52 protein-coding genes and 4 pseudogenes (1 of these 56 running past the window's edge) are annotated in these 56,061 nt (G+C 70.7%); 36 read left to right on the forward strand and 20 right to left on the reverse strand.

The window, feature by feature from the left end; all coding sequences use genetic code 11:
- Window positions 1-231 precede the first annotated feature (231 nt).
- On the reverse strand, window positions 232-1,122 hold the full coding sequence (gene dapA, locus EF387_RS19490) for a 4-hydroxy-tetrahydrodipicolinate synthase (protein ID WP_162467166.1): 891 nt from the start codon (window positions 1,120-1,122) through the stop codon (window positions 232-234).
- A 166-nt stretch (window positions 1,123-1,288) separates the two neighbouring features.
- Here dapA and EF387_RS49440 point away from each other — a divergent pair, with 166 nt between their 5' ends.
- Genes EF387_RS49440 through EF387_RS19505 form a run of 4 tightly spaced genes read left to right on the forward strand, consistent with a single transcriptional unit; the run spans window position 1,289 to window position 3,013 of the window.
- Complete coding sequence (locus EF387_RS49440) at window positions 1,289-1,423, forward strand: hypothetical protein (protein WP_274388947.1); 135 nt, start codon at window positions 1,289-1,291, stop codon at window positions 1,421-1,423.
- Window positions 1,420-2,100, forward strand: a complete 681-nt coding sequence (locus EF387_RS19495) for a hypothetical protein (RefSeq protein ID WP_128377856.1) — start codon at window positions 1,420-1,422, stop codon at window positions 2,098-2,100. The genes EF387_RS49440 and EF387_RS19495 overlap by 4 nt, the downstream gene beginning before the upstream one ends.
- 53 nt (window positions 2,101-2,153) lie before the next feature.
- The gene (locus EF387_RS19500) at window positions 2,154-2,573 is read left to right on the forward strand and encodes a phage holin family protein (RefSeq protein WP_420802596.1); all 420 of its coding nucleotides are present in this window, start codon (window positions 2,154-2,156) and stop codon (window positions 2,571-2,573) included.
- Window positions 2,570-3,013 (forward strand): DUF3618 domain-containing protein, encoded by a 444-nt coding sequence (locus tag EF387_RS19505; RefSeq protein ID WP_128377857.1) that lies wholly within the window; start codon window positions 2,570-2,572, stop codon window positions 3,011-3,013. The genes EF387_RS19500 and EF387_RS19505 overlap by 4 nt, the downstream gene beginning before the upstream one ends.
- 347 nt (window positions 3,014-3,360) lie before the next feature.
- On the opposite strand, the gene EF387_RS19510 is transcribed toward EF387_RS19505, so the two are convergent.
- Entirely contained in the window at window positions 3,361-4,392 is a 1,032-nt protein-coding gene (locus EF387_RS19510; RefSeq protein WP_128377858.1) for a YihY/virulence factor BrkB family protein, read from the reverse strand.
- 73 nt (window positions 4,393-4,465) lie between these two features.
- Here EF387_RS19510 and EF387_RS19515 point away from each other — a divergent pair.
- The 3 genes and pseudogenes from EF387_RS19515 to EF387_RS19525 all read left to right on the forward strand — a co-directional run.
- Window positions 4,466-4,660: pseudogene (locus EF387_RS19515) on the forward strand (hypothetical protein); the annotation flags it as partial.
- A 55-nt stretch (window positions 4,661-4,715) separates the two neighbouring features.
- Window positions 4,716-5,396: an ArsR/SmtB family transcription factor gene (locus EF387_RS19520; protein ID WP_238431594.1), complete on the forward strand. Its 681-nt coding sequence runs from the start codon at window positions 4,716-4,718 to the stop codon at window positions 5,394-5,396.
- A 40-nt stretch (window positions 5,397-5,436) separates the two neighbouring features.
- Complete coding sequence (locus tag EF387_RS19525; protein ID WP_128377859.1) at window positions 5,437-6,174, forward strand: SRPBCC family protein; 738 nt, start codon at window positions 5,437-5,439, stop codon at window positions 6,172-6,174.
- Between the two features lie 61 nt (window positions 6,175-6,235).
- Here EF387_RS19525 and EF387_RS19530 read toward each other — a convergent pair whose 3' ends face one another.
- Entirely contained in the window at window positions 6,236-8,062 is a 1,827-nt protein-coding gene (locus EF387_RS19530) for an endonuclease/exonuclease/phosphatase family protein (RefSeq protein ID WP_128377860.1), read from the reverse strand.
- 473 nt (window positions 8,063-8,535) lie between these two features.
- On the opposite strand from EF387_RS19530, the gene EF387_RS19535 reads away from it, so the two are divergent.
- The 6 genes from EF387_RS19535 (at window position 8,536) to EF387_RS19565 (ending at window position 16,661) form a co-directional block, all read left to right on the forward strand.
- Window positions 8,536-9,963, forward strand: coding sequence for a hypothetical protein (locus EF387_RS19535; protein ID WP_128377861.1), 1,428 nt, complete (start codon window positions 8,536-8,538; stop codon window positions 9,961-9,963).
- A gap of 188 nt (window positions 9,964-10,151) precedes the next feature.
- Window positions 10,152-11,603 carry an alkaline phosphatase PhoX gene (locus EF387_RS19540; RefSeq protein ID WP_128377862.1) on the forward strand — a complete coding sequence of 484 codons (1,452 nt, stop codon included), beginning with the start codon at window positions 10,152-10,154 and terminating at the stop codon, window positions 11,601-11,603.
- A gap of 488 nt (window positions 11,604-12,091) precedes the next feature.
- Window positions 12,092-13,672 (forward strand): TROVE domain-containing protein, encoded by a 1,581-nt coding sequence (locus EF387_RS19550; RefSeq protein WP_128377863.1) that lies wholly within the window; start codon window positions 12,092-12,094, stop codon window positions 13,670-13,672.
- Window positions 13,673-13,760: 88 nt separating this feature from the next.
- A complete protein-coding gene (locus tag EF387_RS19555; RefSeq protein ID WP_128377864.1) occupies window positions 13,761-14,414 on the forward strand; it encodes a GntR family transcriptional regulator in 654 nt (217 codons plus the stop codon).
- Window positions 14,415-14,427: 13 nt separating this feature from the next.
- Window positions 14,428-15,456: a 1-aminocyclopropane-1-carboxylate deaminase gene (locus EF387_RS19560; protein WP_128377865.1), complete on the forward strand. Its 1,029-nt coding sequence runs from the start codon at window positions 14,428-14,430 to the stop codon at window positions 15,454-15,456.
- A gap of 635 nt (window positions 15,457-16,091) precedes the next feature.
- Window positions 16,092-16,661, forward strand: a complete 570-nt coding sequence (locus EF387_RS19565; RefSeq protein WP_128377991.1) for a TetR/AcrR family transcriptional regulator — start codon at window positions 16,092-16,094, stop codon at window positions 16,659-16,661.
- Between the two features lie 116 nt (window positions 16,662-16,777).
- Here EF387_RS19565 and EF387_RS19570 read toward each other — a convergent pair whose 3' ends face one another.
- The 5 genes from EF387_RS19570 to EF387_RS19590 form a co-directional block, all read right to left on the reverse strand.
- The gene (locus tag EF387_RS19570; RefSeq protein ID WP_128377866.1) at window positions 16,778-17,992 is read right to left on the reverse strand and encodes a TerD family protein; all 1,215 of its coding nucleotides are present in this window, start codon (window positions 17,990-17,992) and stop codon (window positions 16,778-16,780) included.
- Window positions 17,993-18,276: 284 nt separating this feature from the next.
- On the reverse strand, window positions 18,277-18,756 hold the full coding sequence (locus EF387_RS19575) for a hypothetical protein (RefSeq protein WP_128377867.1): 480 nt from the start codon (window positions 18,754-18,756) through the stop codon (window positions 18,277-18,279).
- A 131-nt stretch (window positions 18,757-18,887) separates the two neighbouring features.
- Complete coding sequence (locus EF387_RS19580) at window positions 18,888-19,109, reverse strand: hypothetical protein (protein ID WP_128377868.1); 222 nt, start codon at window positions 19,107-19,109, stop codon at window positions 18,888-18,890.
- Between the two features lie 84 nt (window positions 19,110-19,193).
- Complete coding sequence (locus EF387_RS19585; protein ID WP_202918315.1) at window positions 19,194-19,961, reverse strand: DeoR/GlpR family DNA-binding transcription regulator; 768 nt, start codon at window positions 19,959-19,961, stop codon at window positions 19,194-19,196.
- A 98-nt stretch (window positions 19,962-20,059) separates the two neighbouring features.
- Window positions 20,060-20,908 (reverse strand): NAD-dependent epimerase/dehydratase family protein, encoded by an 849-nt coding sequence (locus tag EF387_RS19590; protein ID WP_128377870.1) that lies wholly within the window; start codon window positions 20,906-20,908, stop codon window positions 20,060-20,062.
- 535 nt (window positions 20,909-21,443) lie between these two features.
- Here EF387_RS19590 and EF387_RS19595 point away from each other — a divergent pair.
- The 9 genes and pseudogenes from EF387_RS19595 to EF387_RS48415 all read left to right on the forward strand — a co-directional run.
- Window positions 21,444-22,385, forward strand: a complete 942-nt coding sequence (locus EF387_RS19595; RefSeq protein ID WP_128377871.1) for a 5-dehydro-4-deoxyglucarate dehydratase — start codon at window positions 21,444-21,446, stop codon at window positions 22,383-22,385.
- A gap of 29 nt (window positions 22,386-22,414) precedes the next feature.
- Window positions 22,415-23,572, forward strand: a complete 1,158-nt coding sequence (locus EF387_RS19600; protein WP_128377992.1) for a hypothetical protein — start codon at window positions 22,415-22,417, stop codon at window positions 23,570-23,572.
- A 129-nt stretch (window positions 23,573-23,701) separates the two neighbouring features.
- Window positions 23,702-24,295 carry a TIGR03086 family metal-binding protein gene (locus EF387_RS19605; RefSeq protein WP_128377872.1) on the forward strand — a complete coding sequence of 198 codons (594 nt, stop codon included), beginning with the start codon at window positions 23,702-23,704 and terminating at the stop codon, window positions 24,293-24,295.
- A gap of 240 nt (window positions 24,296-24,535) precedes the next feature.
- Complete coding sequence (locus EF387_RS19610) at window positions 24,536-25,285, forward strand: MBL fold metallo-hydrolase (RefSeq protein ID WP_128377873.1); 750 nt, start codon at window positions 24,536-24,538, stop codon at window positions 25,283-25,285.
- A gap of 198 nt (window positions 25,286-25,483) precedes the next feature.
- Window positions 25,484-26,140, forward strand: coding sequence for a GntR family transcriptional regulator (locus tag EF387_RS19615; protein WP_128377874.1), 657 nt, complete (start codon window positions 25,484-25,486; stop codon window positions 26,138-26,140).
- Complete coding sequence (locus tag EF387_RS19620) at window positions 26,137-27,051, forward strand: dihydrodipicolinate synthase family protein (RefSeq protein WP_128377875.1); 915 nt, start codon at window positions 26,137-26,139, stop codon at window positions 27,049-27,051. The genes EF387_RS19615 and EF387_RS19620 overlap by 4 nt, the downstream gene beginning before the upstream one ends.
- Window positions 27,048-28,799: an L-arabinonate dehydratase gene (gene araD / locus EF387_RS19625; protein ID WP_128377876.1), complete on the forward strand. Its 1,752-nt coding sequence runs from the start codon at window positions 27,048-27,050 to the stop codon at window positions 28,797-28,799. Before EF387_RS19620 ends, araD begins: the two co-directional genes overlap by 4 nt.
- Window positions 28,800-29,049: 250 nt before the next feature.
- Complete coding sequence (locus EF387_RS19630; RefSeq protein WP_128377877.1) at window positions 29,050-30,006, forward strand: extracellular solute-binding protein; 957 nt, start codon at window positions 29,050-29,052, stop codon at window positions 30,004-30,006.
- 157 nt (window positions 30,007-30,163) lie between these two features.
- Window positions 30,164-30,415 (forward strand): annotated as a pseudogene (locus tag EF387_RS48415) (rhamnogalacturonan acetylesterase); the annotation flags it as partial.
- Here the strand turns inward: EF387_RS48415 and EF387_RS19640 are convergent.
- A pseudogene (locus tag EF387_RS19640) lies at window positions 30,416-31,430 on the reverse strand (family 43 glycosylhydrolase); the annotation flags it as partial.
- Between the two features lie 239 nt (window positions 31,431-31,669).
- Between EF387_RS19640 and EF387_RS19645 the strand changes: the two are divergent.
- The gene (locus EF387_RS19645; protein ID WP_128377878.1) at window positions 31,670-32,827 is read left to right on the forward strand and encodes a right-handed parallel beta-helix repeat-containing protein; all 1,158 of its coding nucleotides are present in this window, start codon (window positions 31,670-31,672) and stop codon (window positions 32,825-32,827) included.
- A gap of 182 nt (window positions 32,828-33,009) precedes the next feature.
- Here EF387_RS19645 and EF387_RS19650 read toward each other — a convergent pair.
- The 3 genes and pseudogenes from EF387_RS19650 to EF387_RS19660 form a co-directional block, all read right to left on the reverse strand.
- Window positions 33,010-33,315, reverse strand: a pseudogene (locus tag EF387_RS19650) (rhamnogalacturonan lyase B N-terminal domain-containing protein); the annotation flags it as partial.
- 90 nt (window positions 33,316-33,405) lie between these two features.
- A complete protein-coding gene (locus EF387_RS19655) occupies window positions 33,406-34,257 on the reverse strand; it encodes a hypothetical protein (RefSeq protein ID WP_128377879.1) in 852 nt (283 codons plus the stop codon).
- Window positions 34,257-34,820, reverse strand: a complete 564-nt coding sequence (locus EF387_RS19660) for a SigE family RNA polymerase sigma factor (RefSeq protein ID WP_420802599.1) — start codon at window positions 34,818-34,820, stop codon at window positions 34,257-34,259. The genes EF387_RS19655 and EF387_RS19660 overlap by 1 nt, the downstream gene beginning before the upstream one ends.
- Window positions 34,821-35,041: 221 nt before the next feature.
- On the opposite strand from EF387_RS19660, the gene EF387_RS19665 reads away from it, so the two are divergent.
- The gene (locus EF387_RS19665) at window positions 35,042-36,493 is read left to right on the forward strand and encodes an NCS2 family permease (protein WP_128377881.1); all 1,452 of its coding nucleotides are present in this window, start codon (window positions 35,042-35,044) and stop codon (window positions 36,491-36,493) included.
- Window positions 36,494-36,543: 50 nt separating this feature from the next.
- Here EF387_RS19665 and EF387_RS19670 read toward each other — a convergent pair whose 3' ends face one another.
- Window positions 36,544-37,998 (reverse strand): peptidoglycan D,D-transpeptidase FtsI family protein, encoded by a 1,455-nt coding sequence (locus EF387_RS19670; protein ID WP_128377882.1) that lies wholly within the window; start codon window positions 37,996-37,998, stop codon window positions 36,544-36,546.
- A 122-nt stretch (window positions 37,999-38,120) separates the two neighbouring features.
- Complete coding sequence (locus EF387_RS19675; RefSeq protein WP_128377883.1) at window positions 38,121-38,894, reverse strand: IclR family transcriptional regulator; 774 nt, start codon at window positions 38,892-38,894, stop codon at window positions 38,121-38,123.
- A 143-nt stretch (window positions 38,895-39,037) separates the two neighbouring features.
- On the opposite strand from EF387_RS19675, the gene EF387_RS19680 reads away from it, so the two are divergent.
- From EF387_RS19680 to EF387_RS19715, 8 genes are all read left to right on the forward strand, one after another.
- Window positions 39,038-40,567 carry an aldehyde dehydrogenase (NADP(+)) gene (locus EF387_RS19680; RefSeq protein WP_128377884.1) on the forward strand — a complete coding sequence of 510 codons (1,530 nt, stop codon included), beginning with the start codon at window positions 39,038-39,040 and terminating at the stop codon, window positions 40,565-40,567.
- Between the two features lie 166 nt (window positions 40,568-40,733).
- On the forward strand, window positions 40,734-41,342 hold the full coding sequence (locus tag EF387_RS19685; RefSeq protein WP_128377885.1) for a DUF1349 domain-containing protein: 609 nt from the start codon (window positions 40,734-40,736) through the stop codon (window positions 41,340-41,342).
- 414 nt (window positions 41,343-41,756) lie between these two features.
- Complete coding sequence (locus EF387_RS19690) at window positions 41,757-42,260, forward strand: GNAT family N-acetyltransferase (protein WP_202918316.1); 504 nt, start codon at window positions 41,757-41,759, stop codon at window positions 42,258-42,260.
- 74 nt (window positions 42,261-42,334) lie between these two features.
- On the forward strand, window positions 42,335-43,060 hold the full coding sequence (locus EF387_RS19695; protein ID WP_128377886.1) for a DsbA family oxidoreductase: 726 nt from the start codon (window positions 42,335-42,337) through the stop codon (window positions 43,058-43,060).
- 155 nt (window positions 43,061-43,215) lie between these two features.
- Window positions 43,216-44,265, forward strand: a complete 1,050-nt coding sequence (locus EF387_RS19700) for an aminotransferase class V-fold PLP-dependent enzyme (RefSeq protein ID WP_128377887.1) — start codon at window positions 43,216-43,218, stop codon at window positions 44,263-44,265.
- Window positions 44,266-44,344: 79 nt separating this feature from the next.
- Window positions 44,345-45,040: an RNA polymerase sigma factor gene (locus EF387_RS19705; RefSeq protein WP_128377888.1), complete on the forward strand. Its 696-nt coding sequence runs from the start codon at window positions 44,345-44,347 to the stop codon at window positions 45,038-45,040.
- A gap of 52 nt (window positions 45,041-45,092) precedes the next feature.
- Entirely contained in the window at window positions 45,093-46,268 is a 1,176-nt protein-coding gene (locus EF387_RS19710; RefSeq protein ID WP_128377889.1) for a maleylpyruvate isomerase family mycothiol-dependent enzyme, read from the forward strand.
- Window positions 46,269-46,481: 213 nt separating this feature from the next.
- Window positions 46,482-47,000 carry a P-loop NTPase family protein gene (locus EF387_RS19715; protein WP_128377890.1) on the forward strand — a complete coding sequence of 173 codons (519 nt, stop codon included), beginning with the start codon at window positions 46,482-46,484 and terminating at the stop codon, window positions 46,998-47,000.
- A gap of 253 nt (window positions 47,001-47,253) precedes the next feature.
- Here the strand turns inward: EF387_RS19715 and thpD are convergent, their stop codons facing one another.
- The 5 genes from thpD to EF387_RS19740 form a co-directional block, all read right to left on the reverse strand.
- Window positions 47,254-48,171 carry an ectoine hydroxylase gene (gene thpD / locus EF387_RS19720; protein WP_128377891.1) on the reverse strand — a complete coding sequence of 306 codons (918 nt, stop codon included), beginning with the start codon at window positions 48,169-48,171 and terminating at the stop codon, window positions 47,254-47,256.
- A gap of 5 nt (window positions 48,172-48,176) precedes the next feature.
- A complete protein-coding gene (locus tag EF387_RS19725) occupies window positions 48,177-48,581 on the reverse strand; it encodes an ectoine synthase (protein ID WP_128377892.1) in 405 nt (134 codons plus the stop codon).
- 48 nt (window positions 48,582-48,629) lie between these two features.
- Complete coding sequence (gene ectB / locus EF387_RS19730; protein WP_128377893.1) at window positions 48,630-49,901, reverse strand: diaminobutyrate--2-oxoglutarate transaminase; 1,272 nt, start codon at window positions 49,899-49,901, stop codon at window positions 48,630-48,632.
- Between the two features lie 76 nt (window positions 49,902-49,977).
- Complete coding sequence (gene ectA, locus EF387_RS19735) at window positions 49,978-50,517, reverse strand: diaminobutyrate acetyltransferase (protein WP_128377894.1); 540 nt, start codon at window positions 50,515-50,517, stop codon at window positions 49,978-49,980.
- A gap of 343 nt (window positions 50,518-50,860) precedes the next feature.
- Window positions 50,861-51,961 carry a pyridoxal-phosphate-dependent aminotransferase family protein gene (locus EF387_RS19740; RefSeq protein ID WP_128377895.1) on the reverse strand — a complete coding sequence of 367 codons (1,101 nt, stop codon included), beginning with the start codon at window positions 51,959-51,961 and terminating at the stop codon, window positions 50,861-50,863.
- 202 nt (window positions 51,962-52,163) lie between these two features.
- Between EF387_RS19740 and EF387_RS19745 the strand changes: the two genes are divergently transcribed.
- Genes EF387_RS19745 through EF387_RS19760 form a run of 4 tightly spaced genes read left to right on the forward strand, consistent with a single transcriptional unit; the run spans window position 52,164 to window position 55,813 of the window.
- Entirely contained in the window at window positions 52,164-53,033 is an 870-nt protein-coding gene (locus EF387_RS19745) for a basic amino acid ABC transporter substrate-binding protein (RefSeq protein WP_128377896.1), read from the forward strand.
- Window positions 52,967-53,893 carry an amino acid ABC transporter permease gene (locus EF387_RS19750; RefSeq protein ID WP_420802597.1) on the forward strand — a complete coding sequence of 309 codons (927 nt, stop codon included), beginning with the start codon at window positions 52,967-52,969 and terminating at the stop codon, window positions 53,891-53,893. The genes EF387_RS19745 and EF387_RS19750 overlap by 67 nt, the downstream gene beginning before the upstream one ends.
- Complete coding sequence (locus tag EF387_RS19755; RefSeq protein ID WP_128377898.1) at window positions 53,890-54,678, forward strand: amino acid ABC transporter ATP-binding protein; 789 nt, start codon at window positions 53,890-53,892, stop codon at window positions 54,676-54,678. The genes EF387_RS19750 and EF387_RS19755 overlap by 4 nt, the downstream gene beginning before the upstream one ends.
- A gap of 43 nt (window positions 54,679-54,721) precedes the next feature.
- A complete protein-coding gene (locus tag EF387_RS19760) occupies window positions 54,722-55,813 on the forward strand; it encodes an amidohydrolase family protein (protein WP_128377899.1) in 1,092 nt (363 codons plus the stop codon).
- Window positions 55,814-56,045: 232 nt separating this feature from the next.
- Here the strand turns inward: EF387_RS19760 and cobC are convergent, their stop codons facing one another.
- Window positions 56,046-56,061, reverse strand: the final stretch of a protein-coding gene (cobC, locus tag EF387_RS19765; RefSeq protein ID WP_238431596.1) for an Rv2231c family histidinol phosphate aminotransferase CobC. It continues 1,067 nt past the right edge of the window; only the last 16 of its 1,083 coding nucleotides appear in the window; the start codon falls outside the window, past its right edge — the gene reads right to left on this strand; the stop codon is at window positions 56,046-56,048.

Raw genomic sequence — 56,061 nt, forward strand, 5'->3', positions numbered from 1 at the left:
GCCCGTAGCGCACCTGGAAGCGGCGCGGGCCCGGTCCCGGTCGCCCCGTTCCGGGCCCGGCGCGGGGACATGCAGCACGAGGTGCTGCTTCTGATGTCTGCTCTCGAGCACCTACCGGCGCGCGGTCGCCGTCGACCGGGCGCGTCATCCGCTCACCGCCGGGATGCCGGCGAACATCACGCCCTGCGGGCCGCGGAAAGCTGTCGGTCCGCAGGGCGAGAAGGACGACCTTCACCCGGTGCCGGCCAGCTCCTCGTACGCGGCCAGCAGCCCGTCCGCCGTCTCCCGGCCGGCGGGACGCAGCGGCGGGCGGACCGGGCCGCCCGGCAGGCCCAGCGCCTTCAGCAGCGCCTTGGCGGTGACCGTGCCGGGCAGGCCCGAGGCCATCATCAGTTCGGTCAGGCGCAGGGTGCGGTGCATCAACTGCCGGGCCCCGGCGGTGTCGCCCGCGTCGAAAGCGTCCAGCACCGCACGGAACTGACGGGGAGTCACGTTCGCGACGGTCGACACATAGCCCGCTCCGCCGATCGCGTACAGCGCCAGGACGTACTCGTCGCAGCCCGTGTAGTACGCCAACTCCGTGCGGGACAGCACCTTCTGGGTGCCGAGCAGGTCGTAGGCGCAGTCCTTCACCGCCACGATCCGGGGATGGCCGGACAGGCGGATCATGGTCTCCGGCTCGATCCGGGTGGCGGTGCGGCCGGGGATGTCGTACAGCATCAGCGGCAGCCCGGAGGCGTCGGCGATATCGCGGAAGTGGGCCTCGACCGCGTCCTGCGGCGGCCGACTGTAGTACGGCGTGACCGCCAACAGGCCGTCCGCGCCCGCCTTTTCGGCCGCCTGCGCCAACTCGATGCTGTGGCGGGTGTCGGCGGTGCCGATGCCCGCCACGACCGCGGCCCGGTCGCCGACCGCTTCGGTGACCGCGCGCACCAGGTCGGACTTCTCCGCGTCGGTGGTGGTCGGGGACTCGCCGGTGGTGCCGGACAGAACCAGCCCGTCGCAGCCCTCGTCGACGAGCCGCCCGGCCAGCCGCTGTGCTCCGTCGAGATCCAGGCCGCCGTCCCGGGTGAAGGGCGTGACCATCGCGCAGAGGGCGCGGCCGAAGGGAGGAGTACTCATGCGGGTAGTCTCCGCGGAGCGACTGTGTAGCTCCACTTAATTTTTCTACGAGGTATTTATCAGCTGCGCTACGGAATAGGTGTCGGCACATCGACGCCCTGGTGCCAACTCGGCGGCCATGCGGCACCATGAGCGGGTAACCGACCTTCAGGTCACGGGAGGCGTCATGAGGCTGGGCAAGGCACTGGCGACCGGAGTGGCGGAGGAGTCCGTACGCTCGTCCGAGGAAGAGATCGAGGACCGACTCGAGGCGGAGACCGAGGAGTTGGAGCCGCAGGCCGAGGTGCCGGCCGTCCGATGAGGATGCGGCTCCCCGAGGAACGCCCGACGGAGCCGCCGACCGGATACAAGATCGCCCACCCGGTGCTGTCCCAGGACGGCGCTCGGGCCGGGTTCACCGGTGTGTCGCTCGGCGGCGCGCTGCCGTACGGAGTGCTGGACGAGGCGCGCTGCGTCTACGGCCGACGGCACCGGGCCCCGCACCGGCGGTGCGACTGCGGCTTCCACTGCGTGCACGACCGTGCCGAGGCCGAGGGGCTGCTGTGCACCGGCGAGCACCGGGCGGCGGCGCTCCTGGAGGTGAGCGTGCTCGGCGCGTACATCCGCTTCGAGCGCGGGTTCCGGTATGCCCGCCAGCGGGTGCGCACCGCGACCGTGGGCCCTTGCGTCTGCGGGGGGACGGCCGTGGCACTGGCCGACGCAGGCTGGGGCAGACCCGGCTGGCGCGCCCTCGCGGGTGCCTGCGCCGGATGTGTACGCGGCCGTACGTCGATGTCGCTCGCTTCCTTCGCACGGCTGGCGGGCGAGGGGCTGCGGGTACGGGCCGCACAGGGGACCACGACGACGCCCGAGACCGGTGAGCTCTCCGTGCCCGAACTGGTCGCGGAAGCGGCGCTGTTGCAGGCGCGACTGGACTGGTTCCAGAGCCAGCTGGCGCGGCTAGGAGAGCCCGGGGCGGGCCCCCGCGAGCAGGGGTAACGCGGGCCGGGCCGGGTACTCGGGGGGCTCGAAGTGAGAGGAGGCGGGACACCGTGACCGGGACCATGGACCGCGGGCGTGCGCCGAGCGAGCACCATTCCGTGGGAGAGCTCGTCGGTCAGGCGACCGAACAGCTCTCGCAGCTCGTCCGACAGGAAGTGACCCTTGCCAAGCTGGAACTGGCCGAGAAGGGGCGTCGCGCAGGGCGTGGCGGTGGTCTGCTCGGTGCGTCGGGTGCCGTCGCGTACGTCGGCCTGATGGCTCTGGCCGCCGCAGGGATCGCCGCGCTCTCCCTGGTGCTGTCGGTATGGGCTTCGGCACTCATCGTGACGGGTGTGCTGTTCGCCGTCGCGGCCGTGCTGGGCGTGGTCGGGCGCAAGCAACTGCGCCGGGCGGTGCCACCCCTGCCCGAACGGACTTTGGGCAGCGTCAGGGCCGACGTGGACGAGATCAAGGAGAGGGCGCACCGATGAGTGACAGGACGGACGCGACCGCGGCCTCCGGCGCCAAGGGGCCGGACGAACTGCGCCGCCAGATCGAGCAGACCAGAAGGCAGCTCGGCGACACCGTCGAAGAGCTGGCCGCCAAGGCGGATGTGAAGGGCCGCGCCCGGGCCCGCGCCGCCGACCTGCGGGACCGCGCCGGGGCCATGCGGGTCCAACTGCGCAGCACGGCCGCCCAGGCGACCCATGCGGTGCAGGACAAGGCGGCGCAGGCCGGGCACGTCATGCAGGGACGGGCGTCGGACGCGGGACACACCGCCCGGGACGCCGCCCGGGACAACGTGCCCGAGCCGGTGCGTCGTGCCACGCCGGCCGTGGTCCAGGCCGCCGGGCGCCACCGGCGGGTGGCCGCGCTGGCCGGTGCCGGGGTGGTCGTGGTGGTGCTGTGGTGGAGGCTCGGGCGGCGCTGAGCGTGTGGCGGCGGGTGTGCGGGGTCCTTCGATGGGCCCCGCACACTTGTGCGCCGAGGAGGGTGCCGCGGGTTGTCCGCACACTTGTGTGCCGGTGAGGGTGACGTGAGATGCCGGCAGGCATGTGCGCTCGTGGGAGTGACTTGGGTTGTCAGCAGGCATGTGGGCCTGTGGGAGGGACTCGGGTTGTTCGCAGGCATGTGGGCCTGTGGGGAGTGTCGTGGGCTGTCAGCAGGATGTGCGCCGGCGCGGCCCGCTCCACGCCGACCACCCGTCCCGCGCCTGCTGAGGGCTCCGCCCCCACAGTCCCGTACACCTGAGGCTCCGCCCCCACAAACCCGTATCGGTCAATCCCGCATCGTCAGTCCCGTATCGGTCCCCGGCCGCACCCGCATCCGCACCCGGGTCCGCAGCCGAGGTGGCCACTTCCGGGTGTCCCGGGGCTCCACGTACGGCTCCTCCGTGGCCGGCAGGCCGTCGGTGATCGCCCGTTCGCGGGCCAGCTCGGCGTCGAACTCCAGGCCCAGCAGGATCGCCAGATTGGTGAGCCAGAGCCAGACCAGGAAGACGATCCCGCCGGCCAGCGTGCCGTACGCCTTGTTGAACGAGCCGAAGTTCGCGGCGTAGACGGCGAAGCCCACGGAGGCGGCGAGCCAGATGAGCGTGGCGACCAGGCTCCCGGGGCTCACCCAGCGGAAACCCCGGCCGCGGACGTTGGGGGCCGCCCAGAACAGCAACCCGATCACCAGCATCACCAGGAGCAGCAGCACCGGCCACTTCGCGACCGACCACACCGCCACCGCGGCGTCGCCCGCACCGAGGGCCGTCCCGGCCCGTACCGCCAGCGGCCCGGTGAACACCACGATCAGTGCGCTCGCCGCGAGCATCAGCATCAGCGCGACCGTCAGCAGCAGCCTCAGCGGTGTGAGCTTCCAGACCGGGCGCCCCTCCGGCAGGTCGTACACGGCGTTCGAGGTGCGGATGAACGCGGCGACGTAGCCGGAGGACGACCACAGCGCCAGCAGCAGTCCCGCGATCGCCAGCACCCCGCCGGTACCACCGGTCCCGCCCAGCTGCACCACCGCCTCCCGCAGGATCTCCCGGGCCGGACCGGGCGCCAACTGGCCTATGTTGTCCAGGAGTTCGTCCGTCAGTCGCTGTCCGGCGACGCCCACCAGGGACACCATCACCAGCAGCGCCGGAAAGATCGACAGCACCCCGTAGTAGGTCAACGCGGCCGCGCGGTCGGGAAGTTCGTCGTCGCGGAACTCCCTCACCGTACGGCGCAGCACCGCCCGCCAACTACGCGCCGGTAATGCGGTCGGACTGTCCTTCTCGGACAATCCGTTCGACTCCTGAGCGGGTCGGCTCTCGTCCATGACCTGGCGAGTCTCCCGATTCCCCGGGCCGAACCCCGTAGTTGACCTGAATCTTGGTTGAGGTTGAAGGAACGCCGAGTGGGAGAGCGCCCGGGCCCATGCCGAGGCCATGGCCGCACCCGGAGAGGGGGTCGGCTCGGCCACGGCCCTGTGGGAGCGGGTGCAGACCTGGCCGGGACTGAAGGGCAGCACCGTCAGCCGGTGCACGCATGCCCTCGGCCTGGTCCCGAGGAGCCCCGCCGACACACCGCGCCCGGCGCACTCGTAGGACCGAAAATTCCAACCGTCTGGACAAAAAAAGTTTTCGGTGAGACGGTGGACTCATGTTGGACGTGACCGTGATCGAGGACGCGGCGGCAGCCGCCGTCTCGCTGGACCCGATACGCGCCAGGCTGCTCGCCGAGCTGGCGGCCGGCCCCGCGTCGGCGGCCATGCTGGCCGGTCAGGTCGGGTTGCCCCGGCAGAAGGTGAACTACCACCTCAAGGCGCTGGAGCGGCACGGCCTGATCGAGCTGGCCGGGGAGCGGCGCAAGGGCAACGTCACCGAGCGGCTGATGCGGGCGACGGCCGCGTCGTACGTGATCTCGCCGCTCGCGCTCGCCTCCGTGCAGCCCGACCCGGACCGATTCCGCGACCAGCTCTCGGCGCGCTGGCTGCTTGCGCTCGGCGCCCGGCTGGTGCGGGACGTCGGCTCGCTCATCACCGGTGCCGCCAAGGCCCGCAAGCGGCTCGCGACCTACGCGCTGGACGGCGAGGTGACCTTCGCCTCCGCCGCCGACCGGGCCGCGTTCATCACGGAGCTGACGGCGGGCGTGAGCGCGCTCATCCGCAAGTACGACGCGCCCGACGCCGAGGGCGGCCGCGGCCACCGGATCGTCGTCGCCGTTCATCCCACGCTCAAGGCCCCGGTCGACGGGTCCCACACCGACGGGTCCCCTACCGGCGAGCCACACACCGACGCACCTCGGGCCGCGCGGCCCGAGGCCGGTGAACTCACCGAATGACACGCCCAGTCAGACCTACCTGAACGCCCAGGAGCACAACATGTCCAAGGAATTCGAGATCGCCCGCGAGTTCGAGGTCGACGCCACACCCGAACAGGTGTGGGACGCCTTCACCAGCGGAACCGGCGGCTGGCTGTGGCCGATGGATCCCCCCGAGCCGCGCGTGGGCGGCAAGGGACCCTTCGGATCCGAGGTCATCGCCTGGGATCCGCCGCACCACTACACCAATCGTGTCGCGGACGTCGAGGGGATCGCCGAGCAGACCCTCAACCAGCTCGACTACACCGTCGAGCCGCGCGACGACGGACGCCGCGCCTGGGTGCGCTACGTCCACAGCGGCATCTTCGTCGACGACTGGGACAACCAGTACGACGGCGCCGGCAAGCACACCGACTTCTACCTGCACACCCTGCGGGAGTACCTGACGCGGTTCGCGGCCCGGCCCGTGGCCTTCGCGACCTTCGACGGGCCCGAGGCGTCCAAGGGTTCCGACGCGTTCGCCGCCGTCGGCCGGGCACTCGGCCTCGGGGACACCACCGCGGAGGGGTCGAGCGTGCGGGTCCGCGGTCCGGAAGGGCAGGAGCTGGACGCCGTCGTCGACTACCGCAACCCCTACTTCATCGGGCTGCGCACCGACGACGCGCTCATCCGGTTCTTCGGACGCAACCACTGGGGCGCCCCGGTCGGCGTCAGCGTCCACGACTTCGCGCCCGGCGCCGATGCCAAGCGCAACGAACTCGCCTGGCAGGGCTGGCTGGAGGGCGTCTTCGCGGCCTGAGGCGAGCGAGGAGCCCGGCCCTCGGTCCAGAGGGCCGGGCTCGGGCACGCGTGGATGAGTGCTACGGCCGGAAGCGGAGCACCTGGGGGTCGTGGTCGCTGATCTGGTCGGAGAACTCGGCGTTGATGTGCACGCTGTCGTAGGCGAAGTCGCAGTCGCGCCGGATCGACGGGCTGATCAGGATCTGGTCCAGGACCTGGCTGTTGCCCTGGAAGTCGTAGGTGTAACGCTCGCTCCTCGGCAGGGACTTGATCGCCGCCCAGAGCGCGCCGTCGTCCTCCAGCAGCTCGGTGGTCTCGGAGAACTCGAAGTCGTTCATGTCGCCGAGCGCGACGACGTCGGCGTTCTTCTGGACCTTCAGGATGTCCTTGACGAAGGAGTTCAGCTCGGTCGCCTGCAGATGGCGCTGGGTCTCCGTGCTGCGGGCCGGCGGCTGGTACTGGGAGTGCAGCGACTGGTCGCCGTTCTTGGACGCGAAGTGGTTGGCGATCACGAAGACGGTCTTGCCGCGGAAGACGAACTCGCCCACGAGCGGCTTGCGGCTGTCGGCCCAGGCGGAGTCCGCCGGGTCGACACGGCCCGGGGAGACCGTCAGCGCCGCCTTGCCCTTCTCCTTCGTCACACCCGTGGCGGTGGTGGCGTCGCCGCCCGCGCGGTCGGTGAACGAGACTCGCTCGGGGTTGAAGAGGAACACCTGGCGGATGTTGCCGCCGGGCTGGCCGCCGTCCGCGTTGTTGACCGGGTCGATCGAGCGCCAGTCGTACTCAGGGCCGCCCGCCGCGACGATCGCGTCGACCAGCTTGGTCATGGTCTGGTCGGCGGCGACCGTACCGTCGTTCTTGGTGCCGTTGTTGTCCTGGATCTCCTCCAGGGACACGATGTCCGGCGACTGCAGGTTCTTCACGATCGCGGCGGCGTGCGCGTCGAAGGTGGTGTCGCCCGGGTCGAGGTTCTCGACGTTGTATGTGGCGACCGCCAGTTCGCGCCGTGACTGCTTGCGGGTCGTCTCGCGCTCCAGGCCACCCTTCTCGAGCGTGCCGAGCTTGGCGGCGACGAGCGTGTAGCCCCCGAACTGGGTGTAGTCCAGGGGGCCTTCGGTCGTTCCGGCGAGCGTGTCACCGACATTCGCCTGCGGGAAGTCCGCGGCCGCGCCCAGCGACTGGATCTGCAGCCGGCCGGTGTTCTGCGAGGTGTACGAGCCGTAGACCGTGCCGCCGCGGCGGTTGGGGTTCTCGAACGGCTTGACCGTGACCCACAGTTCGGTGAACGGGTCGGTGGCCGTGACCACGCGGGAGGAGCCGACGCGGACGTTCATGCCCTCCAGGGACTCGTAGTAGTCCAGGGCGTACTTGCGCGGCCGCAACGGCAGCCCGTTGACCGAACCGCCCGCCGCCGGGTCACCGACCGGGGCGTAAGCGTCGGGAACCGAACGGGAGTTGACGAGGGCGGCCGCCGGGACGGAGTTGCCGTTCGACACCACCGTAACGGTCGCGCGGGTGATCTCCGTGAGCGACTGGTTGCCGGTGGAGGCGCCGCCGGGCACGAACTCCGTCACCGTGCCCGTGACCTTCACCGAGTCGCCGACCGCGACCTTGGGCGTGGCACCGGTGAAGACGAAGACGCCCTCGCTGGTGGCCGGGTCGGCGTCCGGGTCCGGGTCCTGGATCCAGAAGCCTCTGGACGAGCCGTACGTCCGTACCCCGGTGACGATTCCGGCCACATCCGTGACCTGCTGGCCCGCCAGCGGGGATATGCGCGTGGTGCCCTGGATGTCGTGGATGCGCACCGCGTCCGCGTGGGCGGGGGAGGTGAGCACCACCGTGGAGACGGTGGAGCACACGGCGGCGACGGTGAGCGCGGCGATGCGCGCGGAAGACTTGCTCGGCAACGGAATCCCTCCGGGGCGTGCGTGGAAGCCGGTACGGGGTGGTGCGGTGGGGGGAGCGCGAAACCGGCGGGCGGTCTCTGTCGGACTTGCTGTGCTGGTGCTCTGTGCTGGTGCTCTGTGCTGCTGTGCTGGTTGCTCTGTGGTGCTGTCCTGCCGGGTGGGCTGGGCCGGGAGCGCTGACGGCGCCGGCTGTGCCGTCGGCGGTGTTGCTGTGCTGCGCAGTGCCGCGTGCCGGCAGAACATGCGGGCTTTGTGGTGCAGGTGCGTCGGCTGAGTCCGTTGTGCCGACGCGCGTAGATTACGGCCGGGTGGTTACCCGCGCGTTTCTACGCGCGTCAATCTCGTGTGTGGCCACGGGAGTTGTCAAGGTTTCGGCCATGTACGGCCGCGGGCGGACAGATGAACTGGGCGGCATGGGGTGAAATCCGTCTAGGCTGAGCGGCTGAGAAGCGGACCTGAGGAGAACCACGCCGATGTCAGCCAGCTCCCCCCTGCCGCCGGTACGGCTGCGCTCCGAAGCGGAACTCGCACGGGACGCCCTCGGCACACCGCTCCTCTCCCGGGCGGTACGGCTGGCACGCTGGGCCGGTCCCGCGACCCGCGTCGAGGCGGACGGCGAACTCGTCGAGGAGCAGCTGCCCCAGGCCGCCCGTGAGCTGGAGCTGTCCGGCGAGGACGCGGCGGCGTACGCCGGCGAGGCGTGGCGGATCGCCCTCGAGGTCGGGCTCGTCGACGTGGTCGACGAGGAGGAGGGCACCGTCGCCGCCGGCGACGACCTGCGCCTGATCACCGCCGGCGGGCCGCACGACGTGCTCACGCTCTGGCTCGGGGCACTGGACGCGGTGCTCGCCGACGCCGGGGTGCCCGACCTCGAAGACCTCGTGGACGCCATGGACGACGGCGGCGCGGTCGACCTCTCGCGACTCGACTGGAACCCCGCGGCGGAGACCGAGTTCCTCGACGGAGTGCTCGGCAACCTCTACCTCCTCACCGTCAGCGAGGACGGACCGCGGGACGGCACGGTGCCGTTGCCCGCGCTCGCCGCGTCGATGATCGTGCCCGACGACATGGGGGAGCCCACCAACGACATACTGGAGCAGGTGTCGGACGCGATGATGCGGCTCGACGACCAGTTCCGGCTGCTGGAACCGGTGGGACTCGTGGAGTACCAGCCGGTGGACGAGGCACTGATGGCGGACGCCGACGAGGAGTCGGCGGCCCCCGTCGACGAAACCGATGTGTCGCGGTACGGGATGGTGCGGCTGACCCCGCTCGGGCTCTACGGGGTACGGGCGCGGCTGCTGGAGGCCGGGGCGTCGGCCCCGGCGGTCGGGGACCTCGCCGACAAAGGTGCCGACGCGCTGCTCGACGGGACGTCGGCCTTTCCCCCGGGGGCGGCGCGGGCCGAGACGGAGCAGTGGCTGGCGCGGCGTGAACCACTGGCCGCGGCACGGGAGTTGCTGGCCGCCGCGCGGGGCTCGGACCCCGGGGCGCCGCTGCGGCGGCTGCGCTGTCAGCAGGCGCTGTCGCTGCTCGGCGCGGAGGTGGAGCCCGCGCTGCGGGAGGTGCTCGACGACGCCGAACTCGGCGGGCTGGCCCGGGTGTGGCTGGCGGAGCGGGGCGCCGCTGACGTGCCCGCGCCTCCGCAGGAGATGGTGTTCTGGCTGACCATAGACACGCTGGCCGCGCAGTTGGCCGCGGAGGGGAACTCCGAGGAGTTGCAGGCGCTGGTGGAGGGGTTGGCTCGGCAGCACAGCGGGTTCTTCGCCGCCGCGTGGCGGGTGGAGCATCCGGCCACGCCGGACGTCCTGGAGGCCATGGGGCGGTTGCATCCTGACAAGAAGGTGGCCAAGGAGGCCCGTAAGGCGGCGTTCAAGGCGCGGTCGCAGCACCCGGGGTGAGAGCGTGAGCCGCGGAACCGGCGTTCGCCGCCGGCGGGGCCGCGGGTGCGGCAGGTGTTCGGAAGGCGGTTCCTGGACGTCGGCCTGTGTTCAAGTGGTGTTCAAGGGCGCGCGCGAGCGTGTGGCGGAACGTCGGGACGCCGCCCTCCACGGTCATCAGGGCTCCTCACCAGGTCACAGGAGACAGCATGTCGCTCACCCGCAGGGACTTCACCAGACGGTCCGCGATCACCGGTGCCGGTGTCGCCCTGGCCGGCAGCGCCGGCGTCCTCGCCACCGCCCCGAACGCCCTGGCCGCCACGGACGTCGAGGACGCCGCCGAGGGCGACAGCGCCGCGGACCGGCACGGCGTCGGCTACGGCCCGCTCATCCCGGACCCCGAGGGCATCCTCGCCCTGCCCGCCGGCTTCAAGTACCGCGTCATCACCTACAGCGGCAAGACCAAGCTGGAGTCCGGCGAGTTCACCCCGTCCAATCACGACGGCACCGCCACCTTCGACGGCCCCCGCGGCACCACCCTCCTCGTCAACAACCACGAGCTGAAGGGCCCGCGCGCCAACTGGAAGTACCCCGTGCCGCTCACCGAGGGGCTCGTCTACGACCCGGCCGCGTCCGGCGGCTGCACGGTCGTGGAGGTGCGCCCCGACGGCCGCGTCGCCGAGTGGGTCGGCATCGCCGGCACGTCCACCAACTGCGCCGGCGGCAGCACCCCTTGGGGTACCTGGCTCACCTGCGAGGAGAACTCCGACAAGGCCGGCGTGAACGGCATGACCAAGGACCACGGCTACGTCTTCGAGGTCGACCCCATCGACCGCCGGGCCAACCACGACCCCAAGCCGCTGAAGTTCTTCGGCCGTTACGACCACGAGGCCGTCGTCATCGACCCCAAGCGCGGCCACGCCTACCTCACCGAGGACGCCTCCAACCCCAACGGACTCTTCTTCCGCTGGACCCCGCCCAAGGGCTTCCACCACGGCCGCGGGAAGTTCCGCACCCTCGCCGACGACGCGGGCGTCCTCCAGGCGCCCAAGTGCTTCGACTCCGGCGGCAAGTTCGTCGACGACCTCTCCCGCGCCACGAAGATCGGCACCGTGTACGGAGTCGACTGGGTGGACGTCCCCGACCGCGACGCCAGGACCGTCGCCGTGCGCAAGCAGTTCGGGGCCGGTGAGGTCACCCGCGCCCGCAAGCTGGAGGGCATGTGGTGGGGCGACGGCGGCGCGTACATCGTCTCCTCCTACGCCCGTGAGGAGAGCCCGGGCGCCGCGCACGACGGCCAGGTCTGGTTCTACGACCCCAAGCGCCGCACCCTGACGCTGAAGGTCCTCCTCGGCGTGAACCCCGACCCTTCCGTCGACGGAGCCTTCGACGGCCCCGACAACATCACCGTCTCCCCGTACGGCGGCCTGATCCTCGCCGAGGACGGTGAGGGCGTCTCCCACCTGTTCGGCGCCACCGGCAGCGGCCGCACCTACCCGATCGCGCGCAACGACCTCAACGTCGGCACCGAGGAGGAGCCCGAGTACAGCGAGTTCGCCGGTGTCACCTTCTCGCCCGACGGGAAGACGCTGTTCGCCAACATCCAAAAGCCCGGCATCCTGTTCGCCATCACCGGCCCCTGGAAGCGCCACAAGCGGTAATTAATTCGTTCGCTCACCCCGCGGCCCGCCTCCTAAAGTGATGCACGTCCAGGTGCGAAGGCAGGACCTACTTCCACTGATAATGGGGCGGCCGCGGGTTCGAGTCCCGCCACCGGTACCACAGGCCGGTGTAGCTCAGGGGTCAGAGCACCTTTGTCGGTTCCGCCGACCTCGAACTCTGGACATCACAAGTTCATGCACCTCCCGGTGCGCGGGCTGCGGCTACTTCTACTCCAAAGAATCCACGCCGCCGCCGACTTGATCTCGGGAGGCGCAGCTCATGGTGGGTGCCCGGTGCGCAGGCAGCGGATACTTCGGGAGCTGGTGGGGAAACCCGTACGGGTTCGAATCCCGTCATCGACCCAGGGTCGGTGTGGCGGAACGGAAGACGCGCCAGTCATAAGCACCGCAGTCGACTTCGACCTCGGGCATCCCACCTTCTGCTGCGCCTCCCTCGAAATCCAGCAGAGAATTCGGGGGAATTCACCATGGCGCGATTCAACACCAAGGCCGGCAAGGCGCAGCGCACTTCGTTCGTGACATCGACCGGGCGCCGGCTGCGCACCTACCAGGGCGGCCGGGGCAACGAGCGCGACGCGCGCTCCGAGCTCTTCCTGCTCGCCGTCGCCAATTTCGTGGCACAGGACACCTTCTACGAGACCGGCGCGGACCGCGACGACCGGTTCGCCTCGCTCGTGCGGGGGCTCGCCGTCGAGGACCCGGCGTGGACCGCCGGCCTGCTCGGCTGGCTGCGCGGCGAGGGAAACCTGCGGACCGCCTCCATCGTGGGCGCCGCCGAGTACGTCAAGGCACGGCTCGACGCCGGCGCGACCGACGGTCCCTCGAACCGTGAGGTAATTGCCTCCGTGCTGCGGCGCCCGGACGAGCCGGGCGAACTGCTCGGCTACTGGACCTCGGTGTACGGCCGCGCCGTCCCCAAGCCGGTCAAGCGGGGCGTCGCCGACGCCGTACGGCGTCTCTACAGCGGCAAGTCGCTGCTGAAGTACGACACCGCGTCCAAGGGCTACCGCTTCGGCGACATCCTCAACCTCGTGCACGCCGCGCCCGACCCCGGCAAGCCGTGGCAGGGCGACCTGTTCCAGTACGCGCTCGACCGGCGTCACCACCCGGAGACCGCCGAGCCGCCCGCGTCCAGCCCCGTGCTCACCGCGCACCGCGAGTTGATGCGGCTCCCGGTCGCCGAGCGGCGCGCGGTCGTCACCTCCGAGGGCGGCGCCGAGCGGGTCGCGGCGGCGGGCCTCACCTGGGAGGCGCTCGCCGGCTGGCTGCAGGGTCCGATGGACAAGGCGGCCTGGGAGGCCGTGATCCCGTCCATGGGCACCATGGCGCTCGTCCGCAACCTGCGCAACCTCGACCAGGCGGGCGTCTCGGACGAGGTCGCGGCCCAGGTCGCCGCGCGGATCAGCGACCCGGCCGAGGTGGCGCGGTCGCGGCAGTTCCCGTTCCGCTACCTCGCCGCGTACCAGCACGCCCCCTCGCTGCGCTGGTCGTACCCGCTGGAGCAGGCGCTCGGCCACTCGCTGTCCAACGTGCCCTCGCTGAGCGGACGTTCGCTGATCCTGGTGGACCGCTCCGGTTCGATGTGGGGGCGACTGTCCGAGCGCTCGGAGCTCAACCGGGCCGACGCGGCGGCGATCTTCGGCACCGCGCTGGCGATGCGGGCCGAGGACGCCGACCTCGTCGAGTTCGGCACGAGCAGCCGCCGTGTGAAGTACCGCAAGGGCGAGTCGGTGCTGAAGGTGCTCGGCCGCTTCGGCGACCTGGGCGGCACCAACACCACCGAGGCGGTGCGGGCGCACTACAGGAAGCACGACCGGGTCCTGATCGTCACCGACGAGCAGGCGGCGTACAGCCACCGCGGCGACCCGACCGAGCAAGTACCGGCCACCGTGCCGGTCTACACCTGGAATCTCGCCGGCTACCGCCCGGGCCACGGCCCGTCGGGCAAGGCGAACCGCCACACCTTCGGCGGCCTCGGCGATGCGGCCTTCCGCGTGGTGAGCCTGCTGGAGGCCGGACGGGACGCCCGCTGGCCGTGGGCTGTCTGACCCGACCCAGGGCGAGAACCGTGGCCCGCTTCGACGAAGCGGGCCACGGTCTTGTCCGCACCTCGATTGACATCTAACATTTCAGTGCATGGAGGCCATACGACCAGTGCGCCGGACCCTGCTCAGGGACCGGGCGTACGAGGTGATCCGGGACGCCATCGTGGCGGGGGAGATCGAACCCGGTGCGGTGGTGCGCGACGCCGATCTCGCGGAGCGGCTCGGGCTGTCCCGGGCGCCGGTCCGCGATGCCTTCGCACGGCTCGTCGACGAAGGGCTGCTGGAGAGCAAACCGCAGAGCTACACCCGGGTGACGCCTGTCGTGGCCGCCGAGGTGCGGGACGCGGCGGCCGTGGTGGGCGCCATGCACGAACTGGCCACCCGGGTCGCCGTGCCCCGGCTCGCCCCCCGGGACGTGGACGCCATGCGCGCCGCCAACGACCGGTTCGCGGCCGCCGTCCGCGCCGGCGACGTGGACGTGGCCCTGGGCGCCGACGACGAACTGCACGACGTGCTCGTACGAGTGAGCGGCAACCGTGCGGCCGCCGCGACCGTCGCCCGCTACACCCCCCTCATCCGCCGTCTGGAGCGACGCCGCTTCGGCGAGGGCGGCAACTGCCGTTCGGCCGGACTGCACGAGCGGCTGATCGCGGCCTGCGCGGCCGGTGACGTGGCCGAGGCGGTCCGCGTCACCGCGGAGATCTGGCGGGGCCTCGAGCAACTCGCCGACGAAGAGCCCCACTGACCAGGGAGAACCCATGTCCGCTGCCCCGTCCCTGACCTCGTACGAGCGTTACCCGCTGCTCTTCGGGCCCTCGCCCGTCCACCCCCTCGAGCGGCTCACCCGGCACCTCGGCGGCGCGGCGCTCTGGGCCAAGCGCGAGGACTGCAACTCCGGCATCGCGTTCGGCGGCAACAAGACCCGCAAACTGGAGTACCTCGTCGCCGACGCGCTCGCCCAGGGCTGCGACACACTCGTCTCGATCGGCGGGGTGCAGTCCAACCACACCCGTCAGGTCGCCGCCGTCGCCGCCCGCGCCGGGCTCAAGTGCGTGCTTGTGCAGGAGAGTTGGGTGGACTGGCCGGACGCCGTCTATGACAAGGTCGGCAACATCCTGATCAGCCGCCTCGCGGGGGCGGACGTACGGCTGGTGCGCGCCGGGTTCGGCATCGGGTTCAAGGAGAGCTGGGAGCAGGCGCTGAGGGAGGTGGAGGAGTCGGGCGGCAAGCCGTACGCGATACCCGCCGGCGCCTCCGACCACCGGTTCGGCGGTCTGGGCTTCGCCCGCTGGGCCTACGAAGTCGCAGAACAGGAACGGGAACTGGGCGTCTTCTTCGACACCGTCATCGTCTGCTCGGTGACGGGCTCGACGCAGGCGGGCATGGTCGCCGGGTTCGCCGCGCTGGAGGAGGCGGGCGGCCGCCCGCGGCGGGTCCTCGGCATCGACGCGTCGGCGTCCCCGGCCCGGACCCGGGAGCAGATCGCCCGGATCGCCCACCGCACGGGTGAACTGATCGGTGTCAAACGTGAGTTGACGGAGTCGGATGTGGAACTCGACGAGCGGTACCACGCCGGTACCTACGGCATCCCGGACGAGACCACCCTGGAGGCGATGCGGCTGGCCGCGCGGACCGAGGGGATGGTCACCGACCCGGTCTATGAGGGCAAGTCGATGGCCGGGCTGATCGACCTCGTCTCCCGCGCGGAGATCGGACAGGAGTCGACGGTGCTGTACGCGCATCTGGGCGGGCAGCCCGCGTTGAACGGGTACAGCGCGTTGTTCTGAGCGGTCTGCGCCGGATGTGTGTCCTGGGGCGTCGGGGAAGGCTACGTTGACGAGGCAGGCCCTGGCCGACGGCAGTGCAGTCGGCGCAGGCTCGGCGCAGGCCGGGAACGCCCGCCCTGAGAAGGGCGGTGACCACGACGAACGGGACAGCGCAGGTGGGAGAGGGAGTGGGGCGGGGCTCGCCGGATGTGCGGGCCCCGCGGGGAACGGAAGGTGCCACGCGGGTGCCGGGGGCGCCTGGCGTGCCAAGTGCGGAGAGCGGGTCGGCTGAGGGAGTGGGGCGGGGCTCGCCGGATGTGCGGGCCCCGCGGGGAACGGAAGGTGCCACGCGGGTGCCGGGGGCGCCTGGCGTGCCAAGTGCGGAGAGCGGGTCGGCTGCGCGAGGACTGCCCGCCAGCCCCGACGTGGGGGGCAGGCCGGGTGTTTCCCGGGTGCCTGACGCAATCGGGGTGTCCGGTGCTTCCGGAGTGTCAGGCGCTTCTGGGGTTCCGGGTTCCTACAGGGTGCCCGGTGCTGCTGGGGTGCGGGTTGCGCGGGGGGTGGTCGGCGCTCCCGGGGTGGGCGGCGCTTCCGGAGCGCCGGACGTGGCCGGAGTGCCGGGTGCCCGGGCCGTGCCCGGGGCGTCCGGCAGGCCGATGCGGGCCGACGCTCGGCGGAACCACCAGCGGCTGGTGAGGGAGGCCGCCGTCGCCTTCGCCGAGCATGGGGAGGGGGCCTCCCTGGACGACATCGCGAAGCGGGCCGGGGTGGGGTCGGGGACGCTGTACCGGCACTTTCCGACGCGGCAGGCGCTGCTGGAGGCCGTCTACGCCGACCGGATCGAGGAGATCGCGGCACGCGGACACGAACTGGCGGACAGGTTGCCGGCGGGCGACGCGCTGGTGGAGTGGCTGGCCGAGCTCGGTGAGCGGATGATCCAGGTGCGGGCGCTGAAGGCACTGCTGGGGTCGGCGGTCACCGACGACGGCGGTTCGGCGGTGCTCACCGAGTGCGGGACGTCGGTGAAGGACTCGGCGGCCCGGTTGGTGGAGGCGGCGCAGCGGCACGGGGCCGTCCGCGGGGACGTGGAACCGATCGAGGTGCTGCGGTTGGTGCACGGCGTTGCCACCGCCTCGGAACTGTCGGGCGGGAACGCCGAGTGCATCCGCCGGTATCTGTCTCTGCTGACGGACGGGTTGCGGCCGACGGCGGGGCGCCCGGACTGAACCGGGCGCCTCGGCTGCTCTGCGCCGGCTTCGTGCTCTTCGCTGGTTCCTGCTCTTCGCCGGCTCGTGGTTGGTCGCTGGTTGTCCTGCCCGTCGCCGGCTTCGGTGCCCGTCGCCTACAGCGACTGCGCCGCCGGCTTCACCATGCCCCGCACCGTGCGGGACTTCACGAAGTCGCCCATCGCCGTCATCTCCCACTCCCCGGAGAACTGCCTGATCAGCTTGGCCATCATGACGCCCGTCTGGGGTTCGGCGTTGGTGAGGTCGAAGCGAACCAGTTCCTCGCCGGTGGCGGCGTCCAGGAGACGGCAGTAGGCCTTGGCCACCTCGGTGAACTTCTGGCCCGAGAAGGAGTTCACCGTGAAGACCAGGCCGGTCACCTCCTGCGGGAGACGGCCGAGGTCGACCGTGATCACCTCGTCGTCGCCCCCGCCCTCGCCCGTGAGGTTGTCGCCGGAGTGTTTGATCGCGCCGCTCACGATGGACAGCTTGCCGAAGTAGCAACTGTCGATGTGGTTGCGCTGCGGACCGTAGGCGATCACCGAGGCGTCCAGGTCGATGTCCTTGCCGCGGTACGCGGGCTCCCAGCCCAGACCCATCTTGACCTGGGAGAGAAGAGGACGGCCGCCCTTCACGAGGGACACCGTCTGGTTCTTCTGGAGGCTCACCCGGCCCTTGTCCAGGTTGATCTTCCCGGTGCCGGGAGCGGCGGCCGGGGCGGGCGGTGCCGGGGGAGCGGCGGGGGCCGGGGGCGCCGCCACACGCGGGTCCATGGGCGGGGCCGGCGGGGTCACCGGGGGCTGGACGGCGGTCGTGGCCGGGGCGGCCGGGGCGGCCGGTTCCTCGACCGTGACGCCGAAGTCCGTGGCGATGCCCGCCAGGCCGTTCGCATAGCCCTGGCCCACCGCGCGGGCCTTCCAGGCGCCGTTGCGGAGATAGATCTCGACGATCACCAGTGCCGTCTCGGTGCCGAGTTGAGGCGGGGTGAAGGTGGCCAGGACGGAGTTGTCGTCCGCGTTGCGGATCGTCGCGGTGGGTTCGATGCCCTGGAAAGTCTGGCCCGCCGCGTCGGGGCTCGCGGTGACGACGATCTTCTCGATGCCGGGGGGAACCGCCGCGGTGTCGACCGTGATCGCGTCGGGGGCCGCGCCGCCGCCGGAGCGGTAGGTCACGCCGGGGCCCGCGGGCTGGTTGTAGAAGATGAAGTCGTCGTCGGAGCGCACCTTGCCGTCGGCGGTGAGCAGCAGGCCCGATACGTCGAGCCGCACCGGGGCGGCGACGTCGACCGCCACGCGGGTGGCGGTGAGAGGGATGTTCGAGCCGGGGGTCATAGCTGTCATGCCAGGGGTAACGAGTGGGGGTGCTTTACCGTTCCCTTACCCGGGGGGCGAATGGGGCGCTCAGCGCGTTGCCGGGGTGCGGGTGAGCTCGCCGAGGTGTGGTGACCTCGCCGGGTGCGGTGACCCCGCCGGTGCGGTGACCCCGCCGGGTGCGGTGATCTTGCCCGGGGTGTCGGGCCGGTCCGCGGCGCGACACCCCGGCGGGGACCCAGGGAAGAAACCCTGAGGATGGTCGGACTACGTCCAGGACTCATCTGGGAACGGTCCAACTCGGTCTAGGAGCGGTCCAACTCGTCGGCCATGGCGCGCAGGGCGTCGGCGAGGTCTTCCTTGGTGGCCAGCCGGTCGATCTTCCGGTCGAGTTCCGTCAGCCGCCGGTTGATGTCGGCGAGGTCCGGGGGAGTGGTCGGGCTGGGCGGCGTGGACGGCGGGGGGCCGGGGTCCCCGGGCGGCGGGGTGGTGGCGGGAGGGCTCGGGTCCGGATCGGTGCCACCGGTGCCGCCTGTACCGCCCGAGCCGCCGCTGCCGCCGCCGTCGGGGTCGTCGGGCGGTTCCGGTGTGGGGTCGTCGGCGGGCGGCGTGGTCGAGTACGGCGGGGTCGACGGGGGTGCGGGTTCGTCGTCCGCGCTGTTCGCGAGGGCCACGCCGACGCTCAGGACCACCAGGGCCGCCGCCCCCGCGACGGCGGTCGAGATGCGTCTCAAGCGGACGGACCCTGCGGCGGACGAGGTGTCGGAGGACTGCTCTTCTGTCATGAACGCGACGCTATCCGGCGCCGTCACAGGACGGGTGGATTCCGCTCATTTCGATTTCAGTGCCTGCTTGCCTGCTGGGGGCCCGGACCACGCCACCCGGTCGAGTCCCCGTTCCGAACGCGCTGTGGGGCTCAGTGCTTGTTCCGGGGATGGTTGCGGGCCGTGCGTTCGTTGCCCCGCCTGTAGTTGCCGGTCCAGCGGGCCATGACGAGCTGCGGGTCGCTCGTCGTCACCTCGGTGCGGAACTGTTCGGCGCGGGCGCCCCGAAGGGTCGTGACGGGCCGGCCGTGGTGGCTGATCGTCACGGTCGAGTCGGACCGGTCCGTCCAGGAGAAGCCGTGGGGTCGGGGCATGGGGCGATGCTAGGACGGGTGGCCGTCATTCCCCCAGCGGTTTTCCTGCGGCACCACCACGATCCCGGCCCAGCGATCTTGGTGTCAGACGCGGATGACCTGGGGGCCCTGCAACGCGTAACGATGTGCCTGCGGGGCCGGGAGCAGGGTGCTCGTGACGATCGCTTCCAGATCGCCGATGCCGGCGAACCGGCAGAAGCTGACGGCGCCGAATTTGGTGTGCACTCCGGTGAAGACCGTGCGCCGGGAGGCCCGGATCGCCTGTGCCTTGACATCGCCCACCGCCGGGTCGGGGGTGGTCAGACCGTGTTCGCGGGAGATGCCGTTGGCGCCGATGTACGCCAGGTCGATGACGAAACCGGTCAGCATCCTCGTCGTCCAGTGGTCGACGGTGGCGAGGGTGCCCGGCCGTACTCGCCCGCCGAGCAGCAGCACGGTCGCGTTGTCGACCTTCGCCAGCGCGCCGGCCACGGCGAGCGAGGCCGTGACGACGGTCAACGGCCGGTCCTCGGGCAGAGCTTCGGCGATGAGCTGTGGGGTGAAGCCCTCGTCGACGAAGACCGTCTCGGCGTCCCCGAGCAGTTCGGCCGCCGCGGCGGCGATCCGGCGTTTCTCGGGGACGTGACTGGTGGCGCGGAAGGCGAGGGTCGTCTCGAAACCGGAGCTCTCCACCGGACAGGCGCCCCCGTGGGTACGGCGCACCAGCCCGTGCTCCTCCAGGGCACGCAGGTCGCGCCGTACGGTCTCCTTGGCGACGCCCAGCTCCGAGGCGAGGACGGAGACGTCGACCGAGCCCGTCCGGCGCGCCGCCTGGACGATCTCCCGCTGCCGCTCCTCGGCGGTCAAGGTCATCACCTCGTTCCCACACGTGCACGGGTACCTGTGCGTGCGCTGCCCGTTCGGGCTTCGTGGAGCAGTTCCACCGCCAGCGGGTCGCTCCTGGGTGAGGGTCAGTGCGGCCAGATGGGCGGGTTGGTGGAGAAGTGGCCGCCGAGGTAGGCGTGGTCGGGGTTGTCCGGGTCGAGTTCGCCGTGCTCGGCGATGAGCTTCTCGGCGTACACCTCGGAGTCGTCCTGCGGCTCGTAGCCCAGCGCGCGGGCGGTCGTCAGGTCCCACCACAGCCGGGTGTTGGCCGAGGAGCCGTACACGACGGTGTGTCCGACGTGCTCGGCGGTGAGCGCGGCGTGGAAGAGGCGGGCGCCGTCGGCGGGGCTCATCCAGAGCGAGAGCATGCGCACGTTGGTGGGTTCGGGGAAGCAGGAGCCGATGCGGACCGAGACGGTCTCCAGGCCGTGCTTGTCCCAGTAGAACTGCGCGAGGTCCTCACCGAAGGACTTGGAGAGGCCGTAGAGGGTGTCGGGGCGGCGCGGGGTGTCGACCGGGATCAGCAGCGCTGGGTCCAGGGGCGGCTCGCCCTGCGGGCGCGGGGTGAAGCCCACCGCGTGGTTGGAGGAGGCGAACACGATCCTGCGCACACCCTCGGCGCGCGCTGCTTCGTAGAGGTTGTACGTTCCCTGGATGTTGGCCTTGAGGATCTTGTCGAACGTGGACTCCAGGGAGATGCCCGCCAGGTGGAGAACCGCGTCCACGCCTCGTACGGCCTCCCGCAGCGCCTCCTTGTCCGCCAGGTCCGCCGTGATGGCGTCCGGCTCGCCCGTGTTCGGCTCGCCCTCGATCGGCTCGACCGGCTGCACGTCGAACAGGCGCAAGGTGTAGCCGTAGTCGGGCAGCAGGCCCCGCATCAGGGTGCCGAGACCGCCGGCGGCGCCGGTGAGCAGGACGGTGCGGGGAGCGGGCATACGAGGTTCTCCTCGGTACGGGGCCGGTGGCCGCCGGTTGCGACGGCCGGTGGTGACGGGCGGGTGGTGGCTGGCTGGTGGTAGCCGGCGGGGCGTGACGAGCAGGTCGTACAAGCAGATCGTGGCGAGCAGATCGAGACGAACGGGTCGAGACGAACGGGATGTTACGAGGAGCCAGGGAAGCGACGGCGAAGGTTGCGGCGAGCGGGTTGCGAGGGACCGTCGGCGACAGGCCAGTCCCGACAGGCCGGTCGCCTGTTGCGGTGAGAGCCCTATTCGTGTACGGCATTCACATCCGTGGACACGCTAAGTAAGGGTGAGCGGGCCCGTCAAGTGCGCCGCGACGGCCGGAATGTCGCCGCCTTCTTGACCGGAAATCAGCTGCCGTCTTGTCGAATTGCGCGCTTGACCGGGGCCAAGCGGGCGTTTTAGCGTGGGCGCGTTCAGAAACATGGACACCGATCAGAAACATGCACGGGTGCCGTGTTGCCCGCAGGACTCGGGTGCCATGCGCCTGTCTGTCTAGGGAGAGCCCGTGACGCCAGCCCCCCTCGCCACTCGTCTGAGCAACCCCAGCGGGCCGTTGTTCTTCCCCGTCACCGCGTATGGCCCCGACGGCGCGGTCGACCTGGAGATGTACCGCGCGCACGTGCGGCGCGGAGTGGAGGCGGGGGCGGCTGCCGTCTTCGCGTGCTGCGGGACCGGAGAGTTCCACGCGCTGACGCCCGAGGAGTTCCAGGACTGCGTACGGGTGGCCGTCGAGGAGACGGCGGGCCGGGTGCCGGTGGTCGCCGGCGCCGGATACGGGACCGCGCTCGCGGTGCGTTTCGCGCGGCTCGCCGAGGAGGCCGGCGCCGACGGGCTGCTCGCCATGCCGCCCTACCTCGTGGTGGCCGGGCAGGAGGGACTGCTCGGCCACTACCGCGAACTGGCCGCGGCCACCTCGCTCGACGTCATCGTCTACCAGCGCGACAACGCCGTCTTCACCCCCGAGACCGTCGTCGAACTGGCCCGCACCGAGGGCATCGTCGGTCTGAAGGACGGGGTGGGCGACCTCGACCTGATGCAGCGGATCGTGAGCGCCCAGCGCGGCGAGGCCCCCGGTGACTTCCTCTACTTCAACGGCCTGCCCACCGCCGAACTGACCCAGCTCGCCTACCGCGGCATCGGCATCACGCTGTACTCGTCGGCGGTCTTCTGCTTCGTCCCGGAGATCGCGCTCGCCTTCCACAAGGCTCTCGGCTCCGGCGACGACGACACCGTGAACCGGCTGATCGACGGCTTCTACCGGCCGCTCGTCGAACTGCGCGCCAAGGGCAAGGGGTACGCCGTCTCGCTGGTCAAGGCCGGGGTGCGGCTGCGCGGACTGGAGGTCGGGGAGGTCCGGCCGCCGCTGCACGAACCCTCCGAGGACCACGTCAAGCAGCTCGCCGAGCTCGTGGAGCGGGGCTACGCGGTTCTGCGGGAGGGCGTGTGAGCGCCGCGGAAGGATCGGCCGGCGAAGGCTTGAAGGCGTCCGCCTTCGTCTACCCCTGGGACGTCGTCGGCGACCCGGACGCCGCCGGGCGTATCGCCGCGCTCGGCGTACGGCAGGTGACGCTCGCCGCCGCGTACCACTCCACGCGCGCGCTCACCCCCCGTCACCCCCGGCACCGCATCGTGACCGCCGAGCACGCCGCCGTCCTCTACCCGGCGGACGATCGCTGGGAGGGCCGGACCCTGCGCCCCTACGCCGCCGGGGACTGGGCGCCCGGTGACGCCTTCGGCGAGGCCGCCGCGGCCCTCGCGGACGCCGGTCTGGAGGTGCACACCTGGGTCGTGCTCGCCCACAACTCCCGCATGGGCGCCGAGCACCCGGAGACCTCCGTCGTGAACGCCTACGGCGACCGCTACCCCTGGGCGCCGTGCATCGCACAGCCCGGCACGCGCGCGTACCTGACCGACCTCGCCGCCGAGGCGGCCGTACGACCCGGAGCGCGGGGCACCGAACTGGAGTCCCTCGGCTGGTACGGACTCACGCACCTGCACGCCCACGACAAGATTGCCGGGGTCGTCCTCGGGGACGCCGGGCAGTACCTGATGTCGCTGTGCTTCTGCGCGAGCTGCCGCGACGGTTACCAGGAGCGGGGGCTGGACGCCGACGAGCTGGCGGCGGCGGTCCGGGACGGGCTGGCACCCGTGTGGCAGGGGGAGCCGTCCGACGGGGGCTGGCCGGCGATCGAGAAACTGCTCGGCGCGGAACTCGCGGCCGCCACGCGCGCGTGGCGCGACGAAACGGCCCGTACGCTCCAGGAGGCGGCCGTGGCCGCGGTCCGCGCCGCCGCTCCGGAGGGCTTCCAGGTGCTGCTGCACGCGGACCCCGTGTCGTACCACTGCGGGGCCAACGCCGGGGTCGACCCGGCGCACATCCTGTCCGTTGCGGACGGCGTGGTCGTGCCCTGCACGGGCGGACCGGGGCTGCTGACGCCGTTCGCCGAGCAGGGCGTCGAGGGCGCGGTGCTGGCCGCCAACTTCACCGTCGTCTCGGGAATGGGCGGCAGCCCGGCGACGCTGGCGCAGGACACGGCCCGGGCCGTGTCGCTGGGCGCGACGGAGCTACGGCTCTACCACGCCGGGCTGGCCTCGGACGGGGATCTGGCGGCGGTCCGGGAGGCGCTGCGCTGACGCGGCTCGGCGGGTGAGTGACGGGTTTCCGCGGTTCGGCGGGTGGGCGAGGAGATTCCGCGGGTCGGCGGGTGAGCGATGAGTTTTCCGGGATGCGGCGGTCTGTTCTCCTGAGGAGAGGAGAACCGCATGACAATCTTGGAGACCTTGGACCTCGGGCCGCAGGCCCGCGTAGTGGCGCGGCTCGCGGCGGGGGTGACGGAGGAGCGGCTGGGAGGCGCCACCCCGTGCCCGGGATACGCGGTGCGCAACATGCTCGGGCATCTGCTCGGGCTGGCCGTCGCCTTCCGGGACGCCGGACGGAAGGACCTCGGGGAGACCACGGACACCCCGCCGACCGCCGCCGTGCCGGACATCGGGCCCGGCTGGCGGGAGGAACTCCCGAGGGCGCTGGACGAACTGGCGGAGGCCTGGCGCGATCCTGCGGCGTGGAGCGGGGATACCCGGGCCGGCGGGGTGCCCTTGCCGGGCGCGGTCGCCGGTGCCGTCGTCACCGATGAGCTGGTGATCCACGGCTGGGACCTCGCCCGGGCGACCGGGCAGGAGTACGAGCCGGACGCGGCGGCGCTGCGGGCGTCGTACGAGTTCCTGCTGGCGTCCGCCGAGGAACCCGACCGCGGTGGGGGCCTGTTCGGGCCTGTGGTACCGGTGCCGGAGGACGCACCGCTGCTGGACCGGGCGGTCGGCCTGAGCGGGCGCGACCCGGGCTGGAAGCCGTCCTGAGCGGGCGCGACCCGGGCTGGAAGCCGTAGGGGATCGGGTTGGAAGCCGTAGGGTCCGGGATGGCAGCCACAGGGGGCGGGCCGGGCTCGGTCCCCCGCGTCCCACAGCCCCCGCCCGTTCCCCGACTCCGCCGCTCCGCCCGCGGAAAAGCCCCGAACGCGTAACACACCGCCTTAACACCAGGTGCAGGGAGCCGCAAACCACGGACGCACGGAGGGGGCGAACCGTACGCTCCCGAGCATGCCCCTCAGTCTCACCGTCCTTGGCACCGCCTCCCCGCATCCCCGGCCGGGGCGGCCCTGTTCCGGCTATCTGCTGCGCGGCGGGGGAGCGGAGGTGTGGGTGGACGCCGGGCCCGGAACCTTCGCCGAGTTGCAGCGGCATACGGATCCCGCGAAGCTCACGGCGATCTGGATATCCCATCTGCACGCGGACCACAGCGCCGACCTGCTGGCGGCCGTGTACGGATTCGCGTTCGGCGGGCTGACCCCGCCGCTGCCGATCCCCGTCTACGCCCCACGTGACTGCGCCCGCCGCCTCGCCGGATTCTTCGGACGGCCGGACGCGTCGTTCCTGAGCGGCATCCTCGACTTCAGACTGCTCTACGACGGCCACACGGTGCGGCACTGGGGGCTGCGGCTGACCTCTCGCGCCGTCGACCACGACACCGAGGCGTACGGGCTGCGCGCCGAGTGCGAGGGGAGTGTCCTCGCCTACTCGGGGGACAGCGGACCCTGCGACGCGCTCACCGAACTCGTTCGCGGTGCCGACGTGTTCCTCTGCGAGGCGGACGTCGACCGGCATAGCGACGGCGAACGTCCGGTGCACCTGACGCCCGAGGAGGCCGGCGCCTACGCGAAGGGCGCGAGCCGGCTCCTGGTCACCCACGTGGGGCCCACGCTCACCCCTCGTTCGGCGGCCCAGCGCGCCGCCGCCGTCTTCGGCGGACCGACCCAGACCGCTCGCGTGGGCAACACCGAACTCGTCTGACGGCACCTCAAACCCCTTTCTGTAAACAGAAGTTCTTCGGTGTCCTTCCACGTTCTTCTGTCAGAAGCGTTGACGAAACAATCGCGCCTTCGTACCTTCATCCGCGTCGTACTTCGTACGTCATATATGAGACGTGATACGTGAGATGACATACGTGAGATGCCAACCCCGGGATCTCCGTGACACCGAGAGGCGCGCATGACCTCTGTGCCCACGCCGATCCCCTCCCGCACGCAGTTCGTGCTGGAGGGAATCAAACACCGCATCCTTACAGGGCAGTTGACGCCCGGCCAGGCCCTGGTCGAGACCGAGCTGGCCGCCCAGTTCGGGGTGTCGAAGACCCCCGTGCGGGAGGCGCTCAAGACCCTGGCCGGGACCGGACTGGTCGTGATGAGCCAGTACAAGGGCGTCACGGTGCGCATGGTGGACGCGGACATGGCGCGCGAGGTCTACGACGTGCGGCTGCTGCTGGAGCCGGAGGCGCTGCGGCGGGCGGTCCGGCGCGGCGCGTCACTGGACGTGGCGCGGGACGCGCTCAACCGTTCCGACCAGGCCGCCGACACCGGCGAACGCTCCCTCGCCAACCGGGAGTTCCATCGGGCGCTGTACACGTCCTGCGGAAACCCACTGCTCGGCCGGATGCTGGACGAGGTGCGGGACCAGGCCGCCCTGGTCTCGGCCGTGGCCTGGGCCGCGGACCCGTCCTGGGAGCGGGAGGCCGCCGAACACCGGGAGATCCTGCGGCTCGCCCTCGAAGGTGACGCCGACGGCGCGGCCAGTGCCCTGTACGCGCACATCGCGTCGTTCGTGGAGCGGGCCTTCCCCGCCACCGATGGAGAGGACGATCAGGCATGAGCAGGGGCACGGCGTTCGAGAACGAGCGAGCGGCGCTCGCCGATGTCGTGGCGATCCCGGTGACCCCGTTCGCCGAGGACGGCACCGTCGACCGCGACGCCCACCGGGCCCTGCTGTGCCGGCTGCTCGACGGCGGCATCCGCACCCTCACACCCAACGGCAACACGGGCGAGTTCTACGCCCTCAGCCCCGAAGAGCGACGCCTGGTCACGGAGTTGACGATCGAGGAGGCCGGGGAGCGGGCGGTGATCCTGGCCGGGGTCGGGCACGACGTGCCCACCGCCGTCGCCTCCGCCCGGCACGCCCGCGAACTGGGCGCACGGATGGTGATGGTCCATCAGCCGGTGCACCCGTACGTCGCGGAGGGCGGCTGGGTCGACTACCACCGGGCCATCGCGGAAGCCGTGCCCGAGTTGGGCGTGGTCCCGTACATCCGCAATCCCCTGCTGGACGGCGGCCGGCTCGCCGAACTCGCCGACGACTGCCCGAACGTGATCGGCGTGAAGTACGCCGTGCCGGACGCGGCGCGCTTCGCCGGCTTCGCCCGGGACGCGGGGCTCGACCGGTTCGTGTGGGTGGCGGGGCTCGCGGAGCCGTACGCCCCCTCGTACTTCTCGGCGGGCGCGACCGGCTTCACCTCCGGTCTGGTGAACGTCGCCCCGGCGGTCTCGCTGAACATGATCGAGGCGCTTCGATCCGGCGACTACCCGGCCGCCATGAAGGTGTGGGAGCAGATTCGCCGCTTCGAGGAACTGCGCGCCGCCAACGGCTCCGCCAACAACGTGACCGTGGTGAAGGAGGCCCTGGCCTCGCTCGGTCTGTGCCGCCGCGACGTCCGTCCGCCGAGCAAGCCGCTGCCGGAGGCGGAGCGGGCCGAAGTCGCCGACATAGCGTCGGGGTGGTCGCTATGACGCGCCCCGAGGGTTCCGTGAAGCGTCCGGAGGAGCTCAGAAGCCACCAGTGGTACGGAAGCGGCGTCTCGTCGGGGCTGCGCTCCTTCAGTCACCGGGCCCGCACCCGGCAGCTCGGCTATCTGCCCGAGGAACACATCGGCAAGCCCGTCATCGCGATCCTCAACACCTGGTCCGACATCAACCCATGTCATGTACACCTCCGTGAGCGCGCTCAGGCGGTCAAGCGGGGCGTGTGGCAGGCCGGCGGCTTCCCGCTCGAGTTCCCGGTGTCGACCCTCAGCGAGACCTTCCAGAAGCCGACCCCGATGCTCTACCGCAACATGCTCGCGATGGAGACCGAGGAACTGCTGCGGTCCTACCCGGTCGACGGCGCGGTGCTGATGGGCGGCTGCGACAAGTCCACCCCGGCGCTGCTCATGGGCGCGGCCAGCGTCGACCTGCCGGCCGTGTTCGTGCCCGCCGGGCCCATGCTGCCGGGCCACTGGCGCAACGAGGTCCTCGGCTCGGGCACCGACATGTGGAAGTACTGGGACGACAAGCGGGCCGGGCTCATCGGCGACTGCGAGATGTCCGAGCTGGAGAGCGGTCTCGCCCGCTCGCCCGGCCACTGCATGACCATGGGCACGGCGTCCACGCTGACCGCCGCCGCCGAGGCGCTGGGCGTCACGGTCCCCGGGGCGTCCAGCATTCCCGCCGTCGACTCCGGGCACGACCGGATGGCCGCCGCCTCCGGGCTGCGGATCGTCGAACTCGTCCACCGGGACCGCAAGCTGAGCGACATCCTCACCGCGGAGGCGTTCGAGGACGCGGTGACCTGCGTGCTCGGGCTCGGCGGCTCGACGAACGCCGTCATCCATCTGATCGCCATGGCCGGCCGGGCGGGGGTCCGGCTCACGCTCGACGACTTCGACCGCATCGCCCGCACGGTGCCCGTGCTCGCCGACGTCCGACCCGGCGGCCGGACCTACCTCATGGAGGACTTCCACTTCGCGGGCGGCCTGCCCGGGTTCCTCTCCCGGATCACCGACCTGCTGCACCTGGACCGGCCGACGGTGTCGCACGAGACGATGCGCGAACAGCTCGACGGTGCGCTCGTCCACAACGACGACGTCATCCGCACCCGCGACAACCCCGTCGCCGCCGAGGGAGGTGTCGCCGTGCTGCGCGGCAACCTCTGCCCCGACGGCGCGGTCATCAAGCACATCTCCGCCGAACCGCATCTGCTCGAGCACACCGGGCCCGCGGTCGTCTTCGACGACTACAGGACGATGCAGCGGACCATCAACGATCCCTCGCTCGACATCACCCCGGACAGCGTGCTGGTACTGCGCAACTCCGGGCCCAAGGGCGGCCCCGGGATGCCCGAGTACGGGATGCTGCCCATCCCCGACCGGCTGCTGAAGCAGGGCGTCCGGGACATGGTGCGGATCTCCGACGCCCGGATGAGCGGCACCAGCTACGGCGCCTGCGTGCTGCACGTGGCACCGGAGTCGTACATCGGCGGGCCGCTCGCCCTGGTGCGCACGGGGGACTCGATCACCCTCGACGTCGAAGCACGCACCCTCCGGCTCAACGTCCTGGACGAGGAGCTGGAGCGCCGCCGGGCGGAATGGACGCCGCCGCCCCAGCGGTACGAACGCGGGTACGGCGCCCTCTACAACGAACAGATCACCCAGGCCGACACCGGCTGCGACTTCGAGTTCCTCGCCCGGCCGGGGAAGGTGCCGGACCCCTACGCGGGGTGAGGCGCCTCCGGTGGGGGGCGGCCGGGTGAGAATCCTGGAACCACTTCCTGTTCGCGCTGATGTTCCTCAGCAACCAGGAGAAGCAGAGTCGACAGCCGCCGACCCGAATGAACGGCGAGGGTTGGTGTGCCAACCATCGGTCTTACGCCAGCTCCACAGACCTGACATCCAGCCAGCCCGGCGGTAGACCCAGTCAGCTTGAACTTCACCGACTGGGCGCTCCGAACCTGTCCGCCGCGAAAGGAGTCCGATGAACCACGACTCCCTCGTCCTGCGGATCGCCGGCCGCCCGGTCGGCCGCTACATCACCCGCCCGGAAATCCCGGCCCGGCTCTCGCCGCGACCGTACCTGCACCCGGTCATCACCCTGGCCGGCACGGCCGTCACCGAACTCGGCCCCGCCGACCACCTCCACCACCTCGGCGTCGGTGTCGCCGTTCCCGACGTCGAGGGGCACAACCTCTGGGGCGGCCGTACCTTCGTCCAGGGCCAGGGCCCCACCGAGCTCGACAACCACGGCACCCAGCGGCACACCGCCTTCCAGCTCCGCGACCCCGACGGATTCGTGGAGGAACTGCGCTGGGTGGCCGCGGGCAGCGAACTGCTGCGCGAGCGGCGCACCGTCGCGGCCACCGAACTCACCGAGACCGCGTGGGCGTTGGACTTCACCAAGATGGTGGCCCATTGGGACTCCGGCACCATCGGCATGCTGAACCATGACCTGGGCTTCTACCAGGACCATGTGAAGGCGCTCGGCACCGACGAGTTCCGCGGTATCCCGCAGCCCATCGGCCCCGGCGGCAAGCGGGTCCAGGTCTCCAACCCGGTCGACGGCCTCGGTGTGTTCAAGAGCTCCGAGAACAAGGAGGCGGCATGGAAGTTCATCGAGTTCGCCCTGTCCAAGGCGGAGAACTCCAAGTACAACGAGGCCGCGGGCCAGGTGCCGGCGAACAACGATGCCGCGGGGAACGCCTGGGTCTCCGAGGCGGAGCCGACCAAGCTCGCCGCCCAGGCCCTCACCGACGGATCCACCACCATCGTCCAGCTCCCCTACTACCTGCCGGACTGGAACACCCTCTCCAAGGCCGACAACGAGCCTGCCTTCCAGAAGGTCCTGAACGGTTCGATGAGCGCCGAGGACTTCCTGAACTCGATGGCCGACCAGCTCAACAAGGCGCAGAAGGAGTGGAACGAGCAGAAGGGCTGACCACACCTTCCCTCGGACGACGAGACCGGCGGCGGAACAGCGGCTCGCGCGCCGCCGCCGGTCTCTCCCCTCCGCCGCCTGTGTGTACCGCACCAGGCGGATGCGAATCCTTGATTCCTTTGCTGTTCACCTCTGTCCGAAAGCGAGGCACGACAACGTGTTCCTCACGCGCAGACAGATCGCGGCGGCCGCTGCCGCCGTACCGCTCGCCGTGGCGGCGCCGGCCCCCGTCTCCGCGGGTTCCGCCCCGCGAGGACCCGCCCGCGGGCGCACCCTCCACATCGCGGGTGACTCCACCGCCGCCCAGAAGTACGCCCCGGCGGCGCCCGAGACCGGCTGGGGCATGGCCCTTCCCTTCTTCCTCCATGAGAAGCTGACGGTCGCCAACCACGCCGTACACGGGCGTAGTTTTGCCGTCGCGTTCGGCGATCGCCGGGGCCCAGGCGTGTCCGTCGGCCCAGGACACGTCGGGCCCCAGGTCGAGGATCACACCGTGGTCCTTCCAGTTCACCAGGTCCTTGGAGGAGAAGGCCTTGAACCGGGTGCCGCTCCAGCCGGGGCAGCCGTCCGTCGTCGGGTAGATCCAGTAGCGGCCGTTCAGGTACTTGATGTCCGGGTCGGCGTAGAGGCCGGGCAGGACCGGGCTGCGGGCCGGCACCGCCTCGACGGTCCAGACGCGTTTCGTGCCGTCCGCCGCCGTGACGGTGTACTTCTGGCACCTGCGGAAGTCCCGGCGGGTGCCGGACTCCGGGCTCACCGTCGCACCCTCAGCCACCCACAACTTCGGCGCCAGCCGCCGTAGAGCCGCTTCACCGACGTCCGGCTCCATCGGCAGCACGACCTTCGACGTCTCCTCGGTGACGACCGCGTACGCCTTGAGGTCCTTCGCCGTCGCGTCCATCACCGACGCCGGGGTCTCGGGGTACGCGGCGAGCAGCCGGTCGTACTCCGCCTGCGTCACCGGCAGCAGCCGCTGGTCGGTCCAGTTGACCAGGTCGGTGGACTCCCAGACCATGACGGACTTGCTGCCGTGCCGCTGGACCTGGTCCCAACTGCCGCTGGAGTTCTGGTACATGCGCAGGTCGGTGGCGATCAGATAGAACTTGTCGCCCTCGGGGGAGCGGATCACGAACGGGTCGCGCAGGCCCTTCTCACCGATGGTGGAGGTGAGGACCGGCTTTCCGGCGTTCAACTCCCGCCAGTGCAGGGGGTCGTTGCCCCGGCTCAGCGCATAGCGGATCTGCTCGCCGTCAGCGGTGCCCCTCCCCGGTGAAGTAGGCGAAGAGGTAACCCGCGTACGGGCGTTGCTTGTCGTGCGTCACGTTCGGTGCTCCGGCTGGTGCGGCGGTGCTGGGCGGGGCGGTGAGCAGGCTCAGGAAGAGGGCCAGCAGGGGCAACAGCAGCGTGCGGGTGCGTCTGCTCATGACACATCCTGTGGGGGTGTGGTGGATTCTGTTGGAAGAGCTGCCCCTTCGAAGTGTCACCAGTGGTACGACGAGCGTCAATCGATGTGGATGGGATCGGGGCGGTTCGAAATTTTCGATCGCTTTCGTCTGGACCACGGCAACCCTTTCCGGCCACGGCGGCGACCAGTGTGCAGAGACGGGGCTTGGCTCCCCCTCGCCCCGTCTCCGCCTCCCTCCGCCCAGGAAAGGAAGGTCCCGTGCGTCTCGACACCGGACGCCACCGCAGAACCCGCACCCTCTCCATCGCGACCGCGGTCGCCGTCACCGCCTGTGCGGGCGGCGTCTACCTCGGCCTCCAGTCCGGCGGCGGCGCCCGGGCGGCCACGACGACGGTCACCGTGTCGACCACGGCCCAGTTGGAGTCGGCGGTCGCGCGTGCGACGGCCGGGACCACGATCCAGGTGCGCGGCGGCACCTACTACCCGGCCAACACTCTCAAGTCGACGGCGAACGGCACCGGTTCGGCCCGGATCACGCTCACCGCGTACGGCAGCGAGAAGGTGAGGATCGACGGCTCGAAGCTGGCCGCCGGCTCCTGGCTGGCCGGGATCTACGGCGACTACTGGACCGTCTCCGGCATCACCTTCCAGAGGTCCCCGGCCCAGGGCTTCGTCGCCACCTCGTCCGTGGGCGGTGTCTTCAGGAACCTCGTCACGGCGAACAACGGCGACTCCGGGTTCACCCTGCGCGGCGACGGCACCACCGGCAACCTCGTGCAGAACCTGGACAGCCACGGCAACTACGACGCCGCGAGCCACGGCCAGAACGCCGACGGCATCGCCATCAAGTTCGGCTCCGGCTCCAACAACAAGGTCACCGGCGCCCGGCTCTACAACAACGCGGATGACGGACTTGACCTCTGGCAGTTCTCCTCGCCCGTCACCATCGAGCACTCCTGGGCCTTCGGCAACGGCAAGAACCGCTGGAACGACGCCGCCTTCGAGGGCAACGGCAACGGCTTCAAGCTCGGCGGCGGTGGCGCCTCCGTCGCGCACGTCGTCAACAACAACGCGGCCTGGGACAACACCCTCCACGGCTTCACGGAGAACTCCAACACCGGTGCGATCGCCCTGAACCGCAACACCGCCTACGCCAACGCGGCGACCGGCTTCTACTTCGCCACCGGCAAGGCCCGGCTCGGCAAGAACCTCGCGGTGAGCAACAAGAAGGGCACCTCGAAGCTCGGGTCGTCCGCCGTCTCCGCCGGCAACAACTGGGACAGCGGCATCGCCACCCCCGCCTTCAAGTCGACGGACGCCACGACTGCCCACGGCGCGCGGGGGTCCGACGGCTCGCTGCCCGCGACGGCCTTCCTGACGACCGGCTCCACCACCATCGGCTCGACGATGAACTGACGGCACCGCGCCCAGAAGAGGAAAAAGACCAGCCGGAACAAGAGGAGGGGCCCGCCGGACACGCGCCGGCGGGCCCCTCCTCCATGGGGGCCTCAGGCCAGGAGGTCGATGCGGTCGAACGCCGTGCCGGGGCTCGGATACCCCGACCCGGAGGACCCGCTGACGACGTTCATCCCCGACCAGATGGTGACCGTCGATGCGCCGAGCCCCGTCTCGACGTGCGAGTGCTTGCCCCCGAATTTCTCGTACTCCTTGCCCTTGTACACCAGGGAGTTGAGGTCACCGGTCGACTTGGAGACCTTGAAGACGAGCGATGCGCCGGTGTCGACGACGTAGTTGGCGCCGTCGTCGGTGTTGCCGAACGTCGCGGCCGACGCGGAGGAGAGCAGACCGGGACCGGCGACGACGGCCGCGCCGGTGGCGGCCAGCCCGGCGGCGGACGCGCCGAGGACTCTTCGACGGGTGAGACGGGTCTTGTGCGTGCTCATGTGGGCGGCTCGTCCTTTGGTGGGGAAGTCCGTGCGACTCCTTGTCGCCACCACCACGGGGAAGGTTGCCGCCCACGGAAAATTCTCCGGCTACGAATCCCCGTTCGATTCGTCGTCGGAGCCCTGCGCCGCGAAGTCGCCCGCCACCGCGAGGTTCCGGCCATCGGCGCGAGCGGTCGCGGTGTAGGCGTCGCCCCTCGCGTCCCGTCCGCCGCGCTCGTGGTTGTACTGGCCGGCGAACACCCACTGGCCGGCCGGGACCGTGCGGCCCTCCTTGAGGACCCAGCGGTAGACGAGGTAGCCGTCCCGCTCCTCGACCGTCGTCGTGAAGTCCTGCTCGGGCAGCGCGCGCCAGGCACCGGTCGTGGCGACCCCGCCGGTCTGCCTGACCCTCAACTCCACGACCAGGGCCGTGAGCTGCTCGGAGGTCTTCACGGTCACATTGCTCTGGGCCCAGAAGTCGTTGCTGTGCGGGTCGACCGAGCCGTCCGACCGCAGCGGGCCGTCCTCGGTGGAGGCGTCCGCGGGTGGCCGGGCAGGGGCCGACGGCGGCGGGGACGCCGGCGCGGACGGCGCACTGGGCGACGGGGGCGTCGCCTTCGGGGACTTCTCGGGAGCCGGCGACTCCGGACCCCGGGAAGTGGCGTCCGGCGACGGCTCCGGCGACGGCGAGACCGACACGGTCTGCTGGTCGGGGGCGTCGTCCTGCACCGCGGAGGCGACGGTGTACCCGCCCACCGCGAGCACACCGGCCACTGCGGCCGTGGCGCCGACCACCCGCGCCCAGCCCAGCACGGGCGGACGCGCGGCACGGCGCGCGGGGGCCGAGGAGGAGGCCGCCATCCCGCGTTCGACGCGGGCCAGGATGCGCGCGCGGTCGGGTTCGTGGGCCTTCGCCGCCTGCCGCAGCCTGGCGCGCAGCTCGTCGTGCCCGTCTCTCATCAGTCCCTCCCTCCGGTCTCACCGGTGGTGCGCAACATCGCCGCGTGCACGTGGCGCGGGGCGTTCTGGGTGCCGAGCAGGCGCTGCAGCTCAGCCATGCCCTTCGACGTCTGGCTCTTCACCGTACCGACCGAGATGCCGAGGGCGAGCGCGGTGTCCTTCTCCGAGAGATCGAAAGCATGCCGCAACACCACGCACGCGCGCTTGCGGAACGGCAGTCTGCGCAGCGCCCCCTGGACGTCGACCACCGCCGGTATGTCCGGGTCCTCGACGTTCTCGCTGCGCTGGGACCAGAACAAGGCGACTCTCCGGCGCTCGCGGACCGCGCTGCGGATCCGGGTGCGGGCCAGATTGGCGACCACGCCCCGGGCATACGCGACCGGATGGTCCGCCGCGCGTACCCGGTCCCAACGGTGCCACAGAGCGAGCAGCGCGTCCGCCGCCAGATCGTCGGCGGCGTCCGGCTCGCCGGTCAACATATGGGCCAGGCGGGCCAGTTCGGCGTAGTGGCGCTCGAAGAAGTCGTGGAACTCGACAGCGGCGGAGTCAGCGGCCTTGCCGATGAATGCGCCCACAGACCTCTCCCCTGCTCGGTTGTCCAGCCCGGACGGTGGTCCGGCGGGGCGAGGCGAGAGCGTACCAGCCGCCCGTGCAAGCATTCGAACATGGAGTGGCTGGTCGAACTCCATTCCGTAACACGAAGAAAACCTTCAACCAGTTCATCGCGGGAACAATCCAGCCAGCACCCGCTCCACACGGCACAGCAGGTACGAGGAGTATTGCCATGTCCGAAACCCAGAAGGCGGCCGACCGGCCGGGCGCCGCACCACCGGCGGCGAACGGGGCCGACCGGTTCTTCAGGATCTCCGAGCGGGGATCCACCTTCGGCCGTGAAGTACGGGGTGGATTCGCCACCTTCTTCACGATGGCCTACATCCTTGTACTCAACCCGATCATTCTGGGCAGTGCCAAGGACAAGTTCGGCCATCAGCTCGACGCGGTCCAACTGACCACCGCCACCGCGCTGGTCGCCGCCGTGATGACGATCATCATGGGCGTCGGCGGCAACCTCCCGCTCGCACTGGCGGCCGGCCTCGGACTCAACGCCGTCGTCGCCTTCCAGATAGCCCCGTTGATGAGCTGGGACGACGCCATGGGCCTCGTCGTCCTCGAGGGACTGCTGATCTGCGTCCTGGTGGTGACCGGGCTGCGAGAAGCCGTCATGCACGCGATACCGCAGTCCCTGAAGCAGGCCATCAGCGTCGGCATCGGCCTGTTCATCGCCTTCATCGGCTTCGTCGACGCCGGGTTCGTCAGCCGTATCCCGGACGCCGCGAACACCACCGTCCCGGTGCAACTCGGCGCCACCGGCGCGCTGTCCGGATGGCCGATCCTGGTCTTCTGCATCGGGGTCCTGCTGACCATCGGGCTGCTCGCCCGCAAGGTCAAGGGCGCCATCCTGATCAGCATCGTCGCCATGACGATCGTCGCGATCATCATCAACTCGATCGCCGACATCAAGGCCTGGGGCCTCACCACGCCCCAGTGGCCCGACAAGCTCGTCGACACCCCCGACTTCGGGCTCATCGGCGACTTCAGCCTTTTCGGCGCCTTCGGTCAGGCGAGCGTGATCACCGTCGTCCTGCTGGTCTTCACGCTGATCCTGTCGGACTTCTTCGACACCATGGGCACGGTCGTCGGCATCAGCGCCGAGGCCGGACTGCTCGACGAGGAGGGCAAGGTTCCGAACCTCGGCCGGGTCCTGCTCATCGACGGTGCGGCGGCGGTCGCGGGCGGCGCGAGCTCGGCCTCCTCGGCGACGTCGTACATCGAGTCGGCGGCGGGCGTCGGGGAGGGCGCGCGCACCGGCTTCGCCAACCTGGTCACGGGCGGGCTGTTCGCCTGCGCGCTGTTCCTCACCCCGCTGCTGACGATCGTCCCGATGCAGGCGGCGGCCCCCGCGCTGGTCGTGGTCGGCTTCCTGATGATGACTCAGGTCAAGCACATCGACTGGGACAGGTACGAGATCGCCATTCCCGCGTTCCTGACGATCGCCGTGATGCCGTTCACCTACTCGATCACCAATGGAATCGGCGCGGGCTTCCTCGCCTACGTCGTGATCAAGGCGGTGCTGGGCAAGGCGAAGGAGGTGCACTGGCTGCTGTGGGGGACGTCCGCGCTGTTCCTGGTGTACTTCGCGATCGATCCGGTGGAGCAGTTGTTCGGCGTCAAGTGACGTACACCTGACCGCGGGGGCCGCCGTTCGAAGGGCGGCTTGGTCGTCGTTCAGTTCTCGAGCGCCGCCTGCATCATCGCCCTCGCCACCGGCGCCGCGAGCCCGTTCCCGGAGACCTCCGAACGGGCCGCGTCCGACTGCTCCACCATCACCGCGACAGCCACCTCCTTGCCGCTGGAGCCGGACTGCGCGTAGGAGGTGAACCAGGCGTACGGCGTCTCGCTGTTGTTCTCACCGCGCTGGGCCGTACCCGTCTTGCCGCCCACCGTGGCGCCCGCCAACCGCGCGTTGGTACCCGTGCCCTCCGCGACGACCGTCTGCATCGCCGACCGCAGCTGCTCCGCCGAGCTGGAGCTGATGATCTGCTCGGTCTTCGCCGAGTCGTCGTAGTCGGTGAGGACCGTGCCGTCCGCGTCACTGATCTGCGACACCATGTGCGGCGAGACCAGCTTCCCGCCGTTCGCGATCGCCGCCGACACCATCGCCATCTGCAGCGGGGTCGCGGTCACGTCGAACTGGCCGATGCCCGACAGGGCCGTCTCCGCGTCGTCCATGTCCGCCGGGTACACGCTCTCGTACGCGCGCACCGGCACGTCCAGCTTCGTGTCGTTGAAACCGAACTTCTCGGCCATCGCCCGGACCTTGTCCTGGCCCAGCTGAACGGCCATCTTCCCGAAGACGTTGTTGCACGAGTACTGCAGTGCGACGCGGATCGAGGCATCGGTGCAGGGGGCGGACGCGTTCTCGTTCGTCAGCTCCGACGTCGACAGCGGCAGTTGGTACGGGTCCGGGCTGTCCGTCCGCTCGTCCACCGACGAGTACAGCCCGTCCTCCAGCGCCGCCGCGGCCACGACCAGCTTGAACGTGGAGCCCGGCGCGAGCGGCTGGCGCAGGGCGCGGTTGTTCATCGGCTTGTCCGCGTCCCCGGTCAGCTTCTTCCAGGCGGCCGAGTCGTCACTGCCGCTGATCTCGCCCGGGTCGTACGAGGGCGTGGAGACGGCGGCGAGGATCTTCCCGGTCTTCGGGTCGATGGCGACGGCGCCGCCCTTCTTGCCGCCGAGCGCCTCGTAGGCCGCCTTCTGCACGTCCGGGTCGATGGTGGTGATCACATCTCCCGGGCGGGCGCGCTCGTCCGTGAGCACGCCCATCGGGTTCTTCAGCCGGCGGTCGGTGCCGTCGAGCAGGTCCCGGTAGACGCCCTCCAGCTGGGTCGCTCCGTACACCTGCGAGCTGTAGCCCGTGACGGCCGCGTAGAGCGGGCCGTCCGCATACGTGCGCTGGTAGGCGAGGTCACCGCCATCGGTCCGTTTCGAGCCGGTGATCGCGTTCCCGCCGACGATGATGTTCCCGAGCGGGTTCGCGTACTGCTCGATGATGTTCCGCCGGTTGTTCTTGTTCTCCGCGAGGGCCCTGCCGTCGTAGAACTGCACCCAGGTCGCCCTGACCAGCAGGGCGAGCACCAGCAGCAGTGTGAAGACGGCGGCTCGCCTGATCGTCGTGTTCATCCCGTTCATCCCGCCCGTAAGGACGAACGGCCGGATGCGGGACGTTCCCCGCCGCGGGGATTCTCAGAGAGTCCTCATGGAGAGTCGGACCCAGAGCCGCTGAACATCAGAGCCGCTGGGCGTCAGAGTCGCCGCGTGGCCAGTGTCAGCCGGTCCCGTGCGTCGAAGAGGGCGTCCTTCACCATCTGCTCGTGCGCCGGGGTGAGCCGGGCCACCGGCACCGAGCAGCTGATCGCGTCCCGGGCCGGGGTGCGGTATGGGATCGCCACCCCGAAGCACCGCAGGCCCAGCGTGTTCTCCTCGCGGTCCACGGCGAAGCCCTGCTCACGGACCTGGTGCAGTTCCTCGATCAGCTTCTCGCGGTCGGTGATCGTGTGCTCGGTCAGCGCGGGGAGCGTCTCCGGGAGCATCTTGCGGACCTGCTCGTCGGTGTGCGTGGCCAGCAGCGCCTTGCCCAGGGAGGTCGAGTGGGCCGGGAGGCGGCGGCCGACACGGGTGAAGGGGCGCAGGTAGTGCTGCGACTGGCGGGTGGCGAGATACACCACGTTCGTGCCGTCCAGGCGGGCGAGGTGGATCGTCTCGGTGGTGTCGTCCGACAGCCGGTCCAGGGTGGGCCGGGCCACGGCCACCACCTCGTCGCCGTCGATGTAGGAGGTGCCGACCAGCAGAGCGCGCACGCCGATGCCGTAGCGCGTGCCGGTGGCGTCCGTCTCCACCCAGCCGAGCTCCACGAGGGTGCGCAGCAACATGTAGAGACTGGACTTCGGATATCCGACGGCCTCCTGCACGGCGGCCAGGGAGTGCATTCCGGGGCGGCCGGCGAAGTACTCGAGCAGTTCAACGGTCCGCACCGCGGACTTGACCTGCGCACCGCCGCCTGTCTCGCCTGCCGACATCGCCCTTGACCCCCTACTCAGCCGGGAAATAGTCTCCACAGCATATTCACCATGACAGACAGCGTTCAGCATATCGAACATGCCTGGTGAGTGGCACAACAACTGCGGCATATATGCGGCATGAAATCTGGAGGGAACCCGCGGTGGCAGCAGCACCAGTCTGGAGTGTCGACCCCCGTACCGGGAAGCAGCGTGAGCAGGTTGCGGTGGAGGCCACAGCCCAGGAGGTGGACGAGCAGGTCCGCGCCGCGCACGACGCCAGAGGGGCCCTCGCCGACCGCGCCGTGCGTTCGGCCTTCCTGCGCACCGCCGCTGACCTGCTGGAATCGGCCAAGGACCAGCTCGTCGAGGCCGCCGACGCCGAGACCGCGCTCGGGCCGGTCCGGCTCACCGGTGAACTCGCCCGCACCTGCTACCAGCTGCGCGCGTTCGCGGACATCGTCGACGAGGGCGCGTTCCTCGACGTCGTGATCAACCACCCCGACGACACCGCGACGCCGCCCATTCCGGACCTGCGCCGCTACAAGGTGCCCCTCGGCGTCGTCGCCGTCTACTCGGCGTCCAACTTCCCCTTCGCCTTCTCCGTGGCCGGCGGCGACACCGCGAGCGCGCTCGCCGCGGGTTGCCCCGTCGTGGTCAAGGCCCACCCCGACCACCCGGCCCTGTCCGAACTGGTCGCGGCGACGCTGCGCCGGGCCGCCGAGCAGCACGGCATCCCCAAGGGCGTCGTCGGTCTCGTGCACGGCTTCGAGGCGGGCGTCGAACTGGTCAAGCACCCGCTGGTCTCCGCCGCCGGCTTCACCGGCTCGGTACGCGGCGGCCGGGCCCTGTTCGACGCGGCGGCGGCCCGCCCCACCCCGATCCCGTTCCACGGCGAGCTGGGCTCCCTCAACCCGGTCGTGATCACCGAGGCCGCCGCGGCCGAGCGCGCCGAGGCGATCGGCTCCGGGCTCGCGGGCTCGATGACGCTGGGCGTCGGCCAGTTCTGCGTCAAGCCCGGCCTGGTCCTCGCCCCGACCGGCGCCGCGGGCGACCGCCTGGTGAAGTCGCTCACCGAGGCCGTCAGCGACACCGACGCCGGGGTCCTGCTCGACCACCGTATGCGCGACAACTTCATCGCCGGTGTCACCGAGCGCACCGCGCTCCCGGACGTGGAATCCCCGGTGACCCCCGGAGCGGGGAGCGAGCACACCGTCAGTCCCGGCTTCCTCACCGTCCCGGCGGAGAAGCTGGCCGCGGAGGGCGAGCACGACCTGCTCCTTGAGGAGTGCTTCGGCCCCATCACCGTCGTCGCTCGCTACGAGGACGAGGCGCAGGCTAAGAGCGTCCTGGACCGCCTCCCCGGCAACCTCACCGCGACGGTCCACCTGTCCACGGAGGAGGCGGCCGGCGAGGGCCGCGGCGCGGAGATCCTCGCCGAGCTGACCCCGCTCGCCGGACGCGTCCTGGTCAACGGCTGGCCGACCGGTGTCGCGGTCGCCCCCGCCCAGCACCACGGCGGCCCCTACCCGGCCACCACCTCCACCTCGACCTCCGTCGGCGGCACGGCCATCGAGCGCTGGCTGCGCCCGGTCGTCTACCAGAACGCCCCCGAGGCGCTGCTCCCGCCGGAGCTGCGCGACGACAACCCGCTGGGGCTGCCGCGCCGTTACGACGGACGCCTCGAGCGCTGACCCGACCCGGGCCCGGTCGGCATGGCTCCGGCCGGGCCTTGGATCCGGGCTGGGTCGATTCGATTCCGCCGGGCCGTGGACCGGGGGTCAGTTGACTCGATTCCGGCCTGACACAGGACCCGGGCCCGGTCGACTCGATCGGGGCCGGACCTGGGACACTTCCGCCATGGATGTGACCCTTCCCGAACTCCCCTTCCCGCTCCGCACATACGGTCCCGACGGGCACTGGTCCTACGAGGACGGGGTGCTCACCGTCTGGGCGGGCGCGCGGCAGGACCGTTTCGTACCGCCCACGGGTGAGGCCCTGGACCCCGCCTCCGACGCGCCCCGGCTCCTCGGGGCCCCGGAGGGGGACTTCCAGCTGATCGCCCGTGTCACCGTGGGGTTCGGCGCGGCCTTCGACGCCGGGGCGCTGTACGTCCACGTGGGGGAGCGGGCCTGGGCGAAGTTCTGCCTGGAGAACTCGCCGGACGTGCCCACCGTCTGCACGGTCGTCACCCGGGGTCACTCGGACGACGCCAACTCCTTCACCGTGGACGGCACTTCGGTATGGCTCAGGGTCAGCCGCACGGGCCGTGCGATCGCCTTCCACGCCTCCCGTGACGGCAAGAAGTGGATCTTCATTCGGCTGTTCACGCTGGGCGACGAGAAGGAGACGTCGGCGGCGCTGGTGGGGTTCCTCGCGCAGTCCCCGGTGGGTGAGGGCTGTGTGACGACCTTCGACCACATCGAGTTCCGGGACTCCTGGCCGGAGGGGTTGCGGGACGGCACCTGAGCGGGTGGGTGCGCCGGAGGGTTCTTCGCCCCCGCCGCCCTTACCCTTCCCTTCCCCCAGGGGCTGCCGCCCCTTCGTCCCCGCTGACTCTCCGCTCCTTGGGGGCTGCCGCCCCCAGACCCCCGCGAATCCCGGGCTGCCCCGGGGGTGACTCGGTCGGGTGCGGGTGGGATGTGGCTGGTCGCGCAGTTCCCCGCGCCCCTGGAGGGGCGCGCCTGCCCCCAGGGACCGTGTCCTCCCGCGAATCCCGGGCTGCCCCGGGGGTGACTGCGTCGGGTGCGGGTGGGGTGTGGCTGGTCGCGCAGTTCCCCGTGTCCCTGGAGGGGCGCGCCTGCCCCAGCCCGGCTTGGGGGAGGGAAGGGTGACGCGGTAGGGGTGAGGAACCGTGGGGGGCATCGGCGCGTCCTCCGCCACATGATCAGAAAACCCGGCCCGGAACAACGGATCATTCGCACCGCCCTGCCCTCCGAAGCCCCCGTCATCACCGCCCTGCACACCCGATCCCGGGCCACGTACTACCCGGACGGCATCCCCCAGGACGGCACCGACTGGCTCGCCGCCTGGCGGTCGGCCATCGAGCGGCCGGACGGACATGTGCTGTGCAGCGTCAGCCAGGGCCGGATCGTCGCCGTGGCCTCCTTCCGCACCCCCGAAGGCAGCCCCACCGAGGCGGTCAAGCTCTTCCAGTTCCACGTCGACCCCGACCACTGGCGTTCCGGCATCGGCGCCGAGCTGCACGCGGCCTGTGTGGAGGAGTGGCAGGCCGACGGCAAGAAGACGGCCGTCCTCGACGTCCACGTCGGCAACCGCCGTGCCCAGGCCTTCTACACCCGCCACGGCTGGGTCCCGGATCCGGAGCACCCCTGCGCCCCGGGGGACCACCACCTGTTCCTCAGGTACGCCGTGCCCGGGGAATGAACCAAGCCGCTTGAAGGTTCACACACCAGCGGAGGGCGTCTCCGTACCCGTACGACCTGGAGAGAGTCGACACCATGCGCGTCGAGATCTGGAGCGACATCGCCTGCCCCTGGTGCTATGTGGGCAAGGCCCGGTTCGAGAAGGCGCTCGCCGCCTTCCCGCACAGTGACGGGGTCGAGGTGGTGCACCGCTCCTTCGAGCTCGACCCGAACCGGAAGAAGGGCGACAACGAACTCGTCCTGACCATGCTGTCCAGGAAGTACGGCATGAGCGAGGCCCAGGCGCAGGCCGGCGAGCACAACCTCGGCAAGCAGGCCGCCGCGGAGGGCCTCGCCTACCGCACCGAGGGCCGCGACCACGGCAGCACCTTCGACATGCACCGCCTGCTGCACTTCGCCAAGGAGCAGGGCAGGCAGGACGAGCTGATCCAGATCCTGTACCGGGCCAACTTCGCCGAGGAGGAATCCCTCTTCGAGGGCGACGAACGCCTCGTGGCGCTGGCCGCCGAGGCCGGTCTGGACGCGGACGAGGCCCGCGCGGTGCTCGCCGACCCCGAGCGGTACGCCGCCGACGTCCGCGCCGACGAGCGCGAGGCCGCCGAGCTGGGCGCGAACGGCGTCCCCTTCTTCGTACTCGACCGCAAGTACGGCGTCTCCGGCGCCCAGCCCGCCGAGGTCTTCACCCAGGCGCTGGAACAGGCCTGGGGCAACCGTTCCCCGCTGATTCCCGTGCAGCAGTCCGGCGACACCGCCGAGGCCGAGGCGTGCGGACCGGACGGCTGCGAGGTCCCCCAGCGCTGAGGGCACAGGCCGCGGTTCCGCGGACACGGGCCGAGGTGCTGGCGTAGGTGCGGACGCGAAGGCGCACGTCAGGGGGGTTCCATAAGCGTTGCTTGGAGAAACCACGTAGAAGTCCGCAATGGACGGGGGGTCCCCGGGGCCCCACAGTGGAGTGCATGGAGACCTTCGAAGCGCTCGTCAGCGCCGAGTTCGCACCGAAGACCGTCTATCTGAACACCGCCAGTACCGGGCTCCTCCCGGCCCGCACGGTGACCGCGATGCGCGCCGCCGTGGAGTCCGTGGCGGAGGGCGCGCCGCAGGACCTGTTCGCGGACGTGGAGGCCGCCCGTGCCGCCTTCGCCCGGCTGATGAGGGTCCCGGACCGCCGGGTGGCGGCCGGGGCCTCCGTCGCCGTCTACTCCGGGCTGATCGCCACCTCGCTGCCCGAGGGCGCTGAAGTCCTCACCGCGGAGGACGACTTCAGCTCCCTGGTCAACCCCTTCCACATGCGTTCCGACCTCAAGGTGCGCTCCGTGCCGCTGGAACGCCTGGCCGAGTCCGTGCGCCCCGGCACTCGGCTGATCGCGGTCAGCGCCGCGCAGTCGGCCGACGGACGGATCGCCGATCTGCCCGCGATCCGCGACGCGGCCCGTGCCCACGGTGCCCGTACCTACATCGACGCGTCCCAGGCCGCCGGATGGCTGGACCTGGATGCGGACGCGTACGACTACGTGTCGTCCGTCGCCTACAAGTGGCAGTTCTGCCCGCGCGGCGTGGCCTTCCTCGTCACACCGGAGGACCTCGGCGCGCTCACGCCGGTCTTCGCGGGCTGGGCCGCTGGGGAGCACCCCTGGGACAGCTGCTACGGCCCGGTCGAGGAACTCGCCCGATCCGCCCGCCGGTTCGACGAATCACCCAGCCTGTTCTCCTACGCGGGAGCCCGCCACTCCCTCGAACTCCTGGAAACGTTGGGCGTCGACGCCGTACGCGCCCACGACCTCGGCCTCGCCGACCGCTTCCGCGCCGGGCTGGCCTCACTCGGACACGAGCCCGTCCCGGCCCCGGGCTCAGCCATCGTGTCGGTGCCCGGACTCGGCGCCCGGCAGCCTGAGTTGAGCCGTGCCGGGATCGAGGTCTCGAACCGCGCGGGCCGTCTGAGGGCCTCGTTCCACTTGTACAACACGGCCGCGGACGTGGACCGCCTGCTGGAGGCGCTGGCCGGCTGAGTGCTCCGGGTGCCCACTGGCGCGAAAACCGATGGCGCTATAGGAAGGGCACCACGAGGTGGTGGTGTCCGTGGAGTCAATGGCCGACCAGGCAGACGGGTCCGGTGTGTCCGGTGTATCCGACACGTCCGACGCATCTGGTGTGTCCGGTGTGCTCGGAATATCTGATGGATCTGGTATCTCCGGCCCGTCCGTCAAGCCGTCCGCAGACGCGGAACTGCACCGTCGGCTGGTGTACGGGGACGAGTCCGCCCTGACCGAGGCCTATGCCGCGTACGGCGGACTCGTCCGGCGTGTCGCCGTACGCGTCACCAACAGCACGGCCGCCGCGGAGGACGTGGCACAGGAGGTCTTCGCCCACTTGTGGAGCCGGCCCTACGCCTTCGACACACGCCGCGGCTCCCTGCGCACCTGGCTCTCCATGCTCGCCCACCGGCGGTCCGTGGACTGGGTGCGCAGCGAGGCCCGGCACCGCAAGGCTGGCACGGACGACGCCGTGCTGCTCGCGATACCCGACACCGGCCCGGGCCCCGACGAGGCGCTGGTGGACCGCGAGCGCTCGCTGCTGCTGCACACCGCGCTCGCCGAACTCCCGCAGCCGCAGCGGGAGGTGGTCCACCTCGCCTACTTCGCCGGCCGCACCTACCGGCAGGCCGCCGTCGAACTCGGCATCCCCGAGGGCACCGCCAAGACCCGGCTCCGCTCGGCGTTACGCAAGCTGGCCGAGTACTTGGCCGAGGACCCACCCGACCCCGCGCTGGAAAGGGGCGCGTGATGGGCGACAGGGTCTGGAAGATGGACACCAGGGTCAGGGAAGGGGGCGCGCGATGAGCACGGAACACGACGGCGTACGTGACCTGCTGGCGGCCTGGGCCGTCGGCGCTCTCCCGCCGGCCGACGAGAAGACGGTGCCGCCGCACCTGGCGCAGTGCGAACAGTGCGCCACGGAGGCGGAACGGCTGCGCGAGACGGTGCGCCTGCTGAACGGCACGCACCACGGCACGCACCACGGCATGCCGACGCCCCGGGCGGCAGCAGAGGCGCCCACGGAGACGACCGCGGAGGCGACCGCAGCGGCCGCCACCGAGCGGAACACGCGCGCCCAGAGGAACACCCGCGCCGAGCGCAACGGAGTGGGCCGGACCGGCCCCTCACCGAACGGGCAGGCCGAACCCGGCGGCGTTCTCGCCCTCGCCCTGCGCGCCCGCCCCGCCGCCGCCCGGGTCGCCGACCACGCCGCCCCCTACGCGGGGGCCGTCGCCGGACTCCAGGCGCTGCTCGCGGAATTGGACGGAGACGGCGGGGCCTGGGGCACCCCCGTCGTGCACGACTGGGACGTGCACGGCACCGTCGCCCATCTGCTCGCCGCCGACGAGCCGTTGGTGCGGCGGCTCGGACTGAACACACGGGTGCCGGACTCGCGCATCCCCGCGGACCTGCCCTGGGTCGACGCCTGGGCCGTGCGCACAGCGGACGTGATCGCGCATGAGAGGGCGCGGACACCGGACCGGACCCTCGCCGCGTGGCGGGCGCAGGCCGCGTCGCTGCTCGCCTCTCCCGAGGCGCACGATCCCGGACTCGCCGCCCGGGCCACGACGTTGATGGGGCTGCGGCTGCCGATCGCCGACCACTTCCTGGTGCGGGCCTTCGAGGTCTGGATCCACACCGACGACATCGGCCGGGCGCTGGGGCGCGCCGTGCCCCCGCCGCCCGACCCGCATCTGTGGCAGCTGATCCGGCTCGCCGTACGCATCCTCGGTCTGGCCCTCGGCCCCACGGCGCCCTCCGTCCGGTTCACGGTGACCGGCGCCGGCCGGGACGACCAGTGGGTCCTGGGCTCGGAGCACGAGCCCGTCCGCGCCGAACTCGCCCTGGGTCCGGTCGACTTCTGCCTGCTGGTGGGCGGCCGCCACGACCCCGGGGCGATCCCCCGGACGGCCACCGGCGACGAACTGGCCGTACGGAACGTCCTGGAACGCGCGGCCTCACTGTCGTGGCTCTAGGGCCCCTCTGATGGATCTCCGCGGCGTCGCGACGCCCGGCACGCACTCCCCCAAGCTCTCGGCTTCGCTCGAGCAGGGGGACCCCCATGACGCCGCTCCTGTCTCCGCGGAGATCCATCAGAAGGGCCTAGCATCGTTGCATTCGGCGAGTCGGTGGTGGCTGGTGAGGAGCGCGGGAGCGTTCCTCACCGGGCGCCGGGATAGGGTGCACCCGTGGAACGGATCTTGGTGGTGGGTGTCACCGGTGCGGGCAAATCCACGCTCGCCCAAACATTGAGCAGTCGTCTGGGCCTGCCCTACCACGAGATGGACGCGCTGTACTTCAACGGCCCCAACTGGGCCACCAACAGCAAGTTGACCGAAGACGTGTCGACGCTCACCGCCGAGCCGCGCTGGATCATCGACTCTCTCGGCTATCCGGAAGTCCGTGACCTGTTGTGGGACCGGGCCGACACCGTGCTTTGGCTGGACTATCCCAAACGCGTCATCATGCCCCGCGTACTGCGCCGGTCCGTCCGGCGAACCGTCACACGCGAGCTGATTTTCGGCGGCAACAGGGAAACCTGGACGGGCTGGCTGAGCCGGGAACACCCGGCCTGGTGGGCCTGGTCCCAACACGGGGTCCGCCGCCGCGAAGTCAGGCGCCGTGTCGACGATCCCCGCTTCGCCCATCTCGACACCCTCCGCTTCGGCCACCCCATCGACACGGCGGCCTGGCTGGCATCCCTCTGACCCGGCGGGCCAGGGCCTGAGCAGTCGGACCCGCCTCGCCTCGCCTCCGGGGGGGGGGGGGGGGGGGGGGGGGGGGCCGGGGGGCGGGGGCCCCCCCCCCGCGCCGCCCCGCCGTACGGAGGCGAGGCGAGGCGGGTCCGACTGCTTCACGGGCGCCGAGATGCCGGGCCATGTGCCGGAGGACGTGTGGTCCTCCGGCACGTCACGGCCCAGCTCGCGGCTGAGTTCTGGCCTGGTCAGCCGGGAAGTTGTCTCACCGCACGGGTGTGAAGTCCCGGGCCCCGATGAACTCCGGTCGCCGCACGGGTGCGGCGAACGGCTCGACCGCCGCGTTCTCCACGCTGTTGAACACGATGAAGACGTTGCTGCGCGGATAGGGGGTGATGTTGTCCCCGGAGCCGTGCATGCAGTTGCAGTCGAACCAGGTCGCCGAACCGGCCCTGCCGGTGAAGAGCCTGATGCCGTGCAGGTCCGCGAACTTGGTCAGCGCCTCGTCCGACGGTGTGCCCGCGTCCTGCATCTGCAGCGACTTCTTGTAGTTGTCCTTGGGCGTGGCGCCCGCACAGCCGAGGAACGTCCGGTGCGAACCGGGCATGATCATCAGCCCGCCGTTGGTGTCGAAGTTCTCGGTGAGCGCGATCGACACCGACACGGTCCGCATGTTCGGCAGCCCGTCCTCGGCGTGCCAGGTCTCGAAGTCCGAGTGCCAGTAGAAGCCGGAAGCCCCGAAGCCCGGCTTGACGTTGATGCGCGACTGGTGGACGTACACGTCCGAGCCGAGGATCTGCCGGGCCCGGCCCACCACCCGCTCGTCGCGCACGAGCCGGGCGAAGACCTCGCTGATCCGGTGCACCTCGAAGACCGAGCGGATCTCCTGCGACTGCGGCTCGATGATGGAGCGTTCGTCGGCGCGCACCGCCGGGTCGTTGATGAGCCGCTCCAACTCGTCGTGGTACAGCGCCACTTCGTCGTCGTCGATGAGCTGCGGGACGGCGAGGAAGCCGTCGCGCTCGAACGCCTGGAGGTCACCCGTCGTGATCGGCCCGGGAGCGTCCGGCGCACCCCAGACGACCGGGTCCTGACGGGGGACCGCCACCTCGGTGGCGCCGCGGGTCGGGTACAGGTCGGCGACGGGATGCGAGCCCACGGTCGTGCTGGTGATCGTGGTCATGGACTTCAGACCTCCTCGGGTTCGGTGAGCAGGGGGTAGACGCCGTTCTCGTCGTGGTCCTCCCGTCCGGTCACGGGCGGGTTGAAGACGCAGATGCAGCGGAAGTCCTCCCTGATCCGCATCGTGTGCCTCTCGTGCCCGTCGAGGAGGTACATGGTGCCCGGCGTGATCGTGTACTTCTGTCCGGTCTCGTCGTCGGTGAGCTCGGCCTCGCCCTCGACGCACACGACGGCCTCGATGTGGTTCGCGTACCACATCGACGTCTCCGTTCCCGCGTACAGGATCGTCTCGTGCAGCGAGAAGCCGACCCGCTCCTTGGCGAGGACGATGCGTTTGCTCTCCCACGTGCCCGACGCGGCCTTCACATGCCGGTCGGTGCCCTCAAGCTCCTTGAACGAACGGACAATCACGGTGCCGCCTGCCTCTTTCTTCTCTCGTGTGGGTCGTGTCGCAACGGGTCAGGCCGTCTCACGGACGGCGCGGGCGAGGATGCGCAGTCCCTCGTCCAGCTCCTCGGGGGTGATCGTCAGCGCGGGGAGCAGCTTGACGACCTCGCTCTCCGGGCCGGAGGTCTCCACCAGCAGCCCGAGGTCGAAGGCGCGCGCGGCGACCCGGCCCGCACGCTGCTTGTCGTGGAACTCCACGCCCCAGACGAGCCCGCGGCCCCGGTACTCCTTGACGTCGGCGCGGTTCTCCTCGGTGATGCCGATCAGCGTCTGCTCGATCTGCTCGCCGCGCTTACGGGTCTGCTTCTCCATGGCGGGCCCGTCGGACCAGTACGTCTGCAGGGCCGCGGCGGCGGTGACGAAAGCGGGGTTGTTGCCGCGGAAGGTGCCGTTGTGCTCGCCCGGCTCCCAGATGTCCAGCTCGGGCTTGAACAGGCACAGCGACATGGGCAGTCCGTAGCCGCTGATGGACTTGGAGACGGTGACGATGTCGGGCACGATCCCCGCCTCCTCGAAGGAGAAGAACGCGCCGGTGCGTCCGCAGCCCATCTGGATGTCGTCGACGATCAGGAGCATGTCCTGCCGCAGGCACAGGTCCTGCAGGGCGCGCAGCCACTCGGTGCGGGCCACGTTGATGCCGCCCTCGCCCTGGACGGTCTCGACGATCACCGCTGCGGGCTTGTTGAGTCCGGAACCCTGGTCCTCCAGCAGCCGCTCGAACCACAGGAAGTCCTCGACCTTGCCGTCGAAGTAGTTGTCGAACGGCATCGGCGTGCCGTGCACGAGCGGGATGCCCGCCCCGGCCCGCTTGAAGGCGTTGCCGGTCACGGCGAGCGAGCCGAGCGACATCCCGTGGAAGGCGTTGGTGAAGGAGACGATCGCCTCCCGGCCCTTGACCTTACGGGCCAGTTTCAGCGCGGACTCCACGGCGTTGGTGCCGGTCGGGCCCGGGAACATCACCTTGTACGGCAGATCGCGCGGGCGCAGGACCAGGTTCTGGAACGACTCCAGGAAGGCGCGCTTGGCGGTCGTCGACATGTCGAGGCCGTGGGTGACGCCGTCACGTTCCAGATAGTCGATCAGAGCCCGTTTGAGTACCGGGTTGTTGTGACCGTAGTTGAGTGATCCGGCACCGGCGAAGAAGTCGAGGTACGCATGGCCGTCCTCGTCGTACATGGTGCTGCCCTGCGCCCGGTCGAAGACGGTGGGCCAGCTGCGGCAGTAGCTGCGGACCTCGGACTCCAGGGTCTCGAAGACGCTCAGGTCGGGCTGGGTGATGGTCATGGCATTGCTCCTCGAGGCGTGGGGGGTGGGGAGGCGTTGGGACTGGGGGGCGTGGCGGGGGTGGGCCGTGGCGGGGTCAGAACGACAACGGCCCGATGCGGTACAGCACCTCGGGCGCGTGCGACCCGTCGGGGAACAGCCCCGTGCCGAACAGGACCTCCTGCTGCACCTGTGCACCGTGACGTTCGGCGTACGAGGTGAACAGGCGCTCGGAGGCGGTGTTTCCGGGTGTGATGGTGGTCTCGATCGCGGCCAGCCCGCGCTCGTTCGCGACCCGCGCGGTCAGCCCTTCGAGCAGTGCGCCGGCCAGACCCCGGCCGCGCTGCGCCGCGTCGACGGCCACCTGCCAGACCAGGAGCGTGCGGGGGCGCTCCGGCCGGACGTACGCCGTGATGAAACCGACCGGCTCACCGCTCGCGTCGCGTGCCACCGCCGTGGTGCCGGCGAAGTCACGGCACCACAGCAGGTAGCTGTACGAGGAGTTGAGGTCGAGGGTTTCCGAGTCCCTGGCGATACGCCACAAGGCGGCCCCGTCGGCCACCTCGGGACGGTCGATCCGTAGTCCTTCAGGCATTCCGGAGAATTCAGCTTGCGGGTCTGCTTGTGCAGCGGTCATGCGGATTCAATTTACCGAGGGAAATTTAAAAATGCATCGTCGGTCGGGGTTACTTACCGCGGGTCGATGTGTTATCGCGCGGGCGCGTGCGTCCGCGTGAACTGACGAGGAAACGCCCCGGTTTGGCCGGTAAATATCGCAGAAAACGGACACTTGTGGAGTGTGTCACAAGCTCTTGACCGTCACGAAACCTGCCCGAATCCCGCCCGGCGGCGTTCGCGAAATCTTTGCGTTTAGGTAAACGAAAACGGGGCAGAAGGAGACGGGAAGCTGCATTGGAATAACTATTGGAAAATGGCCGCCCGAGTGGATCGTAATTCGTGATGACTTTGCGTGTTCCGGATCATCCCCAGGCCTTGTCCACCGCTCGCCCGGCCGCCTCCGGATCCACCGGCGCTCCGCCCTCGGCGAGGGCCCGGACCAGGGCGGTGACGCTCGCGTGCACCACATCCCGGTTCGCGTCCGTTCCGTAGTGGTTCACCCGGATCATCTCGGCGGCGAGCGCGCCCCCACCCGCGGCCAGCGGGAGCGCCGGGTCGCGGGCCAGTGCCGACGCGACCAGTTCGGCGGCGTTCACCCCGGCGGGTGTGCGCAGGGTCGTGGCGACGGGGGCGGCGTTCCGGGCCCCACGCACGAACGGCTGGAGCCCCCCGCCGTGCGCCCGTACGCCCGCTCGGACCGCCCGGGCGGCCGTGGTGTGACGGTTCATCACGGCGGCGAGGCCCACGGTCTCGATCCGCTCCACACACGCCTCCAGTGCCAGCATCTCCAACTGCGCCGGAGCGTGCGGCAGCACCTTGCGGCCCCCGTCGATCCACCGCTCCTTCCAGTCCAGCAGCGAGAGGTACGAGCGCCGCGGCGCCGAGGGGTTCGCGGCCATCCGCGCCCATGCCCGCTCACTGACCGAGACGGCGGACACCCCGGCCGGACCGCCCATCGCCTTCTGCGCCCCGATCACGCACAGGTCGACGCCCCACGCGTCCGTGAGCACCGGCTCGGCCGCGATCGACGCGACGGCGTCCAGGTAGAGCAGCGCGCCGTGGTCCCGCACCACGTCCGCGATCGCGGCGACGGGATTGGTGTTCCCCGTCGCGGCCTCCGCGTGGACCAGCGAGACGAAGTCGATCTCGGGGTGCGCGGCGAAGGTCTCCCGGATCTGATCGGCCGTCACCGCCGTGTGGAACGGCACCGCGAGATCGATCACCCGCGCCCCGCAGTCCCTCAGCCAGTCGCCGAACGTCTGCCCGTACGGCCCGGTGATCACGTTCAGCGCCGTGGTCCCGGGCCCCGCCGTCGCGCGGATGGCGCCCTCCAGCGGCAGTAGCGCCTCACCCTGCATCACCACCACGTCCTGCTCGGTGGCGAGCAGCCGCGCCACCCGGTCCTCGATCGCGGCGAACCGCTCGGCGCTCAACGGGGCCAGATCCAGAAAAGGATGCGTCACGGGGTGCTCTCTTCGCTCATTGGGTAGGGAGGGGGAGGCGAAAACCGTGGTCGGCATGTGCATGCTGGCCATCTTCGAGCGTAACCGCACGACCCGTACCGATAAGTCGCAGGTCATGGAGTCTGATGACCATGGGAATTATTTGAGGGCCCCCAAGCCTTCCTTATAATCGGAACCCTTCGTCCCCTTCCTGGAGGTCCCCGTGAACACCGCCCTCGGCCGCCCGAGGCGATCCCTGGTCGCCAGAGTCGCCACAGCCGCCGCCGCGACGGCCGGACTGCTGCTCGTGGCCGGCTGCTCCTCGGACGACGGCGGCGGTCCGACCACCGTCAAGGGGGTCACCCTGGCCAAGGGCGGTCAGCTGACCACCTGCACCCATCTGCCGTACCCGCCGTTCCAGTCGGAGATCGACGGCAAGGTGCAGGGCTTCGACGTCGCGCTCATCGACCTGGTGGCGCAGGACCTCGGGGTGAAGCAGGAGATCCTGGACACGCCCTTCGAGAACTTCAAGACCGGCGCGTTCCTCAACTCCGGCGACTGCGACCTCGCCGCGGCCGGCATGACGATCACCGACGAGCGCAAGAAGAACGTCGACTTCTCCGACCCGTACTTCGAGGCCACCCAGGCCGTCCTCGTCGACAAGAAGAGCGGGATCGGGTCCCTCGCCGACACCAAGGGCAAGAAGCTGGGCGCCCAGGCCGAGACCACCGGCGAGGAGTACGCCCGGGGCAAGGGCCTGAACCCGGTCTCCTTCGAGTCCTCCGACGCGGTCCTCAACGGACTGCGCACCGGCCAGGTCCAGGCCGTCGTCATCGACTACCCGGTCGTCCAGGGCTGGCTGAAGGACAAGGCCAACGCCGACGCCTTCAAGATCCTCGACAACCTCAACACCGGTGAGCAGTACGGCTTCTCGGTGAAGAAGGGCAACACCCCGCTCCGCGACGCCATCAACAAGGCGCTCACGGAGGCCAAGACCGACGGCACGTACAAGAAGCTGTACGAGAAGTGGATCGGCCCGTACGACGAGTCCGCGGCGACAGGTGGATCCGCGGCCTCCCCGTCGGCGTCATGACCGGCACCGGCACATCGGACACGGGTACATCGGAGCCGGGCACACAAGTACCAGTGCGTAAGCAGGGCTTGACCCGCCGTCAGAAGACAGCGGTCTCGCGAGGCGTCCAGTACGCCGTTTTCGTCGCCGCCGTGGCCGCCCTCGCGGTCACGGCGGACTGGGACCGGCTGCAGAACCAGTTCGCCCAGGCCGACCTGGCCGAGCGGATGTTCCCGGAGATCATCACCCTGGCGCTGAAGAACACCGTGCTCTACACGGTGTCCGGTTTCGTCTTCGGGCTCGTGCTCGGCATGGTCGTCGCGCTGATGCGGCTGTCGTCCGTGGGCCCGTACCGCTGGGTCGCCGGGATCTACATCGAGATCTTCCGCGGACTGCCCGCCCTGCTGATCTTCATCTTCGTCGGCGTCGCCGTACCGCTCGCCTTCCCGGGCACCGAGATCCCCGGCGGCACCTACGGCAAGGTCGCCCTGGCGCTCGGCCTGGTTTCGGCCGCGTACATGGCCGAGACGATCCGCGCGGGCATCCAGGCCGTGCCCAAGGGGCAGATGGAGGCGGCGCGTTCACTCGGGTTCTCGCACGCCCGGGCCATGGTCTCGATCATCATCCCGCAGGCGTTCCGCATCGTGATCCCGCCGCTCACCAACGAGTTGGTCCTGCTGTTCAAGGACTCCTCACTCGTGCTGTTCCTCGGCGTCACCCTGGAGGAACGCGAACTGGCGAAGTTCGGCCGCGACCTGGCCAGCCAGACCGCCAACTCCACCCCCATCCTGGTGGCGGGCCTGTGCTACCTCCTGGTCACGGTCCCGCTCGGATTCGTCGTACGCCGTCTCGAGGCCAAGGCAGGGGAGGCCACGAAATGACCCGGCCGGAGATCCAGACCAAGGACCTGCACAAGTCCTTCGGCGACAACGAGGTGCTGCGCGGCATCGACCTGGAGATCGGCCGGGGCGAGGTGGTCTGCGTCATCGGCCCGTCGGGCTCCGGGAAGTCCACCCTCCTGCGCTGTGTGAACCTCCTGGAGGAGCCCACCAAGGGCCAGGTGTTCGTCGGCGGCACGGAGATCACCGACCCCGACGTCGACATCGATGCCGTACGCCGCCGTATCGGCATGGTCTTCCAGCAGTTCAACCTCTTCCCGCACCTGACGGTGACCGAGAACCTCACCCTGCCGCAGCGCCGGGTCCTGAAGCGGGACAAGGCGGAGGCGGCCCGCGTCGCCGCGGAGAACCTCGCCCGCGTGGGCCTCGCCGAGAAGGCGGACGCCTACCCGTCCTCCCTCTCCGGCGGCCAGCAGCAGCGCGTGGCGATCGCCCGGGCCCTCGCCATGGGCCCCGAGGTGATGCTCTTCGACGAGCCCACCTCGGCCCTCGACCCGGAACTGGTCGGCGACGTCCTGGCCGTGATGCGCATGCTCGCGGACGAGGGCATGACGATGATGGTCGTCACCCACGAGATGACCTTCGCCCGTGAGGTCGCCGACCGGGTCGTCTTCATGGACGGCGGAGTCATCGTCGAGCAGGGCGCGCCGGACCAGGTCATCGGCAGCCCGAGCCACGAGCGGACCCGCCATTTCCTCTCCCGGCTCCTGGACCCCGCGCGAGCGGAGGTGGAGGAGACCGCGGACCGGGCGGGCAAGACCGAGTAGCCGGCACTAGGGGGACTTTCCCGCACCCCCTAAGGTGCCAGGTATGAGCGAACGCGCGGTGCTGCACGTGAGGGGCCGGGTGCTCGTCGGACCGGAGGAGGTCCATGACGAGCTGTGGGTCGTCGACGGCCGGATCTCCTACGACCGGCCGTCCTCCGCCCGGGACATCCGTACCGTCGAGGGCTGGGCGCTGCCCGGCCTCGTCGACGCCCACTGTCACGTGGGCCTCGACCATCACGGCGCGGTTCCCGAGGACGTCGCCGAGAAGCAGGCGCTGACGGACCGGGACGCGGGCACCCTGCTGATCCGCGATGCGGGTTCCCCCTCCGACACCCGCTGGATCGACGACCGCGACGATCTCCCGAAGATCATCCGAGCGGGCCGGCACATCGCGCGCACCCGCCGCTACATCCGCAACTACGCGTGGGAGGTCGAGCCGGAAGACCTGGTCGCGTATGTGGGCCAGGAGGCGAGACGAGGCGACGGCTGGGTCAAACTCGTGGGCGACTGGATCGACCGCGACCTCGGCGACCTCTCCGCGTGCTGGCCGCGCGACGCGGTCGAGGCGGCGATCGCGGAGGCCCACCGCCTGGGCGCCCGGGTGACGGCACACTGCTTCGCCACGGACTCCCTCCGCGACCTGGTGGAGTCGGGCATCGACTGCATCGAACACGCGACGGGCCTCACGGACGACCTGATCCCCCTGTTCGCCTCCCGCGGAGTGGCGATCGTCCCCACCCTCGTCAACATCGCCACGTTCCCCGACCTCGCGGCCGGCGGCGAGTCCAGGTTCCCCCGCTGGTCGGCCCATATGCGCCGACTCCACGCACGCCGCTACGACACGGTCCGCGCCGCGTACGACGCGGGCATCCCGGTCTACGTCGGTACGGACGCGGGCGGCGGGCTGGCACACGGACTGGTGGCGGGGGAGGTGGCGGAACTGGTGACCGCGGGGATCCCGGCGGTCGACGCGCTCTCGGCCACTGCGTGGAGGGCGCGGCAGTGGCTGGGACGGCCCGGACTGGAGGAGGGGGCTCCGGCTGACCTCGTGGTGTACGAGACGGATCCCCGCGAGGACGTACGGGTCCTCGCGGCGCCGCGGCGGATCGTACTGAACGGTTCGGTGGTCGGTTAGCCGGACCCCGGCCCGGGTGGGGTGGTCGGTTGACCGGACGCCGGCCGGGTTGGGGTGGTCGGTTAGCCGGACGCCGGCCGGGTTGGGTCAGCCGAGCTGGGTCGGCGGGCTGGGTAACCGGGCTGGGACGCCGGTTTGTTGGGTCGGCCGGGCTGGGCCGGCCGAGCCGGGCGGACGCGGTGGCGTGCCCGTCAGGGGCGTGGGACAGCCGTCGAGCGGCCCCCGCCCACCTTCAACGCCCCGCCAAC

The organism is Streptomyces cavernae (assembly GCF_004023625.1).
GTDB classification, from domain to species: Bacteria; Actinomycetota; Actinomycetes; order Streptomycetales; family Streptomycetaceae; genus Streptomyces; species Streptomyces cavernae.

What these genes read in the sequence shown, in the direction of transcription:
- EF387_RS19535 (WP_128377861.1), top strand. Translation starts at nt 8,536, where the DNA reads ATGTCAGCCAGCTCCCCCCTGCCGCCGGTACGGCTGCGCTCCGAAGCG.
- EF387_RS19705 (WP_128377888.1), top strand. Translation starts at nt 44,345, where the DNA reads ATGGCCGACCAGGCAGACGGGTCCGGTGTGTCCGGTGTATCCGACACG.
- EF387_RS19525 (WP_128377859.1), top strand. Translation starts at nt 5,437, where the DNA reads ATGTCCAAGGAATTCGAGATCGCCCGCGAGTTCGAGGTCGACGCCACA.
- dapA (WP_162467166.1), bottom strand. Translation starts at nt 1,122, where the DNA reads ATGAGTACTCCTCCCTTCGGCCGCGCCCTCTGCGCGATGGTCACGCCC.
- EF387_RS19615 (WP_128377874.1), top strand. Translation starts at nt 25,484, where the DNA reads ATGACCTCTGTGCCCACGCCGATCCCCTCCCGCACGCAGTTCGTGCTG.
- EF387_RS19620 (WP_128377875.1), top strand. Translation starts at nt 26,137, where the DNA reads ATGAGCAGGGGCACGGCGTTCGAGAACGAGCGAGCGGCGCTCGCCGAT.
- EF387_RS19675 (WP_128377883.1), bottom strand. Translation starts at nt 38,894, where the DNA reads ATGTCGGCAGGCGAGACAGGCGGCGGTGCGCAGGTCAAGTCCGCGGTG.
- EF387_RS19560 (WP_128377865.1), top strand. Translation starts at nt 14,428, where the DNA reads ATGTCCGCTGCCCCGTCCCTGACCTCGTACGAGCGTTACCCGCTGCTC.
- thpD (WP_128377891.1), bottom strand. Translation starts at nt 48,171, where the DNA reads ATGACCACGATCACCAGCACGACCGTGGGCTCGCATCCCGTCGCCGAC.
- araD (WP_128377876.1), top strand. Translation starts at nt 27,048, where the DNA reads ATGACGCGCCCCGAGGGTTCCGTGAAGCGTCCGGAGGAGCTCAGAAGC.
- EF387_RS49440 (WP_274388947.1), top strand. Translation starts at nt 1,289, where the DNA reads ATGAGGCTGGGCAAGGCACTGGCGACCGGAGTGGCGGAGGAGTCCGTA.
- EF387_RS19630 (WP_128377877.1), top strand. Translation starts at nt 29,050, where the DNA reads ATGAACCACGACTCCCTCGTCCTGCGGATCGCCGGCCGCCCGGTCGGC.
- EF387_RS19580 (WP_128377868.1), bottom strand. Translation starts at nt 19,109, where the DNA reads ATGCCCCGACCCCACGGCTTCTCCTGGACGGACCGGTCCGACTCGACC.
- EF387_RS19690 (WP_202918316.1), top strand. Translation starts at nt 41,757, where the DNA reads ATGATCAGAAAACCCGGCCCGGAACAACGGATCATTCGCACCGCCCTG.
- ectA (WP_128377894.1), bottom strand. Translation starts at nt 50,517, where the DNA reads ATGACCGCTGCACAAGCAGACCCGCAAGCTGAATTCTCCGGAATGCCT.
- EF387_RS19520 (WP_238431594.1), top strand. Translation starts at nt 4,716, where the DNA reads ATGTTGGACGTGACCGTGATCGAGGACGCGGCGGCAGCCGCCGTCTCG.
- EF387_RS19590 (WP_128377870.1), bottom strand. Translation starts at nt 20,908, where the DNA reads ATGCCCGCTCCCCGCACCGTCCTGCTCACCGGCGCCGCCGGCGGTCTC.
- EF387_RS19510 (WP_128377858.1), bottom strand. Translation starts at nt 4,392, where the DNA reads ATGGACGAGAGCCGACCCGCTCAGGAGTCGAACGGATTGTCCGAGAAG.
- EF387_RS19700 (WP_128377887.1), top strand. Translation starts at nt 43,216, where the DNA reads ATGGAGACCTTCGAAGCGCTCGTCAGCGCCGAGTTCGCACCGAAGACC.
- EF387_RS19610 (WP_128377873.1), top strand. Translation starts at nt 24,536, where the DNA reads ATGCCCCTCAGTCTCACCGTCCTTGGCACCGCCTCCCCGCATCCCCGG.
- EF387_RS19665 (WP_128377881.1), top strand. Translation starts at nt 35,042, where the DNA reads ATGTCCGAAACCCAGAAGGCGGCCGACCGGCCGGGCGCCGCACCACCG.
- EF387_RS19710 (WP_128377889.1), top strand. Translation starts at nt 45,093, where the DNA reads ATGAGCACGGAACACGACGGCGTACGTGACCTGCTGGCGGCCTGGGCC.
- EF387_RS19565 (WP_128377991.1), top strand. Translation starts at nt 16,092, where the DNA reads ATGCGGGCCGACGCTCGGCGGAACCACCAGCGGCTGGTGAGGGAGGCC.
- ectB (WP_128377893.1), bottom strand. Translation starts at nt 49,901, where the DNA reads ATGACCATCACCCAGCCCGACCTGAGCGTCTTCGAGACCCTGGAGTCC.
- EF387_RS19760 (WP_128377899.1), top strand. Translation starts at nt 54,722, where the DNA reads ATGAGCGAACGCGCGGTGCTGCACGTGAGGGGCCGGGTGCTCGTCGGA.
- EF387_RS19505 (WP_128377857.1), top strand. Translation starts at nt 2,570, where the DNA reads ATGAGTGACAGGACGGACGCGACCGCGGCCTCCGGCGCCAAGGGGCCG.
- EF387_RS19685 (WP_128377885.1), top strand. Translation starts at nt 40,734, where the DNA reads ATGGATGTGACCCTTCCCGAACTCCCCTTCCCGCTCCGCACATACGGT.
- EF387_RS19575 (WP_128377867.1), bottom strand. Translation starts at nt 18,756, where the DNA reads ATGACAGAAGAGCAGTCCTCCGACACCTCGTCCGCCGCAGGGTCCGTC.
- EF387_RS19695 (WP_128377886.1), top strand. Translation starts at nt 42,335, where the DNA reads ATGCGCGTCGAGATCTGGAGCGACATCGCCTGCCCCTGGTGCTATGTG.
- EF387_RS19570 (WP_128377866.1), bottom strand. Translation starts at nt 17,992, where the DNA reads ATGACCCCCGGCTCGAACATCCCTCTCACCGCCACCCGCGTGGCGGTC.
- EF387_RS19540 (WP_128377862.1), top strand. Translation starts at nt 10,152, where the DNA reads ATGTCGCTCACCCGCAGGGACTTCACCAGACGGTCCGCGATCACCGGT.
- EF387_RS19670 (WP_128377882.1), bottom strand. Translation starts at nt 37,998, where the DNA reads ATGAACACGACGATCAGGCGAGCCGCCGTCTTCACACTGCTGCTGGTG.
- EF387_RS19655 (WP_128377879.1), bottom strand. Translation starts at nt 34,257, where the DNA reads ATGAGAGACGGGCACGACGAGCTGCGCGCCAGGCTGCGGCAGGCGGCG.
- EF387_RS19585 (WP_202918315.1), bottom strand. Translation starts at nt 19,961, where the DNA reads ATGACCTTGACCGCCGAGGAGCGGCAGCGGGAGATCGTCCAGGCGGCG.
- EF387_RS19550 (WP_128377863.1), top strand. Translation starts at nt 12,092, where the DNA reads ATGGCGCGATTCAACACCAAGGCCGGCAAGGCGCAGCGCACTTCGTTC.
- EF387_RS19495 (WP_128377856.1), top strand. Translation starts at nt 1,420, where the DNA reads ATGAGGATGCGGCTCCCCGAGGAACGCCCGACGGAGCCGCCGACCGGA.
- EF387_RS19605 (WP_128377872.1), top strand. Translation starts at nt 23,702, where the DNA reads ATGACAATCTTGGAGACCTTGGACCTCGGGCCGCAGGCCCGCGTAGTG.
- EF387_RS19555 (WP_128377864.1), top strand. Translation starts at nt 13,761, where the DNA reads ATGGAGGCCATACGACCAGTGCGCCGGACCCTGCTCAGGGACCGGGCG.
- EF387_RS19755 (WP_128377898.1), top strand. Translation starts at nt 53,890, where the DNA reads ATGACCCGGCCGGAGATCCAGACCAAGGACCTGCACAAGTCCTTCGGC.